The organism is Burkholderia sp. CpTa8-5 (genome assembly GCF_017815045.1).
Taxonomy (GTDB): domain Bacteria; phylum Pseudomonadota; class Gammaproteobacteria; order Burkholderiales; family Burkholderiaceae; genus Burkholderia; species Burkholderia sola.
On sequence record NZ_JAGIQD010000022.1, the window covers coordinates 57,156 to 107,517 of the forward strand.

Here is a 50,362-nt window from a genome sequence, read left to right on the forward strand (position 1 = left end):
GCGGCACCGTCACGCTGGAAGCCGCGCTGCTGAAGAAGCCGATGGTGATCTCGTACAAGGTGCCCTGGCTGACCGGGCAGATCATGCGCCGGCAGGGCTACCTCCCGTATGTCGGCCTGCCGAACATCCTGGCGGGGCGCTTCGTCGTGCCGGAGCTGCTGCAGCATTTCGCGACGCCCGAGGCGCTCGCCGATGCGACGCTCACGCAACTGCGCGACGACGCGAACCGCCGTACGCTGACCGAAGTGTTTACCGAAATGCATCTGTCGCTGCGGCAGAACACGGCCGCGAAGGCGGCCGAGGCCGTCGTGCGCGTGCTCGAACAACGCAAGGGGCGCGCATGACGGCAGTCCGTGCACCGCGCCGCCGCGCGACCAGCGACGTGCAGGGCGGTTTCGATTTCAGCCGCCCGGACGAGATCGTCTGCGGCGTCGACGAAGCCGGCCGCGGCCCGCTCGCGGGGCCGGTGGTGGCCGCCGCGGTGATTCTCGATCCGGCGCAGCCGATCGACGGGCTCGACGATTCGAAAGCGCTGTCCGCGAAAAAGCGCGACATGCTGTACGACCTGATCGTCGCGCGTTCGCGCGCGTACTGCGTCGCGTCGGCGAGCGTCGACGAGATCGATACGCTGAACATCCTGCATGCGACGATGCTCGCGATGAAGCGGGCGGTCGAAGGGCTGTCGGTGCTGCCGACGCTCGCGCAGATCGACGGCAACCGTTGCCCGACGTTGATGGTGCGTGCCGAGGCGATCGTCAGCGGCGACGCGCTCGTGCCGAGCATCTCGGCCGCGTCGATCCTCGCGAAGGTCACGCGCGACCGGATGCTGGTCGACCTGCATGAGCGCTTTCCCGTGTATGGCTTCAACGTGCATGCCGGGTACGGCACGCCGAAACATCTTGCCGCGCTGCGCGAGCACGGCCCGTGCGAAGTGCATCGGCGTTCGTTTGCCCCCGTGCGCGAGGCGCTCGACCTGAGGGCCTGTTCCCGCTAATAACGGGCCCTTCTGGCGACCAGCCCCTGGAAAGGGATTTTTTAGTTTCGGGAACGTGTCTTGCCGGCCGCATTGCGGCGTCGCGCGTCACTTGTTTGGCTCGGGCAAACGGCGCTCCTTGCTTCTTGCACTGCGACCGGCAAGGCACGTTCGCAAGCCCGTTATTAGCGGGAACAGGCCCTTTGATGAAAAGCATTACTTCCCGCGACAACCCGCTGTACAAGCGCCTGAAGGCGCTCGCGGGTTCGACGCCCCAGCAGCGCCGCAGCGGCCAGGCGCTGCTCGAAGGTTTCCACCTCGCGAGCGCGTACCTCGATACGGGCGCGACGCCCGAACTGTGCGTGACGACCGAAGGCGCGCTCGGCCATGCCGAGGCGCAGGCGATCGTCGCGCGCATCGACGCGCAGCGGATCGTCACGCTGCCGGACGCGTTGTTCGGGCAGTTGTCGAATGTCGTCAACGGCGTCGGCTTCCTGCTGCTGGTCGATCGGCCGGCGCAACCGCTGCCCGAACGCGTGACGCACACGTCGGTCGTGCTCGACGGCGTGCAGGATGCCGGCAACGTCGGCTCGATCCTGCGCAGCGCGGCGGCGGCCGGCGTGCGTCACGTGTTCTGCGCGCCGGGGACGGCCTACGCGTGGTCGTCGAAGGTGCTGCGCTCGGGCATGGGCGCGCATTTCTTGTTGTCGATCCATGAGGACGTCGAAGCGGCGGCGCTGGCCGACCGCCTCGGCGTACCGGTCGCGCTGACCGACTCGCACGGCGCGCAGGCGGTCTACGACTGCGACCTGTCGGGGCCCGTCGCCTGGGTGTTCGGTAACGAAGGCGCCGGCGTGTCGGCGTTCTGGCGCGACGCGGCCACGCATCGGGTGACGATTCCGCAGCCGGGCGGGATGGAGTCGCTGAACGTTGCTGCTGCGACAGCGGTGTGCCTGTTCGAGCAGGTACGGCAGCAGCGGCGGCCTGCGTGACGCCGCACGCGTTGCATGTGCGGTAAAACGAAACAAGGCCGCGTTCGACGCGGCCTTGTTGTTTTCGGCGACGGCCCGACGGCGGCCTGCGCTCTCGCGCTCAGTACGATTGCCGGTCGAGGCGGATTTCCTGCAGGATCGTCGTCGCGATTTCCTCGATCGACTTGTGCGTCGACGACAGCCACTTGATCCCTTCGCGGCGCATCATCGCCTCGGCCTCGTTGATCTCGTAGCGGCAGTTCTCGGGCGCCGCGTACTTGCTGCCCGGCCGGCGCTCGTTGCGGATCTCCGACAGGCGCTGCGGGTCGATCGACAGCCCGAACAGCTTCTCGCTGTACGGCGACAGCGCCGACGGCAGCTTGCCGCGTTCGAAATCCTCCGGAATCAGCGGATAGTTGGCCGCCTTCACGCCGTACTGCATCGCGAGGTACAGGCTCGTCGGCGTCTTGCCGCTGCGCGACACGCCGACGAGGATCACGTCGGCTTCCGACAGGTTGCGATTCGACTGGCCGTCGTCGTGCGCGAGCGAGAAGTTGATCGCCTCGATCCGCGTCTTGTATTCCTCGGTGTCAGCGTTCTGGTGGCCGCGGCCCATCGCGTGGCTCGACTTGAGCTCCAGTTCCTGCTCGAGCGGTTCGACGAAGCGCTGGAACATGTCGAGCACGAGCGCGTTCGAGCGCTTGACGATGTCGTTCGACTCGCTGTCGACGAGCGTCGTGAACACGATCGCGCGGCGGCCGTCGTGCACGGCGGCTTCGTTGATCTTCTCGACGGTCGCATAGGCCTTGTCGAGCGAGTCGACGAACGGCACGCGCACGAGGCGGAATTTCTGGTCGAACTGGGAGAGGATCGAGTGTGCGAAGGTTTCGGCAGTGATCCCGGTGCCGTCGGAGACGATGAATACGGTAGGCAGCATGAATCTGGACGTCGAGCGTGAAGGGCAGTTGCGCGGGCGGCTGGAGGCGTGCCTCCAGACCCAGTGACAAGGTCGCGCCACATCCGGCAGCCGGCACGGTAGAATAGCGGCAACCTGTTGGATAAGCAATTGCGGGGGCGGGGCGCGAACGGCGTCCGCGACTTGGCCGCGAGATTCAAGAATTCCCGGCAAGTCTGGCGATTTGTCTGCAAATATCGCCCTTCTGCCGGGATTTTTGCAAATCGGGTCGGAAGATTTTCGCCGCTGCGAGTGTTTATCTAACAGGTTGCGCAAGACGCGCCGCGCCTTTTTGCAAGCGCCCGCGTCCGAGCCCACTTGCGCGATCGAGCATTTTTTTCACACTTAGGGGCTTGTATGACTAACGCAGCAAACGTCGCAAAGGACCAGGCGTATGTAATTCCGTTCGAGCAGTTGCGGATGACCGATGTGGAGATCGTGGGCGGCAAGAATGCGTCGCTCGGCGAGATGATCAGCCAGCTTTCCGAAGCAGGCGTTCGCGTACCCACCGGTTTCGCCACGACCGCGCTCGCATTCCGCGATTTCCTCAAGCACAACGACCTCACCGATCGCATCGCCAAGCGTCTCGAGTCGCTCGACATCGACGACGTGAAGGCGCTCGCCGAAGCCGGTGCCGAAATCCGCAAGTGGATCGTCGACGCGCCGCTGCAGGAACGCCTCGAGCAGGAAATCCGCGCGCAGTTCGAAGTGCTGAAGAACGGCTCGCCGGCCGAACTGTCGTTCGCCGTGCGCTCGTCCGCGACCGCGGAAGACCTGCCCGACGCATCGTTCGCCGGCCAGCAGGAGTCGTATCTGAACGTCGTCGGCATCGACGACGTGCTCGACCGCATGAAGCACGTGTTCGCGTCGCTGTACAACGACCGCGCGATCTCGTACCGCGTGCACAAGGGCTTCACGCACGCCGAAGTCGCGCTGTCGGCCGGTGTGCAGCGCATGGTCCGCTCGGACGTCGGCGCGGCCGGCGTGATGTTCACGATCGATACCGAATCGGGCTTCAAGGACGCCGTGTTCATCACGTCGAGCTACGGCCTGGGCGAAACCGTCGTGCAGGGCGCGGTGAACCCGGACGAGTTCTACGTGTTCAAGACGACGCTCGCGCAGGACAAGTACCCGATCATCCGCCGCTCGATCGGCTCGAAGCTGATCAAGATGGAATTCACGCAGCCGGGCGAGCCGGGCCGCGTGAAGACGGTCGACGTGCCGCACGAGCAGCGCAACCGCTACTCGATCACCGATGAAGACGTGATCGAGCTGGCGAAGTACGCGGTCATCATCGAGAAGCACTACCAGCGTCCGATGGACATCGAGTGGGGCAAGGACGGCCGCGACGGCAAGATCTTCATCCTGCAGGCGCGTCCGGAAACGGTGAAGAGCCAGGCGAGCGGCAAGGCCGAGCAGCGCTTCAAGCTGAAGGGCCAGTCGCAGGTGCTCGCGACGGGTCGTGCGATCGGCCAGAAGATCGGCGCGGGCCCCGTGCGCGTGATCCAGGATCCGTCGGAAATGGAACGCGTGCAGCCGGGCGACGTGCTGGTGGCCGACATGACCGACCCGAACTGGGAGCCGGTGATGAAGCGGGCGGCGGCGATCGTCACGAACCGTGGCGGCCGTACCTGCCATGCGGCGATCATCGCGCGTGAGCTCGGCGTGCCGGCAGTCGTCGGCTGCGGCGATGCAACGGACGTGCTGAAGGACGGCGCGCTCGTCACCGTGTCGTGCGCGGAAGGCGACGAAGGCAAGATCTACGACGGGCTGCTCGAGACGGAAGTCACGGAAGTGCAGCGCGGCGAACTGCCGGAAATCCCGGTCAAGATCATGATGAACGTCGGCAACCCGCAGCTCGCGTTCGACTTCTCGCAACTGCCGAACGGCGGTGTGGGTCTCGCGCGTCTCGAGTTCATCATCAACAACAACATCGGCGTTCACCCGAAGGCGATTCTCGAGTACCCGAACATCGACCAGGACCTGAAGAAGGCGGTCGAGAGCGTCGCGCGCGGTCACGCGTCGCCGCGTCAGTTTTACGTCGACAAGCTGACGGAAGGCGTCGCGACGATCGCGGCGGCGTTCTATCCGAAGCCCGTGATCGTGCGTCTGTCCGACTTCAAGTCGAACGAGTACAAGAAGTTGATCGGCGGTTCGCGTTACGAGCCGGACGAGGAAAACCCGATGCTGGGCTTCCGCGGCGCATCGCGCTACATCGCCGAGGACTTCGCGCAGGCGTTCGAGATGGAATGCCGTGCACTGAAGCGCGTGCGTGACGAGATGGGCCTGACCAACGTCGAGATCATGGTGCCGTTCGTGCGGACCGTGAAGCAGGCGGAGCGCGTCGTCGGCCTGCTCGAGAAGTTCGGCCTGAAGCGCGGCGAAAACGGCCTGCGCCTCGTGATGATGTGCGAAGTCCCGACCAACGCGATCCTCGCCGAAGAGTTCCTGGAGCACTTCGACGGTTTCTCGATCGGCTCGAACGACCTCACGCAGCTCACGCTCGGCCTCGACCGCGATTCGGGCATGGAACTGCTGGCAGTCGACTTCGACGAACGCGACCCGGCCGTCAAGTTCCTGTTGAAGCGCGCGATCGATACCTGCCGCAAGATGGGCAAGTACGTCGGGATCTGCGGCCAGGGCCCGTCCGATCACCCGGACTTCGCGCAATGGCTGACCGACGAAGGCATCGTGTCGATCTCGCTGAACCCCGACACGATCATCGATACGTGGCAGGCGCTCGCCAACCGCAAGTAACGATCGGGCATGCAACTTCGGCGAAAGGGCGGTCCGCCGCGCTTTCGTTGAAGGCAAAATGCAAGGTTCGTGCTATAAACACCCCGGTAAGCACCGGGGTGTTTTTTTTCGTCGGTACGCGCGGCGATCTCGCGTGTGCCGAGCGCTGCGTGCAGTTGCGCACGCAGCGAATAGAGTGAGCATCGGGGCGTTTTTCTGGAGACCACAATGATGTCGGGGCATTTGTTCTGGTGGGTCGGGGTCGGCGTGCTGGTCGTCGCGGAGTTGCTGACGGGCACGTTCTATCTGCTGATGATCGCGCTCGGCTTTCTCGCGGGCGGTGTGTTGCAACTGGCCGGTTTCGCGCCGCACGTGCAGTTCGGCGCGGCGGCCGCGGTCGCGATCGTCGCGATGATCGCGCTGCGCCGCTCGGGGCTCGGCCGCAAGCAGAAGCGCGATACGTCGACGAATCCCGACGTCAATCTCGATATCGGCTCGACCGTCACGGTCGACGCGTGGCGTGACGGCCGCGCGCGCGTGCAGTATCGCGGCGCCGACTGGGACGTCGAGCTCGCGCACGGCGAGCGCGACGATGCGCACGTGTACCAGGTCAGCGCCGTGCGCGGCAATTGCCTCGTGGTCGTGGCGAAACCCGCGGGCTGATCGTCCGCTGATACAACAAGGAGAGAATATTTCATGGATTCGCTGATCATCTGGGTTGTCCTGCTCGTCATCGCGATCGTGATCGTGTCGAAGACGGTGAAGATCGTGCCGCAGCAGCATGCATGGGTGCTCGAGCGCTTCGGGCGCTACCACGCGACGCTGTCGCCCGGTCTCAATATCGTGCTGCCGTTCGTCGATCGCATCGCATACCGGCACGTGCTGAAGGAAATTCCGCTCGACGTGCCGAGCCAGGTCTGTATCACGCGCGACAACACGCAGTTGCAGGTCGACGGCGTGCTGTACTTCCAGGTAACCGATCCGATGAAGGCCTCCTACGGATCGAGCAACTTCGTGCTGGCGATCACGCAGCTCGCGCAAACGACGCTGCGCTCGGTGGTCGGCAAGCTCGAACTCGACAAGACGTTCGAGGAACGCGATTTCATCAACCACAACATCGTGTCGGCGCTCGATCAGGCAGCGGCGAACTGGGGCGTGAAAGTGCTGCGCTACGAGATCAAGGACCTGACGCCGCCGAAGGAAATCCTGCACGCGATGCAGGCGCAGATCACCGCGGAGCGTGAAAAACGCGCGCTGATCGCCGCATCCGAAGGCCGCAAGCAGGAGCAGATCAACCTCGCGTCCGGTGCGCGTGAAGCCGCGATCCAGAAGTCCGAAGGCGAACGGCAGGCCGCGATCAACCAGGCGCAGGGCGAAGCCGCCGCGATTCTGGCGGTGGCCGAGGCGAACGCGCAGGCGATCCAGAAGATCGCGAGCGCGATCCAGTCGCAAGGCGGGATGGACGCAGTTAACCTGAAGGTCGCCGAGCAGTATGTCGGCGCGTTCGCGAATCTCGCGAAGCAGGGCAACACGCTGATCGTGCCGTCGAACCTGTCGGATCTCGGCACCGCGATCTCGTCGGCGCTGACGATCGTCAAGAACGCGGGGGCGGCGTCCGGCGCGAAGGGCTGAGCCCGATGCGATGCGCGCGCGGCTGCCGCGTGCGCATCGTCGTGCGACGAATCGTCGCGCAGTCGGGCAAACCGGACGCGCGATTCAGGTAGTCAAAAGCGACACGGCCCGCTTCGAGCGGGCCGTGTCGTTTGCGTTGAATGCCGTGCGCGTCAGGTGCCGGCGCGCATGATGCGCGCCTTCTCGCGTTCCCAGTCGCGTTTCTTCTCGGTTTCGCGCTTGTCGTGCAGCTTCTTGCCCTTTGCGAGCGCGATGTCGCATTTCACGCGGCCGCCCTTGTAGTGGAAGTTCAGCGGCACGAGCGTATAGCCGCGCTGCTCGACCTTGCCGATCAGCTTCTTGATTTCGTCGCGGTGCAGCAGCAGCTTGCGCGTGCGGACCGGGTCGGGCTTGATGTGCGTCGAGGCCTCGGGCAGCGGGCTGATATGGGTCCCGATCAGGAAGATCTCGGCGTTCTTCACCACGACGTAGCCTTCCTTGATCTGGCCGCGTCCGGCGCGCAGCGCCTTGACTTCCCAGCCCTCCAGCACGAGCCCCGCCTCGTAGCGTTCCTCGATGTGATAATCGAAGTGCGCTTTCCTGTTGTCGATGATGCTCATGAAAGGATCGGGCCAACTCGTTTAAAATCACGATTTTAGCAAAGCGGGGCGGGAATCGCCCGGCTTGGCGTTCCCACTTTAAGCGATGCCGCGCGATTTATGGCAGATGTCCAGAAAACCGTATTGATCCGTCACTCGGCGGAACAGATGTTCGACCTCGTCACCGACGTGGCCGACTACCCCAATTTCCTGCCCTGGTGCGGCGGTGTCGAGGTTCGCCGTCAGGACGAGAGCGGAATGGAAGCGCGCATCGACATCAACTTCAAGGGTATCAAGCAGCATTTCGCGACGCGCAACACGCAGCAGCGTCCGACACGGATCGACATGGAGTTCGCGGACGGGCCGTTCAAGAAGTTCACGGGTTCGTGGCGCTTCATCCCGCTGCGCGCCGATGCGTGCAAGATCGAATTCGCGCTGCACTACGAGTTTTCGAGCATCCTGCTGGAGAAGATCATCGGGCCGGTGTTCAGCCACATCGCGAACACGTTCGTCGATTCGTTCGTGAAGCGCGCGGACCAGCGCTACGGAAAGGGGTGACGCGATGCTGTCGATCGAAGTCTGCTATGCACTGCCGGACCGCCAGACGCTGATTCCGCTGTCGCTGCCCGAAGGCGCGACCGTGCGCTCGGCGATCGACGCGAGCGGCGTGCTCGCGCTGCACCCGGAGATCGATCTCGCGCACGCGAAGACGGGCGTCTACGGCAAGCTCGCGCCGCTCGATGCGCCGCTCGTCGACCGCGATCGCGTCGAGATCTACCGTCCGCTGATCGTCGATCCGAAGCTCGCGCGCCAGCGGCGCGTCGACAAGTCCCGCCGCGACGGCTCGATCGAGGGCCGCAAGTGGATGCACAAGGACGCGCGCTGACGCGTCGTTCGCGCTGATGGGTCCGATCAAACGCCGCGGCGCTCAGTGGGCCGCGGCGTTTGCGTTTGTCGGCGCGCCGCCCGGCGTGTCGCCATGCTTTCGTACCGAGCCGTATACACCGGCGAGCAGCAGCACGAGCGCGGCGATCTCCAGCACATGCGGCATTCGCCGGTCGTACACGAACGCGTACAGCATCGCGAACACGGTTTCGAACACGATCAACTGACCCGACAGCGTCAGCGGCAGCCGCTTCGACGCGGCGTTCCACAGCCCGTTGCCGAGCCACGACGCGCCGATCGCGAGCACGAGGTTCAGCAGCCAGAACAACTGCCAGCGCGATGCGGGCACGGCCGTCTGCACGGCGCCGGCCGGCAGCGCGAGGATCGCCACCCAGCAGAGCGCGCCGATCAGACCCGTCACGACACCCCACAGCACCGACCATTCGTTGCCGCCGAAATGGTGATGGCGCTGCAGGTATCGCGTATTTGCCACCGCATACCAGGTCCAGCTCGCGAGCGCGCCCGCCGCGCAGGCGATGCCCGCGAGCTTCTGCGCGAGCGTCGTCGCGTGCGCGGCTTCGGACGTAAACAGATCGACGTTGATGCAGACGATGCCCGCGATCACCAGTGCGAGCGGGGCGGCAAGCCGCCGCAGCGGCATCGCGCCTTGGTCGCCGAGGCCCGCGAGCGTGACGGTCACGGGCAGCACGCCGACGATCAGCGAACTCGGCGCGATGCCGATCAGGTGCACGGCGCCGGACAGCAGCATGTAGTACGCGACGTTGCCGATGACGGCGAGCCTCACGAGGGCGACGAGATCCTCGCGGGTCAGCCGGGCCAGCAGCGAGCGCGCGGCCGGCAGCGCGGCCACGAGCGACACGAGGCCGTACATCGTGTAGCGGCCGGCGCTCAGCAGCAGCGGCGAGAAATCGGTCAGCAGCCGCGGAACCAGAAACACCATGCCCCACATGGCGCCCGCCAGGACACCGTACACCACGCCGCGCTGCATCGACCGCTCCGAACAAAATGACCGAGGTGCGCGCATCTTAGCGATGCCGTCGCGGCGGCGTCTTGTTCATTCCTGCACCCGGGGCATGGAGTGGTTTCGACAGGGCGGCGAATCAATCCTCTGTCGAATCGGGCGTCGCCGCCGCGCCGTCGCCGGCGACACGCGTGCGCGCCGGGCGCCGCACGGCACGCAGCTTGCCGCTGTTGCCGCCGCCGCAGTAGAAGCGGTCGTGACCGTCGGATTCGAGCCCCGACACGCCGACGCCGGTCGGCATGTCGATCTGCTCGAGCACTTCGCCCGTGCGCGGATCGATGCGCCGCAGGTCGCTCCGGTCGGCTTCCCACGTGCCGTGCCACAGCTCGCCGTCGACCCACGTCACGCCGGTGACGAAGCGGTTCGATTCGATCGTGCGCAGCACGGCGCCCGACTGCGGATCCACCTGATGAATCTTGCGTTCGCTGTACTGGCCGACCCACAGCGTGCCTTCCGCCCACGCGAGCCCCGAATCGGCGCCGCCGCCGGGCGCCGGGATCGTCGCGAGCACGCGGCCCGATTCGGGGTCGATCTTCTCGATGCGGTCCTCGACGATCTGGAACAGGTGGCGGCCGTCGAATGCGGTGCCCGCGTGCGCGGCGACGTCGAGCGAACGGACGATCGTGCCGCGCTCGGGGTCGAGCGCATTCAGCTTGTCGCCGGACGCGTACCACACGTGCTGCCCGTCGAACGTGACGCCGTGCACGCCGTCGACGCCCGGAAACGGGCCGTATTCGTGAAGGATGTCTGCAGTGGAGCGTTTCATGTTCGTCACCTCGCGGTTCGATGAGGCCATCCTAATCGCCCGGCAGCGCAACCGGGAGTAACAAGGTCGTCGCGAATCCGGGCAGCGGCGGCGTCATCCAGCGGCGCGCGCGTGCGCGGCCGAGCGCCTGCACCTTGCCGGTTTCCGCGAGCGCATCGAGCGCGCGCTGCACGGTGCGCTGGCTGGCGCCGAGCGCGAGCGCCAGCGCGGAGCTCGACCACGCTTCGCCGTCGGCGAGGAGCGCGAGCACGGCCGCGTGCCGATCGTCGACCGGGCGCGCGAGGACGACGGTGTCGCGCACGCCGAGCGGTTCGAGCGCGAAGCCGCGCGGTGTCGCGACGACGTTCGCGAGCGGGCGCAGCACCGCGCGCAGCCGGCCGATTTCGACACGCAGCCGCGCACGATGCGATTCGTCGGCCTGTTTCGCGCGGAACGCGGCGGCGACGAGCGCGTTTCTCGACACGTCGGCCGGCCACGCTTCGCCAAGCGCGCGGGCGAGCACGAACAGCACCGGACGCCGCGCGAGCGACACGGTCGTGCGCGCATCGCGCACCGTGTGGCGGCATGCGTCGACGACCAGCGAATTCGACTCGAACAGCGTCTCGACTTCGTCGAGCGACACGAGCCTCGACGTGCCGCGCGCGATGAGCCGCGCGGCCGGTGCGTCGAGTGCGAGCGCCGCGGTGTCGACCTCGGCCGTCAGCGCCGCGATGCCGGCGGCGCGCGCGGCTGTCCGCGCACGGTCGAGCGCCGCACGGGCCGCATGCGTGCGGATGCGGCGCATCGCGATGCCGGCTGCGATCAATTCATGGGCGGCGCGCGATGCGGGCGGCAGCGGCGCGGGATCGAGATGCGCAAGCAGCTGCTCGGCCTCGTCGAGATGGCCGATCAGCAGCAAGCGGCGCACGCCGAGATAGCGGGCATGCGCGACGTTCGCGTGGTCGCCGTGCGCGTCGAGCGTCGCGCAGGCCGCATCGAGCGCGCGCGTCGGCCAGTGCAGGTCGCGCGACGCGAGCGCGATCTCGGCTTCCGCGACGACGCAGCGCGCCCGCGCGACCGCTTCTTTCGCGCCGAATGCGCGTGCGGCGCCGCGCACGAGCGCGCGTGCACGGTCGAAATCGCCGAGCTGCGCGAGCGCGATCCCGCGCAGCGCGAGCGCCGGCGCATCGTCGCGCAGCGCGACGCGGTTCAGTGCGCCGAGCGCGTCACCGGCCGCGAGCGCGCGCGCGGCCGCCGTGATCAGCGAATCCATCCGAATCCCGACACACTTGTCACTCCCTCTGGCCCGATGCCGGCCACTAATCTAGCACCACGCACACGGCTCCGGATGCCGTGCCCGGATACCCATCGGAAGGAGGAACCTGCAATGACGACCCATCTCACCGGAACCCGCGACGAATGGCTGGCCGAACGTCGCGCGCTGCTCGACGCGGAAAAGGCGCTGACGCGGCAAAGCGACGAACTCGCGCGGCGGCGCCAGGCGCTGCCGTGGGTGCGCGTCGACAAGACTTACCGGTTCGATACCGAGGACGGGCAGGCGACGCTCGACGACCTGTTTCACGGCCGTTCGCAATTGCTCGTCTATCACTTCATGTTCGGCCCCGACTACAAGGCGGGCTGCCCGTCGTGCTCGGCGCTTGCCGACGGCTTCGACGGCTTCGCCGTGCATCTGGCGCACCACGACGTGACGCTCGCGGCCGTGTCGCGCGCGCCGCTCGCGAAACTGCTCGCATACTGGCAGCGGATGGGCTGGACGTTCCCGTGGGCGTCGTCGGTCGGCAGCGATTTCAACTTCGACTTCAACGTGTCGTTCACCGAAACGCAGCAGCGCGCGGGCGACGTCGAATACAACTATGCGCGGGCCGGCCATGCGATGGACATGGATCCGCCGCCGGCACCCGTCGTACAGTTCGCGGCCACGTGCGGCACCGACGCACGCACGTATTCGCTCGACCGGCCGGGAATGAGCGCATTCGTGCGCGAGGACGGCGCCGTCTATCACACGTATTCGACTTACGCGCGCGGCCTCGACGGGTTGTGGGGGATGTACCAGTGGCTCGATCGCGCGCCGCTCGGTCGCAACGAGGCCGGCCCGTGGTGGCGCCGTCACGACGAGTACGCGCGCGGCTGAGCGGGGGGCCACGGGCGGGAGCGCGTGATGACACGAATGACGACCGGGCCGAAAGCCGGCGAGACGGCCCCCGATCCCCGGGCGTTCTGCGTGGCGGTCGCGGCCGTGTTCGCGGTCGCCGCGATGGCGTTGCTGGCGCAGCACGCGTCGATGGCGGCGATGGGCGGCGAACCGATGCCCGGCGGCTGGATGGCGTCGGCCGCCTGGCTGCGGCCGTGCGGGCAGGGCGCCGGGCGCGCGTTCGCCGCGTTCGCCGGAATGTGGGGCGCGATGACGGTGACGATGATGCTGCCCGTGCTGGCGCCGCAGCTCTGGCATTACCGGCAGCGCATCGGCCCGCATGCGGCGGTGCGGTCGGCCTGGCTCGTCGTCGTCGCGGGGGCCGGATATTTCTCGGTCTGGATCGCGCTCGGCGCGCTCGTGTTTCCGGCCGGCGCCGCACTGACGACGGCCGCCGCGCGGCTGCCGACGCTCGCCCGGGCGATGCCGTTCGCAGCCGGCGCCGTCGTGCTGGCCGCGGGCGCGCTGCAATTCTCCGGGTGGAAGGCGCGCCGGCTCGCGTGCTGCCGGCACGCGGCGGCGCACGGCGGGCACGTGCCGCGGGTGGCGGCCGTCACGGCATGGCGGTACGGCCTGCGCGCAGCGATCCGATGCGGCGCGTGTTGCGGCAACCTGATGGCGGTCGCGCTGGCGGCCGGCATGATGGATCTGCGCATGATGGCCGCCGTCGCGGTGGCGATCGCCGCCGAACGCGTGGCGCCGGCCGGCGGGCGCGTCGCGCGGATCGTCGGGTACGCGGTGGCGGCGGCCGGCATCGCGATGGTGGCCCGCGCGGCCGGGCTGGCGTGAGGCGGGCAGGCAAGCCGCTTCGGCGGGTGTGTCGCCGGGCCGTGCGCGGACGCTGTCGTCGCGCCCGTGTAGCCCCGCCGCAACACGCGCACCTGCCGCCCGGCCTGATTGCGCGAATGGTTCGACGCGCCCGTGAAACGAAAAGCGATCGAAAACGAACCGAACGGCGATCCGAACGATTCGGCCCCCGAGCGGCCGAAACCGGCTAAGCCGTTGTTCGTGTTGTGAAAATTCGCGGCGCTTCGCGTATAATTCGCTTTTGCGCCCATAGGATTTGCCATGCGTCTGATCCAAAAAGCACTCACTTTCGATGACGTGCTCCTCGTTCCCGCCTTCTCCGACGTTCTCCCGCGCGACACCAGCCTCAAGACCAAGCTGACCCGCAACATCTCCCTGAACATGCCGCTCGTGTCCGCCGCGATGGACACGGTCACCGAAGGTCGCCTCGCGATCGCGATGGCGCAGCAGGGGGGCGTCGGTATCGTCCACAAGAACCTGACGCCGGCCGAACAGGCCCGCGAAGTCGCCAAGGTCAAGCGTTTCGAGTCGGGCGTCGTCCGCGACCCGATCACGGTGCCGCCGCAAATGAAGGTGCGCGACGTGATCGCGCTGTCGCGCCAGCATGGCATCTCGGGCTTCCCGGTCGTCGAAGGCCCGCAGCTCGTCGGTATCGTCACGAACCGCGACCTGCGTTTCGAAACGCGCCTCGACGAGCCGGTCAAGTCGATCATGACGCCGCGCGAGCGCCTCGTCACGGTCAAGGAAGGCACGCCGCTCGCCGAGGCGAAGGCGCTGATGCACAGCCACCGCCTCGAGCGCGTGCTGGTCGTCAACGACGCGTTCGAACTGCGCGGCCTGATGACCGTCAAGGACATCACGAAGCAGACCGAGCACCCGGACGCGTGCAAGGACGAACACGGCAAGCTGCGCGCAGGCGCGGCGGTCGGCGTCGGTCCGGACAACGAAGAACGCGTCGAGCTGCTGGTGCAGGCCGGCGTCGACGTGATCGTCGTCGATACCGCGCACGGTCACAGCAAGGGCGTGCTCGAGCGTGTGCGCTGGGTCAAGCAGAACTTCCCGCACGTCGAGGTGATCGGCGGCAACATCGCGACGGCCGCCGCCGCGAAGGCGCTCGTCGAATACGGCGCGGACGCGGTCAAGGTCGGCATCGGCCCGGGCTCGATCTGCACGACGCGGATCGTCGCGGGTGTCGGCGTGCCGCAGATCAGCGCGATCGCGAACGTCGCGGAAGCACTGAAGGGCACCGGCGTGCCGTGCATTGCCGACGGCGGCGTGCGCTTCTCGGGCGACGTGTCGAAGGCCCTCGCGGCCGGCGCGAACGCCGTGATGATGGGCAGCATGCTCGCGGGCACCGAAGAGGCGCCGGGCGACGTGTTCCTGTACCAGGGCCGCCAGTACAAGTCGTATCGCGGCATGGGCTCGGTCGGTGCGATGAAGGACGGCGCGGCGGACCGCTACTTCCAGGACAACTCGGCGAACATCGACAAGCTCGTGCCGGAAGGCATCGAAGGCCGCGTCGCGTACAAGGGTTCGGTCAACGCGATCCTGTTCCAGCTGGTCGGCGGCGTGCGCGCGAGCATGGGCTACTGCGGCTGCAAGACGATCGACGAGCTGCACGAGAAGGCCGAATTCGTCCAGATCACCGCGGCGGGCATGCGCGAGTCGCACGTGCACGACGTGCAGATCACGAAGGAAGCGCCGAACTACCACGTGGACTGATCGCCGATGAAACCGCTGCTGCGAGCCGTGCTGATCGTCGATGCCGTGCTGCTGCTGGCGTTCGGCGTGCTGTTCGTGCTGACGCCCTGGCAGGCGCTGTTCAACGCGCTGCAACTGGCGAACATCCAGCCGGCGATGCTCGGCCAGGCGTTCGGCATCGCGCTGCTCGGGCTCGCGTGGCTCGCGTTTCATGCGGCGTTCAACGGCGACCTCACGGCGCCCGTCGCGCGCGCGGTCGGCCATGTCAACTGGCTGACCGGCGTGCTGACGGTCGTGTGGTCGCTCGGCACCGGCAGCGGCCCCGCGCTCGCGGCCGCCGGCCGGGTGTTGTCGGCGGTGGCCGGAGTCGCGTTGATCCTGCTCGGCCTCGGCGGCGTGCGCCTCGCATCGGCCGTGCGCCGGCGCGAGAAAGCGCAGGCGCTCGAGGGCCGGGACGCGCAGCGTCCGGTCGAACCGGCGCGGGCTTCCGCCGTGCAGCCGCGGGTCGAGCCGGTCGTCAGCCGTCCGGTGGCGCCTTCGGCGCCGGCCGCGGCAGCCCCATCGGCCGCCTCCGAGCGCGCGTCAGGCAGCGTCGCGTTCGACGCGCGCCCGCCGTCGCAGGATTGACCGGCGATGCGTCGCGCGAGCCGCCTGCCGCCCGACGCCGCTATCCATGCTTTTGACGCAGCGCTTCGTGCGCTGCTTTTCTTATTCTCTTCATCCCGTCCGCAGCCATGCACGACAAAATCCTGATTCTCGACTTCGGTTCGCAAGTCACCCAACTGATCGCGCGCCGCGTGCGTGAAGCGCACGTCTACTGCGAAATCCATCCGAACGATGTGTCCGACGAATTCGTCCGCGAGTTCGCGCCGAAGGCGGTGATCCTGTCGGGCAGCCACGCGAGCACGTACGAAGACCATCAACTGCGCGCGCCGCAGGCCGTGTGGGATCTCGGCGTGCCGGTGCTCGGCATCTGCTACGGCATGCAGACGATGGCCGTGCAGCTCGGCGGCAAGGTCGAGTGGAGCGACCATCGCGAATTCGGCTACGCGGAAATGCGTGCGCACGGCCATACGCGCCTGCTCGACGGCCTCGAGGATTTCACGACGGCCGAAGGCCACGGGATGCTGAAGGTCTGGATGAGCCACGGCGACAAGGTGGCCGAGCTGCCGCCGGGCTTCGCGCTGATGGCGTCGACGCCGAGCTGCCCGATCGCCGGCATGGCCGACGAGGCGCGCGGCTACTACGCGGTGCAGTTCCATCCGGAAGTCACGCACACGGTGAAGGGTCGCCAGATCATCGAACGCTTCGTGCTGCAAATCGCCGGCGCGAAGCCCGACTGGATCATGAAGAACCACATCGAGGAAGCCGTCGCGAAGATCCGCGAGCAGGTCGGTGACGAGGAAGTGATTCTCGGCCTGTCGGGCGGTGTCGATTCGAGCGTCGCGGCCGCGCTGATCCATCGCGCGATCGGCGATCAGCTGACCTGCGTGTTCGTCGATCACGGCCTGCTGCGCCTGAACGAAGGCAAGATGGTGCTCGACATGTTCGAGGGCCGGCTGCATGCGAAGGTCGTGCACGTCGACGCGTCCGACCAGTTCCTCGGCCACCTGGCCGGCGTGACCGATCCGGAAGCGAAGCGCAAGATCATCGGCCGCGAGTTCGTCGAGGTGTTCCAGGCTGAAGCGCAGAAGCTGTCGAAGGCGAAGTGGCTCGCGCAGGGCACGATCTACCCGGACGTGGTCGAATCGGGCGGCACGAAGACGAAGAAGGCGACGACGATCAAGAGCCACCACAACGTCGGCGGCCTGCCGGAAACGCTCGGCCTGAAGCTGCTCGAGCCGCTGCGCGACCTGTTCAAGGACGAAGTGCGCGAGCTGGGTGTCGCGCTCGGCCTGCCGCCGGAGATGGTGTACCGCCATCCGTTCCCGGGCCCGGGCCTCGGCGTGCGGATTCTCGGCGAAGTGAAGCGCGAGTATGCGGACCTGCTGCGCCGTGCGGACGCGATCTTCATCGAGGAGCTGCGTGGCACGACCGCGACCGCGCAGGATGCGGCTGCGGGGCTGTGCGGCGAGGGCGATGTCGGCAAGAGCTGGTACGACCTGACGAGCCAGGCGTTCGCGGTGTTCCTGCCGGTCAAGTCGGTGGGCGTGATGGGCGATGGGCGCACATACGACTATGTGACGTCGCTGCGCGCGGTGCAGACGACCGACTTCATGACCGCGCATTGGGCGCATCTGCCGTATGCGTTGCTCGGCCGTGCGTCGAACCGGATCATCAACGAGGTGCGCGGGATCAACCGGGTCGTGTACGACATCTCGGGGAAGCCGCCGGCGACGATTGAGTGGGAGTGAGCATTCCGACTGAATCGCCGTTCGATTCCGCTTGTGCCGTTGCGCATCGTTTGATGTCGCGATAGTTCGCAAGCGGGAGGGCTGGTTCGGTTGGCGTGCTGCCCCGGCTCACGAGGAGCAAGAAGCGGCCTGGCAATTCAATTGCCAGGTCGTTTTGCGTTAACGCGTGCAGTCAGCCAGCGAGCGAGGTGTTTTCCGTTCCGGCATCGGATGCGTCACGTACACGCCCGCCCGAGCGACCGCAAATACATCGGCACCTTCGCCTTGGTCGTCGCCTGCACCCGCGACATCAACGCGTGATCGATCCGATCCAGTCCATAAGTCCGCGAAATTTCCTGCTGCAACCGGCACCAAAGATGCCCGGCCATCTCGGCATCGACCATCGCCCGGTGCGCACGGCCCGTTTGCGGCAGCCGCAGCATCTCGGCCAGGCTCGACAGGCGGTGACTCCGGGCGTCGGGATAGATCCGCCTCGCCACCAGCATCGTGCACGCAAACGGATGGTCGGCCGACATGCCGAGCATCCCCAGTTCCGACTGCCAGAAGCGCTTGTCGAAGCCGGCGTTGTGGGCGACGACCGCATGCTTGCCGACGAACGCCGCCGCTTCCTTCATGACTTCGGACGCGGGCGGCGCCGCCGCGATCATGTCGTTCGTGATGCCGGTGAGCGCAACGACATCGGACGGGATGCGTCGGCCGGCATTCATCAAGCTCTGGAAACGGTCGACGACCTGCCCGTCGCGCAGCAGGATGACGGCAATTTCGGTTGCGCGGTCGCCCAGATTCGGCGACAGCCCGGTGGTTTCGAAATCCAGTACCGCGACGGTTTGCATGGTTGAATTCAGGTGCGTCATCAGAGGGTGTCGAGTGTGGCCAAGAGGGTAGCATCTTCGGGCGCGCGAACGGTGGATTCGTCGAGCGGGAGCGAGCAGGCTACCGATTGACGATAATCGAATCTCGCTCCAGGCCAGATGGAGATGCTGCCGTGACTCAACTGACGCTACCCGGATTCGATGCGCCGCCGCCGGTTCCCGTGCACCGCTTCTTTTTCGCCGTGATGCCGGACCCGGCCACGGCGGCGCGCATTACTGGCCTTGTCGAAAGCATGCGGCTGGAGAAGGACAGCATGGTGGGCATCGAGCGTCTGCACATTACGCTGGGTTCTCTGGGCGACTTCGCCTATGTGCCGGGCGCTACCCTTGTACGGGCACGGGCGGTGGCGGACCGCATCGACGTGCCATCTTTCTCCGTGACGTTCGACAAGATCATCAGCTTCAACCGGCGGTCCGGTCGTCAGCCGCTGGTGCTGACGGGGAAGGCCGGACTGGAGGACTTGATCGATTTTCGACGGCAGTTGCGAGACGCGTTGAAACGGGCGGGTGTGCCTGTTTTTCCGTCGAGTTTTACCCCGCACGTGACGCTGCTGTATGGCGCACAGAGGCCCGATGAGTACCGGATCGAGCCGATTACCTGGACCGTGTTCGACTTCGCCCTGATCGATAGCTGGCTCGGCAAGTCGCACTACGACGTTTTGGGGCGCTGGCCGCTGACGACCGGTAGCCCGCCGGGATGATCTTCAGTCCCGATCGCCACCGCGATAACGAAGGTGAATCAGCGGATACGGCCGCCCCTGTCCATCCAGCTCCGATCGCCCGCAGCGCTCGAATCCGAGCCGTTCATAGAATCGCGCCGCCGCTTCGTTCTGTTCGTTGACGTCGGTCGACAGGTCGGGATGGCGTTTGAGCGCCTCTTCGACGAGCAACCGCCCGACTCCCGCGCGATGGTGCGCGGGATCGACGAACAGCGCTTCCATGTGGCTGCCGTCGAGCAGCATGAAGCCGATCGCGCGATCGCGCTCGTCGATGGCCAGATCGAGCGGTGCGCCCGGCAGAAATGCGACGACTTCGGACTCGATTGAACGACGATCGTCGTCGCTCAGGAAGTGATGCGTGGCATCGACGGCGGTGCGCCAGATATCTAGCACGCGTGCACCGTCGGCCTCGGTGGATTGTCGAATTCTGAGCATGGTTTGATGTGTGATGATTCGGCGCTCGGAGGCTAGCCGGCTCCATGACGGAGCGAACGCGTCGCGCCGATGCGCAAGCGACAGCGGAAGTGTCAGGCGAATGGCGGACGCGCGCGGCCCAGCATCGCCGCCCGCTCCATCGCCCGTCGCGCGACGTCCCGCACGCCCGCGCTCATCGGCAAATCGTCGCGGTCGAGTTCGTCGATGCCGAACCAGCGCGCGTCGAGCGCATCGTCGCCGGCGGCCGGCGTGCCGCGCAGCCACCTGCACAGCACCGCGATCATGACGAAATGCTGGCGCACGGCGCCGTGCGCATCGTAATCGAACGCATCCAGCGCGGTAAAGGCGTCGAGCGCTTCGACGTCGATCATCGTTTCTTCCGCGATCTCGCGCACGACCGCGTCCGCAAGCGGCTCGCCCGACTCGATCTTGCCGCCGGGAAAGCCCCAGCAACCTGCGTCGGGCGGATTCGCGCGGCGCACGAGCAACACATCGCGTTCGCGCAGCACGATGCCGATCACGGCGGGAACGGGGCGCAAGCAAGCAGCGTTGTCGGTTGCGGACATGGTCGCTCCTACCCGTCGATGGGAACGAACGCGTGCACGTACACACCGCTCATCGCGCGTCCCCGGTACGCCGTTCGATCGCACGAATCACGGCGACCATGTCGGCCGCGCCATGTCCGGCCTGCTCGGTCTCGCCGTAAAGCGCGTGGCAGATGTCCAGCAGCGGTGACGCGATGCCGATGCCGCGCGCGGATTCGGCGACGAGGCGCGCATTCTTCAGCACGTCGGTGATCGCGGCCTGCACCGAGAAATCTGCCGCGACGAGCTTGCCGAGCTTCACGCGCGACACGTCGCTGGCCATCGGGCCGGCATTCAGCACGTCGGCGAAGCGCGCGAGGTCGATACCATGGCGTTGCGCGAAGTGCGTGGCTTCGGCGAGACCGGTGACCATCGTGATCAGGAACAGGTTGACGGCGAGCTTCATCGTCAGCGCCGACGGCACGTCGCCGCACACGAAGCTGTCGCGGCACAGCGGCTTCACGAGCGCGCGGACGGCATCGACGTCGGTCGGCGCGCCGGCCAGCATCACGACGAGCTGCCCGGCTTCGGCCGGCTTGCGCGAGCCCGACACCGGCGCCTCGACGTAGCGGCCCGACGCGGCGGCGATGTCATCGGCGAGCGCGCGCGAATATTCGGGCGCATTCGTGCCCATGTTGACGATCGTGTGGCCGCCGACCCGGGCGGCAAAACCGGGCGTGCCGCGCGCGAGGGTGGCGTCGATTGCCGCGTCGTTCGCGAGCATCAGAATCACGGTGCGACAGGACGTGAACACTTCGTCGACGTTTTCGGCCACGCGTGCGCCGGCGTCGCGCAGTGCATCGTCGTTGCCGTGCGAGCGGCTCCACGCGACGAGCGGCGTGCCGGCCCGCGCGAGATTGAGCGCCATCGGCGTGCCCATCACGCCGAGACCGATGAATCCGACTGCGGTTTGCATGGTGCTGCTCCCACGGTAGCTGGCGACGATCGTGGGCGTCAGTATCGCAGCGTTTTCGCTTGCTGGCCATGTGGTCCGCGCGAGCGTGGAAGTCGCATCGTCGCCCCTACGTGAGGTCCGCCAGATACGGCCACGGATAAATGCCGCGTGCATGGCCGTCGCCGAACAGGAAGCGTACGCCGTAGCCGAGCGCTTCCATGCCGTCGAGTGTCAGGCCCGGCCGCGCGTCGATGTGGCCGCCGTCGAGCCGGACCTTTCGGCATTCCGCACACGGGCAATCGCTGCGCAACCGCGCATAGCCGATACGTTGCGTGGCGCCGTCGGGCCAGCGCAGCGTCAATGCGCGCGCCGGGTGATCGAGCGCGATGTCGGTCGGCGCGATCATCGCGATGCGTCGTCGATCTGTCCGATCGCGATCCGCACGGCCTTGCGGACGTCGGGGTCGCGATCGTCGAGTGCGTCGTGCAGCGCGGGCAGTGTCGCCCGGTCGCGCAATTCGCCGAGCGCGAGCGCGGCTTCCTTGCGCAGATTGCTGATCGCATGCGGGAGCAGCGCGACGACGGCCGATGCCGCGGCCGCATCGCGCAATTGCCCGAGCGCACGCACGGCGCGCACGCGCACTTGCCAGTAATCGTCGTCGAGCACGGCGACGAGCGGGTCGCGCGCAACGGCGGCGCGCAGCTTGCCGAGCGTGGCCGCCGCTTCCTCGCGCACCTGCCATTCAGTGTCACGCAGCGCCGCGAGCAACGCGGTGACGACCGCGGTATCGTCGGCCGCCGCAAACCCGATCGCGCTGACCGCGGCGCGCCGCACGTCCGCATCCGTGTCCGTGGTCGCGATGCGCGCGAGCGGCGACAGCGCGCGGCCGTCCTTGAGCCAGCCGAGCACGACGACCGCCTCGGTGCGTACGGCAGCGGCGCTCGCGTCGAGCGCGCGCAGCGCGGGTGCGAACGCGTCGGGGTCGCGCAACTCGCGCAAGCCGCGCAGCGCGGCGGCGCGCACGAACGGCTCGGGCCGGTCGGCCCACCGGCACAGCACGGCGCCCGATGCCGCGTCCTTCAGTTCGGACAGGCTTTGCGCGGCGGTCGCGCGCACGCCGTCGTCCGGATCGAGCAGCGCGTGGCACAGCGCGTCGACGACATCGGGCTGCTCCCACGCGTCGAGCACGCGTGCGGCCTCGCTGCGCACGTCGGCCGACGGGTCGCTGCGCAGCGCCGCGACGAACGACGGCACGAGTTCGGGCGCCTCGAGATCGGCGAGTTCGAGCAGCGCGATGCGACGCACCGACGCATCGGCTGCGGCGAGGCGCGCGACGAGCGCGGCATGATCGGCGTGATCGACGGTTGGCACGCCGGGCAGCGGGAAAGCGGAGGAAGAAGCGGTCATGGAGAAAAGTCGGTGCGGTGAATGGGCAATTGCGCTCGGGCCGCGTCGCGCAGCAGCGCGAGACAGCGGCGCTTGATGTCGATAAACACGGGCTCGGTCGTGCTGTCGTCGGTGCGCAGGTGGCGCGCCGTGTCAGCGCAGCAGGTAAGGGATGTCGACCTTGACCGCGCCGGTCGGGCAGTCGCGTTCGCACGGCATGCAGTACCAGCATTCGTCGAACTGCATGTACGCCTTGCCCTTGGAGACGTCGATCGCGAGCAGGTCGAGCGGGCACACGTCGACGCAGACGGTGCAGCCCTTGTCGGCGATGCACAGCGACTCGTCGATCGTCACGGGCGCGCTGCTGCGCTGGAAGGTGTCGTGCGGGGTATGGGGCATGGCAAGGTTCCTCACAGGGCGGCCGCGGGCGCGGCCGGTTCGCGGATGCGCAACTGCGCGTAGGCGCCGCGTTCGTCGTCGGCAAGCGGCACGACGTACGGTTCGACCGGCCGCTTCTCGCTGCGCATCGCGCCGGCGGCGTCCTTGCGCAGCCACGTGTGGCAGAACCATTCGGCATCGTCGCGGTGCGGAAAATCGACGCGATGGTGGTACAGCCCCCAGCGGCTCTCGGTGCGGAACAGCGATGCGCGCGCGGCCATTTCCGCGCAATCGCGGATCGCGCGCACTTCGGCCGCGCGCATCAGTTCGTGCGGGTTGTTCGCCTTGATTTCTTCGATATCCTCAGTGATTCCGTCAAAGCGTTGCAACCCGATTTCCATCTTGCGCGTCACTTTCGGCGGTTGCAGGTAGTCGTTCACCATGCGGCGCAGCTTGTACTCGACCTGCGCCGGCGCCAGGCCGCGCTCGCGCAGCAGCGGCGCGAGCGCGCGGGTGCGCTCGGCATCGACCTGTTCGTCGTCCACCGGCGCGTGTTCGCGGCCGGCCACGTAGTCGGCCGCGTGTTGCCCGGCGAACCAGCCGTACGTAAACGCGCCGAGCATGTAGTTGTGCGGGACGGCCGCCATGTCGCCGGCCGCGTACAACCCCGGCACGGTCGTCTCCGCACGTGCGTTCACGTACACGCCCGATGCGCTGTGGCCGCTGCAGAAGCCGATCTCGGAGATGTGCATCTCGACCATCTGGCTGCGGTAGTCGGTGCCGCGCCCCGCATGGAAGCGGCCGCGGCTCGGCCGCTCGTTGGTATGCAGGATCTGCTCGATGGTCCGGATCGTTTCCTCCGCGAGATGGTCGAGCTTCAGGAACACGGGACCGTTGCCGCTCTGCAGTTCCTGGTAGAACTCCCACATCATCTGGCCGCTCCAGTAGTCGCATTCGATGAAGCGTTCGCCCTTGCCGTTCGCGGTGAAGCCGCCCAAGGGGCCCGTCACGTACGCGCACGCCGGGCCGTTGTAATCCTTGATCAGCGGATTGATCTGGAAGCATTCGAGGTTCGCGAGCGCGGCGCCCGCGTGATAGGCCATCGCGTAGCCGTCGCCCGCGTTGGTCGGATTCTCGTACGTGCCCATCAGGTAGCCCGACGCCGGCAGGCCGAGGCGGCCGGCCGCGCCGCAGCAGAGAATCACGGCCTTCGCGCGGATCACGTGGAAATCGGCGGTGCGGCAGTCGAAGCCGAGCACGCCGCTCGCGCGACCCTGTGCGTCGGTCAGCACGCGCGTCGCGACGATCCGGTTCGTGATCGCGATGCGGGCGCGCTTCAGTTGCCGGTACAGCACCTTCTTGATGTCGTGGCCTTCCGGCATCGGCAGCACGTACGAGCCCATGTGGTGGACCTTCTTCACCGCGTAGTCGCCGGTGCCGTCCTTCTCGAACTTCACGCCCCAGCGGTCGAGTTGCTCGATCGTCGCGAAGCTGTGCGTCGCGTACGCGTACACGGCTTCCTGGTCGACGATCCCGTCGTTGGCGATCGTGATCTCGCGCGTGTACTGCTCGGGCGTCGCATGGCCGGGAATCACCGCGTTGTTCAGGCCGTCCATCCCCATCGAGATCGCGCCGCTGCGTTTGACGTTGGCCTTCTCGAGCAGCAGCACGCGCAGCGACGGATCGCGCTCCTTCGCCTTGATGGCCGCCATCGGGCCGGCCGTGCCGCCGCCGACCACGACGATGTCGTATTCGTGCACATGGGTATTCATCGCGGGTTCCTTGCAGGTTTGCGCGCCTTCTGCCGGTCGACGCGCAACCGGTACTGGAAGGCGTCGCCGCGGAAGTAGAGGTATTCGTAGTCGAGCGGCGCGCCCGACGCGTCGTGCGTGAGGCGCTCGATGCGCAGCACCGGGCTGCTTTCCTCGACGTGCAGCGCGTCGACGATGTCGTCGTCCGCGAGGATCGCGTCGATCGACACGTCGGCATGGCCGAGCGGGATGCCGCAGTCGTTCTCCAGGATCAGGAAGATGTCGCGGGTCGCGAGATCGGCGCCGGCGAGACGCTTGCCGAGCGCTTCCGGCACCCAGGTCTGTTCGAGCGACACGGGTTCGCGGTTCAGCAGCCGCACGCGATGGATCTCGACGAGCGGCGCGCCTTCGGGCACGTTCAGCTTCGTCGCGAGATGGCGATCGGCCTTCACCGTGCGCAGGCTGCGCAACTGGTTGACGATCTCGTAGCCCATCGACGACATCGCCTCCGCGAAGCCCTGCAGCGACGTCACGTTCTGGAACGCCTTCGGCTTCGACACGAACGTGCCCTTGCCGTGCAGCTTGAACAGCAGGCCTTCCTTCTGCAGGTCGCCGAGCGCCTGGCGCACCGTGATGCGGCTGACGTCGAACATCGCGCAGAGCGCGTGCTCGGACGGCATCCGGCTGTGCGGCGCGTAGGTGCCGTCGAGAATGCGCGTGCGCAGCGTGTCCTTGATCTGCACGTAGAGCGGGGCCGCGGACAACGGCACGACGTTGGGTGGGGGCATCGGTCAACTTGTTATGACAAGATGGGGCGAGTGTAGCCAGCGCGAGTGCGTGCCCCAACCAACGATTTCTGATTTCGAATTTCCCGTTGAGGAAAAGTGGGGCGCGCGATCCGACCCTTGCGAGCCGAGCGGATTCGCCCAAAATAAAAAATTCGCGCCCCATGCGGCGCGCATGTCGATTTCCCGATGTGCCGCCCGTCGTATCGATATCGACCGGGCAGTGCGCCGCGCCATGCGGCCGGCAGCCGGTTGCCGCGAATGGCGCAACGAACGAGGAGAAGCCACATGACACGCCACATGCCGGATTCCCGATACCGCTGGGTGATCGTCGCCGCGGGCGGCCTGATGGGCTGCGTCGCGATCGGCGCGATGTTTTCGTTGCCGGTGTTCCTGCGGGCTATCGCGCGCGATACGGGCTGGTCGATGACCGGCATCTCCGCCGCGATGACGCTCGGCTTCATCGCGATGGCCTTCGCGAGCCTGGCGTGGGGCAGCCTGTCGGACCGCGTCGGCACGCGGCCGGTCGTCATCGCGGGCGCCGTACTGCTGTCGGCGAGCCTCGCGCTGGCGAGCCGCGCGCCGTCGCTGCTCGCGTTCCAGCTGACCTTCGGCCTGGCCGTCGGCGGTGCGACGGCCGCGATATTCGCGCCGATGATGGCGTGCGTGACCGGCTGGTTCGACACGCACCGCAGCCTCGCGGTCTCGCTCGTGTCGGCCGGCATGGGGATGGCGCCGATGACGATGGCGCCGCTCGCTGCGTGGCTCGTGTCGGTGCGCGACTGGCGCACGTCGATGCTGCTGATCGCCGCGCTGGCGGCCGTCGTGATGATTCCGGTGTCGCTGCTGGTGCGCCGGGCGCCCGCGCTCGATCCCGAATCCGCGCACGCGGCGGCTGCGCCGGCGTCCGCCGGCGCGCCCGCCGCGATGTCGGTCGCGGATGCGCTGCGCTCGCCGCAGTTCATGGTGCTCGTGCTGACCAACTTCTTCTGCTGCGCGACGCATTCGGGCCCGATCTTCCATACGGTCAGCTACGCGGTGACCTGCGGGATTCCGCTGATCGTCGCGGTGTCGATCTACAGCGTCGAAGGACTCGCGGGCATGGGCGGCCGGATCGCGTTCGGGATCCTCGGCGACCGGCTCGGCGCGAAGCGCATGCTGGTGGCGGGGCTGCTCGCGCAGGCGCTCGGCGCGCTCGGCTACTACTTCGTGCGCACGCTCGACGGCTTCTACGCGGTCGCGACGCTGTTCGGTTTCATCTATGCGGGCGTGATGCCGCTGTATTCCGTGCTCGCGCGCGAGAATTTCCCGCTGCGGATGATGGGCACCGTGATCGGCGGCTGCGCGATGGCCGGCAGCCTCGGGATGGCCGCGGGCCCGGTCGCCGGCGGCCTGATCGTCGATGCGTTCGGCAGCTATGGCCGGCTGTACCTCGGCTCGTTCGCGATCGGGATCGGCGCGTTCCTGATCGCGACGATGTTCCGCCCGTTCGCGAAGGCGCGGCCGGAAACCGTGGCTGCGTAATCGGGCAGCGGAAGCGACGCGCGTCGCATTTTCACGCGATCGACGGCGGCCGGCCGCATCGACGTGGATAAAAAATGGGCCCGGATACGCGTTCCATTTGCACGCGTCCAAACCGCGCTCAGCCTGCTGCTGCGCAGCAGAGCGGCAACTGACGGCGATCGGCGCGCATGCGCGGCGATTCGGCCCCTAAAACCACAATATCGAGCATGTATTCGAAGGGCCTGTCATACCGGCGTCACCCTGCTAGAATTCGCCCTGCCGCATTGTTCCGATTGACTGATGAGACTGCTTGACGCCCTGGTCGAACAACGTATTGCCGCCGCCGCCGCGCGGGGCGAGTTCGACGATTTGCCGGGTACCGGCGCGCCGCAGGCGCTGGATGACGACCTGCTCGTGCCCGAGGAGGTGCGGGTGGCCAACCGTATCCTGAAGAACGCGGGCTTCGTGCCGCCGGCCGTCGAGCAACTGCGCGCGCTGCGCAACCTGCACGACGAAGTGCAGGCGGTCAGCGACCGTGCCGCGCGTTGCCGGCTGCAGGCGAAGATTCTCGCGCTCGACATGGCGCTCGAATCGCTGCGCGGCGGCCCGATGGTGATGCCGCGCGACTACTGCCGGCGCATCGCGGAACGCCTGTGCGAGCGCGGGCTCGACGACGCGCCCGCCGAAGCGGGGACGATGTGACGTCCGACGCGCTGCACGACGCAGCACGCTCTGCAGCCGCCGCGGCCGCTGACCCCGCCGCCGATTCTCCCGTTCACGAAACCGCGCCCGTCGCGGCGCGCGACCTCCATTTCATGCGTCTTGCGCAGGCTGCCGCCGAAGAGGCGCGCGCGGCCGGCGAAGTGCCGGTCGGCGCGGTGCTCGTGCGCGGCGACGAAGTGATCGCCCGCGGCTTCAACCATCCGATTGGCGGGCACGACCCGTCCGCGCATGCCGAAATGGCCGCGCTGCGCATGGCCGCGCAGCAGTTGCAGAATTACCGGATGCCCGGCTGCGAGCTGTACGTGACGCTCGAGCCGTGCCTGATGTGCGCAGGCGCGATCATGCACGCGCGCATCGCGCGGGTCGTCTACGGCGCGGCCGACCCGAAGACGGGCGCGTGCGGCAGCGTGATCGATGCCTTCGCGAATCCGCAACTGAATCACCATACCGAAGTGACCGGCGGCGTGCTCGCCGACGAGTGCGGCGCCGCGCTGAAGTCGTTCTTCGCCGAGCGCCGTCGCGCGCTGCGCGAAGCGCGGCTTGCCCGCGACGCCGAATCCGGCGCGTCATAGGCCGCCGCTCGCCGCTCGCCGCTCGCCGCTCGCCGCGCCCGGCGTCCCGGGCGTGCACGGTTTTCGTGAACCGGACACGGTTCGGTCCCTCTAAGCAGGTTTGACGATCCCGACACCTTTCGCCATGTCCTTCCAGCCCGCCGCGTCCTACACCATCCGCCTGCTGGCGCCGTCCGGCTATCCGCACGACCCCGACGCGATCAACCGCGCGCTCGAGCGCCTCAGCACCGCGCAGCAGCGCATCGAGAACATCGAGGCGACGCAGCGGCGCTTCCAGCGTTTCGGCGGCACCGACGGCGAGCGGGCAGGCGACCTGAACCGCCTCGCCGATCCGGAACGGCCGCTGCCGGACATCGCGCTCGCGGTGCGCGGCGGCTACGGCGCCGCGCGCATCCTGCACGGGCTCGACTATCGCGGGCTCGAACGCCGGTTGCGCGACCAGCCGGTCGCGCTCGTCGGTCACAGCGACTTCACGGCGATTCAACTGGCGCTGTACGCGAAGGCGCGCATCAAGACGTTCGGCGGCCCGATGCTGTCGGCCGACTTCGGCGCGGAAACGCCCAGCGACTTCACGATGCAGCATTTCTGGCAGACGCTGACGCAGTCGAGCACGACGATCGTCGCCGACGCACCGCAGGTGCAGACGGTGAACGTGACGGGCACGCTGTGGGGCGGCAACCTCGCGATCCTCACGTCGCTGGTCGGCACGCCGTACATGCCCGACATCGAAGGCGGCATCCTGTTCATCGAAGACGTCAACGAGCAGCCGTTCCGGATCGAGCGGATGATCTATCAACTGCACCTGTCGGGGCTGCTCGCGCGGCAGCAGGCGCTCGTGCTCGGCCAGTTCACCGGCGCGCGGCCGTTCGAGTACGACAACGGCTACGACATGCAGGCGATGATCGATCAGGTGCGCGCGGTGGTGGGCATTCCGGTCATCACGGGGCTCCAGTTCGGTCACGTGCCCGACCTGTTGACGCTGCCGTTCGGGGCACAGGCGCAACTGGTCGCGAATGCGCACGGGTTCCGGCTCACGTTGTCCGACTATCCGCATCTCGGCTGATGCCGGCACGATCGATCGAAAGGCGGGCTTCCCGCCTTTTTCTTTATGTAGATACGCAACTAACGGTCCGCGTTTTTCGTCGACACCAACACGATCGTCACGCGTTTTTGCACCATTTTTGTCAACAAAATGACCGGGCGGGTATACGACGAGAACGGCCCTCGTCTTGCCTGCCAGGACTGCCATGCATGGATTTCGTGCGCACTGCACCGAATGGAGACGCCCCGGCGCACGCCGATTGTGCGAAATCCTGAAAAAGAATTGTTGACAATCTTTATGTCCATCCTAGGATGAGGACCATCACACGATGCAGATCATGAACGAGCCCGATTCCTCTCCGTCCGGTGCGGCCAGCCCCGAAGCGATCGCCGAGCGGATCCGCACCGCGATCCTCGAGCATCGGCTCGCGCCCGGCGCGAAGCTGACGGAGGCGCAGCTCTGCGACGTGTTCGGCGTGAAGCGCGGGACGATCCGCCAGGCGCTCGCGCAGCTCGCGACCGACAAGCTGGTCGATCTGGAGCCGAACCGCGGCGCATTCGTCGCGAGCCCGACGCTGCAGGACGTGCACGAAGTGTTCGAGATGCGCCGGATCATCGAGCTGGCCGTGGTCGAGCGGCTCGCGACCGGCCCCGGCGCCAGGCGGCTGAAGGGCGTCGCGGCGCTGATCGACAAGGAACGCAAGGCGTTCGAGCGGCACGACTTCGCGGCATGGATCCGGTTGTCGGGCGAATTCCATACGGCGCTCGCGACGCTGATGGGCAATGCGACGCTCAGCGAGTGCCTCGAAGGGCTCGTCGCACGCTCGACGCTGATGTCGGCACTGTACGAATCGCACGGGCGCAGCCCGTGCTCGTGCGACGACCACGACGAGATCCTCGCCGCGCTGGAGGCGGGCGATCCGAAGCAGGCGGTGACGCTGATGGCGCGCCACCTGCAGCATGTCGAACTGAAGATGCTGGACCGGCCCGCGCAAGGGCAGGTCGATTTGCGCGAAGTGTTCGGCGGCGCCTGAGCGGCGACGCGAACCCGGCCGCGCGCCACAGAACGAGCGAAATGCAGGCCCGCGGTGTTTGCCGCGGGCCGCGGGTCCGACTCCGGGCGACGATCCGGAGCGATATCGATGACGGTGGAGCGGCCTTGCGGCCGCGTCAAGGAGAAGTCATGGCTCAGTTCAGTGTGGCGCACGACAGCGCCTATCCGGCGGAAGAAGGCGGCGAGGGCGGCGGTCCGGCACTGCCGGACGGTTACAGCGAACGTTTGTACAACGAAGATTTGGCACCCCTGAAGAATCAGACATGGGGCTCTTACAACATCTTCGCGTTCTGGATGTCGGACGTGCACAGCGTCGGCGGCTACGTGTTCGCGGGCAGCCTGTTCGCGCTCGGGCTGACAAGCTGGCAGGTGCTGATCGCGCTGATCGTCGGCATCGGCCTCGTGAACGCGCTGTGCAACCTGATCGCGCGGCCGAGCCAGCAGATCGGCGTGCCGTATCCGGTCGCGTGCCGCGCGACGTTCGGCGTGCTCGGCGCGAACGTGCCGGCCGTGATCCGCGGGCTGATCGCGATCGCGTGGTACGGCATCCAGACCTATCTCGCGTCGAGCGCGCTCGTGATCGTCGTGCTGAAATTCTTCCCGCAATGGCTGCCGTATGCGGACGTTCATCGCTACGGCTTCCTCGGGCTGTCGGCGGTCGGCTGGGCCGGCTTCATGCTGCTGTGGGTGCTGCAGGCGTTCGTGTTCTGGAACGGGATGGAGACGATCAAGAAGTTCATCGACTTCGCGGGCCCGGCCGTCTATGTCGTGATGTTCATCCTCGCCGGATACATGGTATGGCGCGCGGGCTGGCGCAACATCGGCATCAATCTCGGCGGCGTCAAGTATCACGGCGCGGAAGTGATTCCGGTGATGATCACCGCCGTGTCGCTCGTCGTGTCGTACTTCTCCGGGCCGATGCTGAACTTCGGCGATTTCTCGCGCTACTGCCGCTCGTTCGGCGACGTGAAGCGCGGCAATTTCTGGGGGCTGCCCGTCAACTTTCTCGCGTTCTCGCTCGTCACGGTGATCACTACCGCCGCGACGCTGCCGGTGTTCGGCGAACTGATCACCGACCCGGTCGCGACGGTCGGCCGCATCGACCATCCGACCGCGGTGATCCTCGGTGCGCTGACCTTCACGATCGCGACGATCGGCATCAACATCGTCGCGAACTTCGTGTCGCCGGCGTTCGACTTCTCGAACGTCGCGCCGCGCCTGATCAGCTGGCGCGCGGGCGGGATGCTCGCGGCGGTCGCATCGATCTTCATCACGCCGTGGAATCTGTTCAACAACCCGGCCGTGATCCACTACACGCTCGACGTGCTCGGCGCGTTCATCGGCCCGCTGTACGGCGTGCTGATCGCCGATTTCTACCTCGTCAAGCGCGGCCGCCTCGTGCGCGACGACCTGTACACGATGTCGGAAAGCGGCGCCTACTGGTACACGGGCGGCGTGAACCGCCGTGCGCTGGCCGCGCTGCTGCCGGCCGCGGTGATCGCGGTTGTCTGCGTGATGGTGCCGGGCTGGCAGGCCCTCGCGAATTTCTCGTGGTTCATCGGCGCGGGGCTCGGCTTCGTGTTCTATCGGCTGCTCGCGAGCGCGAAGGCGTAAGGAGCATGCGATGAAGATCCGACTGATCAATCCGAATACGACGCAGCGGATGACCGATGCGATGGGCCGCTGCGCACGCGAGGTCGCGGCTGCCGGCACGGAGATCGTGGCCGTGAGTCCGCCGATGGGGCCGCCGTCGATCGAAGGCTATTACGACGAGGCGCTCGCGACGCCTGGCCTGCTTGCCGAGGTCGCGCGTGGCGAGCGCGACGGCTGCGACGCGTACGTGATCGCGTGTTTCGGCGATCCGGGCCTCTACGCGGCGCGCGAGCTTGCGCGCGGGCCGGTGATCGGCATCGCCGAGGCCGCGATGCATGCGGCGAGCGTGCTCGCGCCGGGCTTCTCGGTCGTCACGACGCTCGCGCGCACCTGCGGGATGGCATGGCACCTCGCGGAGCGCTACGGGATGAAGCGGTTCTGCCGCAACGTGCGCGCGACCGACGTCGCGGTGCTCGAACTCGACCGGCCCGGCTCGGCCGCGCGCCGGATCATCGTCGACGAATGCCGGCGCGCGCTCGACGAGGACGGCGCCGACGCGATCGTGCTCGGCTGCGCGGGGATGGCCGAATTCGCGTACGAGATCGAGCAGCAGATCGGCGCGCCGGTGGTCGAGGGCGTCACGGCGGCCGTGAAGTGGGCCGAGGCGCTCGTTGCGCTGCGACTCTCAACCGCGAAGCGCGGCGATTATGCGCGGCCGCTGCCGAAGCGCTACGACGGCGAATTCGCACGCTTCAGCCCGCCGGGCGGGGATGCGGCGGAGCCTCCGCCGAATTTGCCGCAACCGCACATACACACCGTCTGACATGCACTATCTGCGTCGCTGTATGGGCGCGTATCAACGTTTTCGCTACACTGGGCCGTCATCGCATCGGCTCGCGCGGCCGGCCCACGGCACCGCGCGGTCGATGCGAACCCATTATTCCAGCCCGCTCTCGTTGCATTCCGAACCATGTCACTCGATCCCAACTATCCTCGCGACCTGATCGGCTACGGCCGCCATCCCGTGCAGGCGAACTGGCCGGGGCGCGCCCGCGTCGCCGTGCAATTCGTGCTGAACTACGAGGAGGGCGGCGAGAACTGCGTGTTGCACGGCGATCCGGGCTCCGAGCAGTTCCTGTCCGAAATCGTCGGCGCGGCCGCGTATCCGGACCGCCACATGAGCATGGAGTCGATCTACGAATACGGGTCGCGGGCCGGCGTGTGGCGCATCCTGCGCGAATTCGAGAAGCGCGGGCTGCCGCTGACGGTATTCGGCGTCGGCATGGCGATCGAGCGTCATCCGGAGCTCGCGCGGGCATTCGTCGAGCTCGGCCATGAAATCGCGTGCCACGGCTGGCGCTGGATTCACTACCAGAGCATGACGCCGGAACTCGAAGCCGAGCACATGCGCCTCGGGATGGAAGCGATCGAGCGCGTGACGGGCGAGCGTCCGCTCGGCTGGTACACGGGCCGCGACAGCCCCAACACGCATCGCCTCGTCGCCGAATACGGCGGCTTCCTGTACGACTCGGACAACTACGGCGACGACCTGCCGTTCTGGATGGACGTCGAGGTGTCGGGCGGCCGCACGTCGCCGCAACTGATCGTGCCGTACACGCTCGACACGAACGACATGCGCTTCGCGACGCCGCAGGGCTTCAACACCGGCGACCACTTCTTCCAGTACCTGCGCGACGCGTTCGACGTGCTGTACGCGGAGGGCGACGAAGCGCCGAAGATGCTGTCGATCGGCATGCATTGCCGGCTGCTCGGCCGGCCGGGCCGGTTCCGCGGGCTGCAGCGGTTCCTCGATCACATCGAGCAGCACGATCGCGTATGGGTGACGCGCCGTGTCGATATCGCGCGTCACTGGCGTGAACATCATCCGTATCAGCCCAATCATCGAAACGAAGGGAAAGCATGAAGGCGATGCGCTACACGTTGGAACAACTGAATACGATGGCGCCGAGCGCATTCGTCGCGGCGCTGTCGGGGATCTTCGAACATTCGCCGTGGGTGGCCGAGGTCGCCGCGGGCAAGCGGCCGTTCGCGAGCATCGACGCGCTGCACGAGACGATGTCGGACGCGGTGGAAACCGGCGGCGAAGCGCGCCAGCTCGCGCTGATCAACGCCCACCCGGAGCTGGCCGGCAAGGCCGCCGTGCGCGGCGAGCTGACGGCCGAATCGACCCGCGAGCAGAGCGGCGCGGGCCTCGACCAGTGCACGCAGGAAGAATTCGACAAGCTGCTGACGCTGAACCGCACGTATCGCGAGAAATTCGGCTTCCCGTTCATCCTCGCGGTGCGCGGCTATGACCGCCACGGCATCATCGCGAACTTCGAGTCGCGCGTGAATCATTCGCGCGACGACGAGCTGCGTGCGAGCCTTGACCAGATCTACCGGATCGCGCGCTTTCGCCTCGACGACCTGATCGACGCCTGACACCGCCGCCTGACACCGCAATACGGCCCGCTGCGTCGCGGCGGTCCGATCGTCTCACTGAAACAAGGAAACATCATGGCTGTTCCGCTTCTCGATCCGAACGCACCCGATTTCACGCGGCGCTACGTGAATCTTGCCGACCCGCGTCTCGGTGCGCAGGCGCTCGAGGCCAGCGACGATTTCTTCGCGCCGAAGGACCGGATGCTGAACCCCGAGCCGGCCGTCTTCATCCCCGGCAAGTATGACGACCACGGCAAGTGGATGGACGGCTGGGAAACGCGCCGCAAGCGCACGACCGGCTATGACTGGTGCATCGTCAAGCTTGCGCGCCCGGGCGTGATCAAGGGCTTCGACATCGACACGAGCCACTTCACCGGCAACTTCCCGCCGGCCGCATCGATCGAGGCCGCGTTCGTGGCCGACGGCGCGCCGACGCACGCGACCGAGTGGGTCGAAATCGTCCCGTCGACGACGCTGCAAGGCAACAGCCATCACTACGTCGAAGCGAGCGACGCGCGCGCGTTCACGCATCTGCGCGTGAACATCTATCCGGACGGCGGCATCGCGCGCCTGCGCGTGTACGGCCAGCCGCAGCTCGATTGGGCCGGCGCGAGCGCGACCGAGCAGTTCGACCTCGCGGCGATGGAAAACGGCGGTTACGTGGTGGCGGCGAACAACCAGCACTTCGGCGTCGCGTCGAACCTGCTGCTGCCGGGCCGCGGCGTGAACATGGGCGATGGCTGGGAAACCCGCCGCCGCCGCGAGCCGGGCAACGACTGGGCGATCATCGCGCTCGCGCAGCCGGGCGTGATCCGCAAGATCGAAGTCGATACCGCGTTCTTCAAGGGCAACTACCCGGATCGCTGCTCGATCCAGGCCGCGTATGTATCGGGCGGCACCGACAGCTCGCTGATCACGCAGTCGATGTTCTGGCCGGTGCTGCTCGGCGAACAGAAGCTGCAGATGGACAAGCAGCACTACTTCGAACAGGAGATCGCGTCGCTCGGTCCCGTCACGCACGTGCGACTGAACATCATTCCGGACGGCGGCGTGTCGCGCCTGCGTCTGTGGGGGACGCTCGACAAATGAAGACGCTTGTCATCGAACCGCTGACCAGGGAAGCGTTTGCGCCGTTCGGCGACGTGATCGAAACGGCAGGGGCGAAGCAGATCCCGATCAACCTTGGCACGACGATCCGCTTTCACGATCTCGCGAAAGTCGACGTGACCGATGAGGGCGGCCGCCCGCTCGTCAACCTGTTCCGCGGCCAGCCGCGCACGCTGCCGTTCGAAGTGAAGATGCTGGAGCGGCATCCGCTCGGCAGCCAGGCGTTCGTGCCGCTGAACGACCGGCCGTATCTCGTCGTCGTCGCGCCCGCGGGCGAGCTCGATCCGGCGAAGATCCGCGCGTTCGTGACGAGCGGCTGGCAGGGCGTGAACTATGCGAAGGGCGTGTGGCATCACCCGCTGATCGCGTTGGGTGGCGTCAGCGATTTCATCGTCGTCGATCGCGGCGGGGACGGGCTGAACCTGAACGAGCAGGATCTGCAGGAGTGGCTGTGGCTCACCGAGGATGCGCTCGATGCGGTGACGGCCTGAGTCAGGCTGATCGTCCGTCTGTCGAAACCCGCGCGGCCTGCGCGGGTTTTTTATATGCACTCGTTGGCTCGCTCGCGAATCAGGTTGCCGCGGCCTTGCGCATATTGCGCGAACCGTTGCCGCCGCGCTGCCGATTCGCGACCGGCGCATGCTGCGCCATCAGCTCGGCGACCCAGTCGACGAACACGCGCAGCTTCGCGCTGACGTGCCGGTTCGGCGGGAACGCAGCCGCGAGGACGGCTCGCCCGAGCCGGAACCGGGCGCGCAGGTTCGTCGCGCGTTCGACAACCTGAATGCGGTGCTGCGCGCGGCCGGCTGCACGTTCGACGATGTCGTCGACGTGACGGTGTTCCTCGTCGACCCCGAAGCGACGTTCGAGCGGGTCTGGGAGATCGTCCCCGAATACTGGGGCGACGCACCGCATCCGACGCTGACCGCCGTCGGCGTGACCTGGCTGTACGGGTTTCAGTTCGAGATCAAGGCGATCGCGCGGTTGCCGGAGGCGGTCGACGGGTGAGCGGGGCGCCTCGTGCGACCGTTCGACGTGAGCGTCGACGTGGCGCCCGCGCCGGCGCTCGCGGACGAAGTCGCGATGGTGCACGTGTAGCGCGTGCTATCGTGCCCGCATCGCCACCACATGACGTCCGGTTCCCGGCGCGATCTTCCGATGAGCCAGCCTGAAAACGACCTCGCGGTCCTGCTGCGCACGATGCAGCCCGAACTGCATCCGGGTGCATTCGCATTCATCGCGCTACCGCACGCCGCAGACGTATCGTTATCCGAAGTGATTGCGACGTTCCGCGAAGCGGAGGGGGTGACGGTCGTGGTCGACGAGGAGACGGCCGCGCGCCGCGGCTGGCCGGTGCTGTTCCGCGCCGCGTGGATCACGCTGACCGTGCATTCCGACCTCGCGGCCGTCGGCCTCACGGCCGCGTTCGCGCGGGCGCTCGGCGCGGCCGGCATCAGCTGCAACGTGATGGCCGCCGCTTACCACGATCACATCTTCGTGCCGTTCGTCGACGGCCCGCGTGCACGCGATGTACTCGTCGCACTGCAGCGCGACGCGATGCGCGGCTGACATGCGAAAGGCATTCCTCCGCGTGGGCAAAAAAACGGGCCCGTGTGACCGGGCCCGCGAACGGAGAGAATGGCGCCGGCGAATGACTTCCGGCGCCCGGCGGGCGGCTTACTTGACCGCGCCGCCCTCGAACCAGGCGGCGAGCTTCGTCCGCTCGTCGTCGGTCATGTGCGTGACGTTGCCGATCGGCATCGCCTTCAGGCGCACGGCCTGGTCGTAGATGCGCTGCGCGTTCTTCGACACTTCGTCCGGCGTATCGAACATCACGCCCGCCGGTGCGCTGCCCATCAGCGTCGGCTTGGCCGAGTGACACTCGACGCAGCGTTGCTGCAGGATCGGCATGATGTCGTGAATCGCGATCTTCGGTGCGTTGGCCGCTTGCGCTTCCGGCGCGACCGGCTTCGGCATCGTCCATACCAGCGCGCCCGACAGCAGCGCGACGCCGCCGATCGGCAAATACCACAGCTGCTTGCCGCGGTGACGCATCACGAAGAACTGGCGGATCAGCGCGCCGGCCAGCATGATCAGCACGAGCACGACCCAGTTGAACTTGTTCGTGTACGTCATCGCATAGTGGTTCGACAGCATCGCGAACACGACCGGCAGCGTGAAGTACGTGTTGTGCACCGAACGCTGCTTGCCGCGCTTGCCGTAGATCGGGTTCGGTTCTTCGCCCTTGAGCATCTTGTCGACCATCTTGCGCTGGCCCGGGATGATCACGAAGAACACGTTCGCCGACATGATCGTCGCGAGCATCGCGCCGACGATCAGGTAGGCGGCTCGGCCCGAGAAGATGTGGCACGCGAGGTACGCGGCGGCGACGACGTACAGGCCGACGCAGATGCCGAGCACGCGGTCGTTGGTGCCGAGCAGGCGACACAACGAGTCGTACACGATCCAGCCGGCCGCGAGGAAGCCGAGTGCGGACGCGACGGCGACGACCGGGCCCATGTCGAGCACGTTCTTGTCGATCAGGTACGTGTTCGGCGCAAGCAGGTACAGCACGAAGAACAGCGTGAAGCCCGACAGCCACGTCGTGTACGACGGCCACTTCGACCAGTGCAGGTCATCGGGCATTTCCGGTGGCGCGACCGTGTATTTCTGCATGTTGTAGAAACCGCCGCCGTGGACGTGCCACAGCTCGCCGAACACCCCGCGCTTGCGCTGGTTCGGGTCGGTCGGCGGTTTCAGGCTGTTGTCGAGCGCGACGAAATAGAACGACTCGCCGATCCACGCAATGGCGACGATGACGTGCAGCCATCGCAGTGCGAGGTTCAGCCAGTCGGTGATGAAGCCTTCCATGAAACTCCTCCAGACTCAGATCGTTTGTCTTGATGCAGGCGCTGATTCGAATGTCAGCTGCCGCGATAAGTGCTGTACGACCACGGCGACACGAGCAGCGGCACGTGGTAGTGCGAGCCGACGTCGGCGATGCCGAAGCGCAGCACGACGCGGTCGACGAAGCGGGGTTCGGGCACCTTCACGCCGAGCGCCGCGAAGTAGTCGCCGGCATGGAACACGAGTTCGTATTCGCCGGCGGCGAGTGCCGCGCCTTCGAGCAGCGGTTCGTCGCAGCGGCCGTCGCTATTGGTCAGCACGGTCTTGATCGCGCGGCGCGATTCGCCGTCCAGCGCGTAGAGGTCCACCTTGATGGCGGCGCCGGGGCGACCGTGCGCCGTATCGAGTACGTGGGTAGTGAGCTTTCCCATTCGTTGTTCCTTGTGTGAATGCGAGGTTCGGCGGCGACTCGATCCATGACTGTGCGGCGGATCGAGGCTCCACGTCACGTGGCTACATACCCGTCGGCGAGCGTGAAGCGAGCGCCGTGCAGGCATTGTAAAAAGGTTCCCCGTGCAAATACGTGCGCGATATCGAAGATAATGCGCCGCGCATGAGCGGCTGTCGACGGCCCGCCGGACAGGGCCGAGCGCACCGATGCCGGGCACGCGCGGGGCGTCGGGCGGCGTACCATACCGAATCCCTGAAGCACGGTATTCGCGATCGTGTATTGTGCGCGGCGCGCGCTTGGGCGATCCTCCCGCCGTGCGCGTCGGCCGGTGGCCGCGCGTACCCCGAAGACGGCGAGCACGCCGGGTAACCGGGCCAGGGCGTTCGAACGGACGCAGGCACCGGGACGTGCCGCGATTCAGCGTTCGAACGGCTGTGTGACCGCTTCCAGGACAGCCCCTGGAGGCAGACCGACGCGGAGAACGCATGAATCTCGAGCAGCACGCCGGCGCACGCGCGCCGACCCCTTCCTCATCCCGCCCGACGACCCTGCTGGTCAAGCACGCCGACGTGCTCGTGACCATGGACGACACGCGCCGCGAACTGCGCGACGCAGGGCTCTACATCGAAGACAACCGGATCGTCGCGGTCGGCCCGAGCGCCGAGCTGCCCGACACGGCCGACGAAGTGCTCGACCTGCGCGGCCACCTCGTGATCCCGGGGCTCGTGAACACGCACCATCACATGTACCAGAGCCTCACGCGCGCGGTGCCGGCCGCGCAGAACGCCGAACTGTTCGGCTGGCTGACGAACCTGTACCGGATCTGGGCGCACCTGACGCCCGAGATGATCGAGGTGTCGACGCTCACCGCGATGGCCGAGCTGCTGCAGTCGGGCTGCACGACGTCGAGCGACCATCTGTACATCTACCCGAACGGCAGCCGGCTCGACGACAGCATCGGCGCCGCGCAGCGGATCGGCATGCGCTTTCATGCGAGCCGCGGCGCGATGAGCGTCGGCCAGCGCGACGGCGGGCTGCCGCCCGATTCGGTCGTCGAGCGCGAGCCCGACATCCTGCGCGACGCGCAGCGCCTGATCGAGACCTATCACGACGACGGCCGCTACGCGATGCTGCGCGTGGTGGTCGCGCCGTGCTCGCCGTTCTCGGTGAGCCGCGAGCTGATGCGCGACGCGGCCGTGCTCGCGCGCGAATACGGCGTGTCGCTGCACACGCACCTCGCGGAGAACGTCAACGATATCGCGTACAGCCGCGAGAAGTTCGGGATGACGCCCGCCGAATATGCGGAAGATCTCGGCTGGGTCGGCCACGACGTGTGGCATGCGCACTGCGTGCAGCTCGACGATGCGGGCATCGGCCTGTTCGCGCGCACCGGCACGGGGGTCGCGCATTGCCCGTGCTCGAACATGCGATTGGCGTCCGGCATCGCGCCGGTGAAGAAGATGCGGCTCGCGGGCGTGCCGGTCGGGCTTGGCGTCGACGGTTCCGCGTCGAACGACGGCGCGCAGATGGTGGCCGAGGTACGCCAGGCGCTGCTGCTGCAACGGGTCGGTTTCGGGCCCGACGCGATGACCGCGCGCGAAGCGCTCGAGATCGCGACGCTCGGCGGTGCGAAGGTGCTGAATCGCGACGACATCGGCGCGTTGAAGCCGGGCATGGCCGCGGATTTCGCCGCGTTCGACCTGCGTCAGCCGCTGTTCGCGGGCGCGCTGCACGATCCGGTCGCGGCGCTCGTGTTCTGCGCGCCGTCGCAGACGGCGTACACGGTGGTGAACGGGAAGCTGGTGGTGCGGGAAGGGCGCCTTGCGACGCTCGATCTGCCGCCGGTGATCGAGCGTCACAACGCGCTGGCGCAAGCACTCGTGGAAGCGTCGCGCTGACGCGTCGGCGGGGAGGTCGCGCCGCACGTCGCGCGGCCGTTGCCGTCACACCCGCCGCGCAACGGCGTGCCCGGCGGGCGCGTGGCGCGCGCCGTATGCGATTACGCCTCGATCAGCGTGCGGGTGGCCTCGGCGACGAGGCTGCGCAGCCAGCGCACTTCGTCGGAGTAATGGCAGCGCTCGTGCCACAGCTGGTAGTACTGCATCGGCGGGAAGTCGAGCGGCGCCGGCACGACGGACAGCGGCAGGAACTTCGCGTAGTGATCGGCGAACAGCCGCGTGGTCGTGAAGATCAGGTCCGACTTCACGAGCACGTAAGGCGCGAGGTTGAAGTACGGCAGCGTGACGACCACGTGGCGCTTGAGCCGTTCGCGCGCGAGATGCACATCGATCGCGCCGCGCTGGCCGACCGAGTACGGCGTCGGCGCGAGATGCGGCGCGTTCAGGTACTGGTCGAGCGTGAGCCCGCCGCGCTTCGCGAACGGGTGCGTGTTGCTCATCAGGCAGACGATTTCGTCGACGAACAGGTTCGACAGGTGCAGCTGCTCGGGCGGTTCGGGCCAGTTGCCGACGACGATGTCGAGCTTGCCGTCTTCCAGCGCGAGCTCGTAGTCGAACGCGGGGCCGAGCGAATGGAACTCGAGCGTCGCATTCGGCGCGGCCAGGCGGAAGCGTTCGACGACGGTCGGTACGAACAGCACGTTCAGGTAGTCGGGGCAGCCGATCCGGTAGCAGCGGATCGACGTGGCCGGGTCGAAGTTGTGCTGCTGGAACTTGATGCGCTCGATTTCGCGCAGCGCGTTCTGCACGGGCTCGAGCAGGCGCAGTCCGTATTCGGTCGGCACCATGCCGGATTTGCCGCGCACCAGCAGCGGATCGCCGGTGATGTCGCGCAGGCGGCGCAGCGCGGCGCTGATCGCCGGTTGCGATTGGTTCAGTTTGACGGCCGCGCGCGTGACGCTGCGCTCCATCAACAAGGTGTGCAAGACGCGCAAGAGGTACGTGTCGATCGCCTCGCGTTGCTGACTCATGTTATCTCCGGTTTATATGGCTGGGCTGATCGAGGGATGGGGTGGGTATATCGTTTTTAATATGAACGAAAATCAGCGTCAAGAGATGGATACCCGCGGCTACCCGCCGGCCGGGCCTCGACAAGGGGCCGGAACGGGGCGAAATGCAGGCGGGCGCGGCGCCGCACGGATGCGCGTTGCACGCATCCGGTGGCGGGGCGTCGCGTGGCGCGTGCGGCGCGTCAGTCGTCGATACGCATGCCGACCTTCAGCGTGACCTGCCAGTGCACGACCTGGTCGCCTTCGATGTGGCCGCGCGTTTCGGTCACCTGGAACCAGTGCAGGTTGTGCAGCGTCTTGCCGGCTTTCGAGATCGCGTTGCGGATCGCGTCGTCGCTCGATTGCTGCGACGAACCGGTCAGTTCGATCAGCTTGTACACGTGGTCGCTCATGATGCGCTCCCTGGGATATCGGTCTGTATTGCCGGGGCAACGCGCGGTCCCGAAGCGGTTCCGCTACGGTTCCGCTACGGTCCCGTGCATGCCCGGCTTCTTGAGTGATAGGTATGATGGGCGGCAACTGCAACCCATATCGGAGATGAGGCGCATCGTGGAAGTCGGATTTTGCGGACCAGGATTGATGGGCGCGCCGATGATTCGGCATTTGCTGGCGGCCGGGCATCGCGTGAGCGTATGGAATCGCTCGCGCGACAAGGCCGACGCGCTGGTGAAGGACGGCGCGCAGGTGGCGGGCACGCCGCACGAGCTGGCCGAGCGCGTCGAGACGGTGTTCGTGTGCGTGCTCGACGGCCGGGCGGTCGGCGACGTCGTGTTCGGCGAGCACGGGCTGCTTTCCGGCGACGCGAACGCGCGCCGCCTGCGACGCATCGTCGATCATTCGAGCATTCCGCCCGCCGCCACGCGCGACTACGCGGCGCGCGCGGCCGCGCTCGGGGTCGGCTGGGTCGATGCGCCGGTGTCCGGCGGCGTGCCGGGCGCGCAGGCCGGCACGCTCGCGGTGATGGCCGGCGGCCGCGCGGCCGATCTCGACGCGGTGCGCGCGCTGATCGACACGTACGCGTCGCGCATCACGCACATGGGCGATGCCGGCGCGGGCCAGACGGCGAAGCTGTGCAACCAGGCGATCGTCACCGCGACGGTCACCGCGATCGCCGAGGCGGTCGGCCTCGCGCAGGCGAGCGGCATCGACGCCGCGCGTCTGGCCGAGGCGCTGGCCGGCGGCTGGGCCGATTCGGTGCTGCTGCAGACGTTCGTGCCGCGCATGACGTCGGGCGGTCATCCGCCGATCGGCGCGCTCAGTACGTTCCAGAAGGATGTCGATGCCATCGCCGACGCCGCGCGCGACACCGGCGCGGTGATGCCCGTGTCGGCCACCGTGCAGCAGGTGCTCAGGCTCGGCGCCGCGCAGGGACTCGCCGGCGCAGATTTCGCCGCGTTCATCGACATCGTGCGGCCGGGCAACGGCCGCCAGCAGGCGTCGTGACGGGCAAGCGGGGCGTGTGAATGGCAGATGGGCCGCGCGGAGGCGGCCCATCGAATGGCTGGCGGATCAGCCGAGCGAGCGGGGTGTCGTGTCGCCCGCGTTCTGACGGCCGAGGCCGCCGCGCAGGCTCGCCTTCGTGCCTGCACCAAACTCGGGCAGGATGCGCGCCCGCGCCCGGCTGGCGAACACGAGGAAGCCGAAGCCGTTCGCTTCGTACCAGTATCCGCCGTTCTCGAGGCCGTCGAGCGGCTGCTCGAGCGCATTCGCGATCGATTCGATGCAGCGCTTGCGCAGCTCGGCGATGGCCGGATAGGGCGGCTGCGCGCCGCGCACGCTGCACAGAAGCACGTCGAGGCCCGGCAGCACGTGCGCATAGAGGACGGGTTCGTCCTGCGCGCGAGCGCGGGCAATCTTGGTGTCGAGCTGGGCAAACGGCTTCGAGTGGCGCAAGACCGCGAGGAACGACTCCTGGCCATCCTGCGGCGCACGCCGACGTTTTTTCGGGAAGGACATAAACACTCGCCTCAAAAACAATTGCAAGAAATGCGGCACTTTCATGCGACCCACTCCCGGCTATGTACGCCGCATGTCGATCCTTTATAGCACACGAAAATGCTGCATTCGTGCAGTACGACGATCAATGTCTCCCGTCGACCTGCTCGCCATGATCGACACAGCCAGCGTCTTGGCGCCCGTACTGTCGTTTAGTCTCCATCATAGACCTGCTTTTCCCGCGCGTGCATTCGCTCGTCACAAAAAAGTGAGATACGCCGCTTGCGGCGGGGCGTCGCGTGCGCAATAAAAAGGCCCGCGCGGGGCGGGCCTGGCTGGCGGAGCGTGTCGCGGTCAGCGCTGCTTGAGCGAATCGCGGATCTCGCGCAGCAGCACGATGTCTTCCGGCGTCGCGGCCGGCGCGGCTTCGTCCGGCTTGCGCAGCTTGTTGATGAATTTCACCATCAGGAAAATGATGAACGCAAGGATCACGAAATTGATCGCCACGGTGATGAACGAGCCGTAGCCGAAGGCGGCGACGCCCGCGGCCTGCAGGTCCTTGAACGAATCGGGATTACCCTTGAACGACGGCGGGATGGTGCCGAGCAGAACGAACTTGTTCGAGAAATCCAGGCCGCCGGTCAGCACGCCGATGACCGGCATGATGAGGTCCTTCACGACCGAGTCGACGATCTTCGAGAACGCGCCACCGATGATCACGCCGACGGCGAGATCCATCACGTTGCCCTTGACGGCGAACTCCTTGAATTCCTTGATGATGCTCATGAGCGGCTTTCTCCTGGTTGGGGCGGGGGGAGGCGTGCCGCGACGCGCAGGATTGCTTTGCGTCGAATGAAGGTCGGTGGCACGCCGATGGCCGCATGATAGCGAACGTGCCCTATTGCCGGTAGCCCATCTTGAAATGATTGACAAATCCGCGCGTCGGCGCGGCCGGTCATGCCGCAGCGCGTGGCGTGCGTGGCCGAGCGTCGACATGCAGGTCGACACCCGGTGCACCCGTACTCACTCAGGTGTTGTCGTCGGTCCAGCCGTCGTCGTTGCTGCCGAGATCCATCCCGCCGCCGCCGCTGTTGCCGTCGCTCCAGCTCGAATCGTCGCCGCGGCCGAGGTCGAAGCCCGGATCGGTGTCCTGCCGACGGTGTTCGCCGTCGACGATCACGTCGCGTTCGACCACGCGCTCGCGGCCGCCGGACATCGCTTCGCCGAGCAGCACGCCGGTCAGGAGCCCGCCCATTCCGCCGCCGAAACCGCCACCTTGCTGGATCACGACGGGCGGCTGCTGTTGCGGATACGGTTGTTGCGGCGGGTAGGGCTGCTGCTGATACGGCTGACCCTGCGCGCCCGTCATGCGATCGGCTTCCTGCGCATACACCGAGCCGCTGCCGTTCGCCGGCGCCGTGGGCTGCGCGGCCGGGTCGGGGCGGCCTTCGACGCGCGCCTTCACGCTCGCGTGGCGCTGTTCGAGTTCATCGACGCGATACGGCGGCACCGGATTCTTGCCGTTCGACAGCGTCTCGACGAGCGTGCGCGCGTCGTTCTCGATCGCTTCGAGTTCGCCGGTCAGCGCCGCGGCGCCGGGCGCCGTCGACAGTTTCGCATCGAGCTTCAGCGGCCGGATGTCGTTCAGCACGTCGGTCGCGCGCTTGAGCTGCGTGCGGCGTTCGTCGTCGGCACGGCCGTTGTCGGCCGTGCGCGCGCGCCGCAGCGTCCAGCGCAGCACCAGCGCGATCACGGCGACGATCAGCCCGAGGCCGATCCACATGCCGGTCGACGGGCCGTGTTTTTCGGCCGGCGCGACGGCGGGGGCGAGCCCCGGCTGCAGCGTGCCGGCCTGCGTGGCCGACGGCGTGTTGCCGCTCACGCGCGCGGCGTCGGCGCGAATGCGCGACTCCGTCTGCGCGAAGCGCGACGCGTCGGTGAACTTCAATTGCGGATCGAGCGATTTCGCGCGCTGCAGTTGCGCGAGCGCGTCGGACGCGCGGCCTTCGCGGTCCAGCACCTGCGCATACAGATAGCGCGCATGCGCGTTGTTCGGATGGGCGTCGATGACTTGCGACAGCTGCGTGTCGGCTTGCTGCCAGTTGCGCTGCGCGATCGACTGCTCGACCTGCTGAAGCGACGGGACCGCAAACGCGGCGGACGACAGCAACATCAGCGACAGGCCGAGTGCGGCGAGAGATTTCTTCATGGTCGAACCGGGCGCATGCGCCCGTCTCCTGACGATCGGTTCGCGCCGCGCGCCCGGGCCGGGGCGCGGCGCGGTGGCCCGCGGCGGCGGTTACTGCGCGGGCGTATCGAGCTGCTTCTTCAGCGCGGCGAGGCGATCTTCCACCGACGGGCCCTTGTTCAGCGCGGCGAGCTTGTCGTCGAGCGCCTTGCCGCTCGACGTGTCGGCCGAATTGAGACGCGCGTCCGAGCGGGCGTTCTGCAGCGCGACCTTGTCCTCGAGCTTCTGGAAATCCTCGGACAGGTTCTTGCCGCCGATGCCGCCCAGCGCGCTGGCGGCCACGTCCTTCGCCTGCGCGATTTCCTGCTTCGCCTGCAGGATGTTCGAGCGCGCATTCAGGTCGTTGCGGCGCTGACGCATGTCGGCGATCTGCCCCTTCAGCTTGTCGACCGACGGCTCGAGCGTCGCCAGCTCGGCCGCGAGCGCATCGCGCTCGGCTTCCGCGTTCGACTGGGCCGCGAGCGCCTCGCGGGCGAGCGCTTCGTCGCCGCCTTGCAGCGCGCGCTTCGCGCCGTCCTCGTACTTCTTCACCTTGTCGTCGGCCGCATCGCGCTTGCTGCGCTGGGTTGCGACCTGTGCCTCGATCTCGATCAGCGAATTCTCGGCACGGCCGATGCTGTCGTCGAGCTCCCGCACGATCTGCCGTGCGTCGCGCGACGGATCCTGTACCGAATCGGCCGCATCGTTCAGCAGGCCTTTGATCGTGCGCGAAATAGAGTCGAAAAGCGACATGAAATCCTCCGTGGTTGAAAGGCGCCGCGTGACCGCGGCAATGCCCGTCGCGAGCCGGTCCCGCTTCGGTTCCGGCCCGCGTGAGCCGGCGGATATTACACCACCGGTTCACTTAAATACGGCTTAAACGCGCGAGTTCAAGCGGCTCGCGCATCGGGACGCCAACCTTTCGCGACTGAAAGAAAATCGCCTGCGTGCGCCGTATTGCGTGTCCATCATAGGCCGAGGATGCCGACAATACGTGCCGCAAATCACGGCATTGCGGGAATTTTTACAAAAAATCGCGAAGGCACCCGGTCGATTTCATTAAAATGCGCTGTCACGTCGCGGGAACGGATCGCCGCGCGGCGGGGTCTGTCGACGTGACAGCCGCATTTCGATGCACCCACTCTGATTCATCCGCTTGCATTTCCGCATGCGTCCGAGGGCGCCACGTACGCCCGCCATTCCGACATGCCAATTATCAAACGACCGCCTTCTTCTTCCGACAGGAACGAACCCCACTACACGCTGCGCCGTTCGCCGTCCGGGGCCTATTACCCCGATGACGACGATCGCGACGACGGCCGCCGCGCGCAGCCGCGCAGTGGAGGGGGCGGAGGGCGCCGCCGCACGTTCGGCTCGCGCGTCGCGCTGTGGTTCGTCGGCTTGTTCGCGACGCTGGCCGTCGTCGGCGCGCTGATCGTCGGCTACGCGCTGGTCGTGATGGCGCCGCAACTGCCGTCGCTCGATGCGCTGACCCATTACCAGCCGAAGGTGCCGCTGCGCGTGTTCACCGCCGATCACGTGCTGATCGGCGAGTTCGGCGAGGAGCGCCGCAGCCTCGTGCGCTTCCAGGACATTCCCGACGTGATGAAGAAGGCCGTGCTCGCGATCGAGGACTACCGCTTCTACGAGCACGGCGGCGTCGATTTCCTCGGCATTCTGCGCGCGGGCGTGGCCGACCTGATGCACGGCGGCGCGCGCCAGGGTGCGAGCACGATCACGATGCAGGTCGCGCGCAACTTCTTCCTGTCGAGCGAGAAGACCTACACGCGCAAGATCTACGAGATGCTGCTCGCGTACAAGATCGAGAAGGCCCTGACGAAGGACCAGATCCTCGAGCTCTACATGAACCAGATCTATCTCGGCCAGCGTTCGTACGGCTTCGCGGCCGCCGCGCGCGTGTACTTCGGCAAGGACCTGAAGGACATCACGGTCGCCGAAGCGGCGATGCTCGCGGGGCTGCCGAAGGCGCCGTCCGCGTACAACCCGGTCGTCAATCCGAAGCGCGCGAAGGTGCGTCAGGAATACATCCTGAAGCGCATGCTCGACATCGGCTACATCACGCAGCCGCAGTACGACCAGGCGATCAAGGAAGAGATTCACGTGCGCACGCCGGGCAACCAGTACGCGGTGCACGGCGAGTACGTCGCCGAGATGGTGCGGCAGATGATGTACGAGCAATACAAGGACGAAACCTATACGCGCGGGCTGACCGTTACGACGACGATCAATTCGGCCGACCAGGAAGCCGCGTATCAGGCCGTGCGTCGCGGCATTCTCGACTACGAGCGCCGTCACGGCTATCGCGGCCCCGAAGCGTCGATCAACTTGCCCGCGGCCGGCGACGAGCGCGACGAGGCGATCGACGACGCGCTGGCCGACCACCCGGACAACGGCGACCTGCAATCGGCGGTCGTGCTGTCGGCATCGCCGAACGCGGTCGAGGTGCAGTTCGTCGGCGGCGCGACCACGACGATCGGCCCGGCCGGGCTGCGCTTCGTGTCGGCCGCGCTGAGCCCGCGCGCGAACAACGCGCTGCGGATCAAGCCGGGCTCGGTCGTGCGCGTGCTGAAGGACGGCAAGACGGGCTGGCAGGTCGTGCAACTGCCGCAGGTCGAGGGCGCGCTCGTCGCGATCGCGCCGCAGGACGGTGCGATCCGCTCGCTCGTCGGCGGCTTCGACTTCAACAAGAGCAAGTTCAACCACGTGACGCAGGCGTGGCGGCAGCCGGGCTCGTCGTTCAAGCCGTTCATCTACTCGGCGTCGCTCGACAAGGGGCTCGGACCGGCGACGATGATCAACGACGCGCCGCTGTACTTCCCGCCGAGCGTGCCGGGCGGCACCGCGTGGGAGCCGAAGGACGACGACCAGCCGGACGGCCCGATGACGATGCGCACCGGCCTGCAGCGGTCGAAGAACCTGGTGTCGATCCGGATCCTCGCGTCGATCGGCACGCAGTATGCGCAGCAGTATGTGACGCAGCGCTTCGGCTTCGATCCGGCGAAGACGCCGCCGTACCTGCCGATGGCGCTCGGCGCGGGCCTCGTGACGCCGCTGCAGCTCGCGACCGGCTACGCGGTGTTCGCGAACGGCGGTTACAAGGTCGATCCGTACCTGATCGCCGAAGTCGACGACGCGCGCGGCCAGCCGCTGCAGAAGTCGCAGCCGGTGGTCGCGGGCGGCACGGCGCCGCGCACGATCGAAGGCCGCAACGCATACGTGATGAACAGCCTGCTGCACTCGGTCGCGACGGGCGGCACGGGCGCGGGCACCAACGCGCTGGGCCGCAACGACCTGCAGGGCAAGACGGGTACCACGAACGACGCGAAGGACGGCTGGTTCGCCGGCTATCAGCAATCGCTCGTCGCGGTCGCGTGGATGGGCTTCGACCAGCCGAAGAGCCTCGGCAGCCGCGAATTCGGCGCACAGCTCGCGTTGCCGATCTGGGTGAACTACATGCGCACCGCGCTGAACGGCGTGCCCGAGCAGCAGATGCCGATGCCGGACGGCCTGACGACGATCGACGGCGAGCTGTACTACGCCGATCGCACGCCGGGCAACGGCTTCGTCGCGAACGTCGACATCAACCCGGCCGAGAACGCGATCAGCGCGAACGACGCACTCGGTTCGGCCGGCGCGGCCGGGCTGGCGCCGCCGCCCGTCACGCCGCAGGAGAAGCAGCAGATCATGGACATGTTCGAGAGCAAATAAGCGGGACGCTGGGCTTCAGCCATGCGACGGGCGCCTTCGGGCGCCCGTTTTTTTGCGCGCGGCCGCCAGCGGAAGACGGTGAATCAGAACGACGCGCAGGCCGGCACGACGGTCATGCCGACCGATTGCTGGTGAAATCGCTCGACGTACGCTTGCCGGATCGCGGCGAGCCGCGTGCGCGTGTCGCGCGTATCGTCGGCGATGATACGGAGCACGAAGCTGTCTTCGCGCGTGATCGCGCCGCTCGAGCGGTCGCGCCACTGGCCGTGCGTGTCCCAGTAGGTGAGGCCGTCGGGGAAGCGCGGCGTGACCGTGTCGGCGAGGAAGGCCGCGCGTTCGGCATCGGTGACGGGGCCGCGGCCGGCGACGTCGCGCCCGAACAGCAGGTCGGCCTGCAGCATGCGGCTTTCGCCCGGTTGCGTGCAGGCCGCAGGTTGCGCGTGGGAGGTGGGCGAGGGCGGTGCCGCGCAACCGGCGAGCAGCGCGAATGCTATCGAGCATGCGGCCAGCCGCCGCGTCTGCCCATTTCGTGACGATCGACCTTCGCGCGCGCAAAACGCTGCGCGCTCAACCACTTGCGTGCGGGTCCGGCGGGTTATCAACAGGGCTGTCAACATAATCTGGGGATAACCCTAGCAGGCTGTTGAATTTGGGAACGGTGTAAACGGGCTTTGCGGGCGGTGCGTTAGAGATATCATGTTCATGACCTTGAGCGGATAAGCCGATGCGTGGAATGGACGAGATGCAAGAACCGCTGTTCACGACGGTGAAGCT

54 protein-coding genes (1 of these 54 running past the window's edge) are annotated in these 50,362 nt (G+C 67.2%); 30 read left to right on the forward strand and 24 right to left on the reverse strand.

The genetic code is table 11. The features are described from left to right. The 3 genes from lpxB to J8I35_RS26545 all read left to right on the forward strand — a co-directional run. Nucleotides 1–344, forward strand: partial view of a lipid-A-disaccharide synthase gene (gene lpxB, locus J8I35_RS26535; RefSeq protein ID WP_050012894.1) — the end only. The gene continues 826 nt to the left of window position 1, outside the view; 344 of the gene's 1,170 nt are visible here — the last part of the coding sequence; its start codon lies beyond the left edge, outside the window; the stop codon is at nt 342–344. Beyond that, the gene (rnhB, locus tag J8I35_RS26540) at nt 341–994 is read left to right on the forward strand and encodes a ribonuclease HII (RefSeq protein ID WP_050012893.1); all 654 of its coding nucleotides are present in this window, start codon (nt 341–343) and stop codon (nt 992–994) included. The genes lpxB and rnhB overlap by 4 nt, the downstream gene beginning before the upstream one ends. Before the next feature lie 185 nt (nt 995–1,179). After that, entirely contained in the window at nt 1,180–1,965 is a 786-nt protein-coding gene (locus J8I35_RS26545; RefSeq protein WP_124554700.1) for an RNA methyltransferase, read from the forward strand. A gap of 100 nt (nt 1,966–2,065) precedes the next feature. Here J8I35_RS26545 and J8I35_RS26550 read toward each other — a convergent pair whose 3' ends face one another. Continuing rightward, nucleotides 2,066–2,881 (reverse strand): pyruvate, water dikinase regulatory protein, encoded by an 816-nt coding sequence (locus J8I35_RS26550; protein ID WP_006483812.1) that lies wholly within the window; start codon nt 2,879–2,881, stop codon nt 2,066–2,068. Nucleotides 2,882–3,256: 375 nt separating this feature from the next. On the opposite strand from J8I35_RS26550, the gene ppsA reads away from it, so the two are divergent. From ppsA to J8I35_RS26565, 3 genes are all read left to right on the forward strand, one after another. Then, nucleotides 3,257–5,656, forward strand: coding sequence for a phosphoenolpyruvate synthase (gene ppsA, locus J8I35_RS26555; RefSeq protein WP_050012891.1), 2,400 nt, complete (start codon nt 3,257–3,259; stop codon nt 5,654–5,656). A 207-nt stretch (nt 5,657–5,863) separates the two neighbouring features. Beyond that, entirely contained in the window at nt 5,864–6,298 is a 435-nt protein-coding gene (locus J8I35_RS26560; protein WP_089488565.1) for an NfeD family protein, read from the forward strand. A gap of 33 nt (nt 6,299–6,331) precedes the next feature. Then, complete coding sequence (locus tag J8I35_RS26565) at nt 6,332–7,267, forward strand: SPFH domain-containing protein (RefSeq protein ID WP_050012889.1); 936 nt, start codon at nt 6,332–6,334, stop codon at nt 7,265–7,267. 152 nt (nt 7,268–7,419) lie between these two features. Here J8I35_RS26565 and smpB read toward each other — a convergent pair whose 3' ends face one another. After that, on the reverse strand, nt 7,420–7,866 hold the full coding sequence (smpB, locus tag J8I35_RS26570) for an SsrA-binding protein SmpB (RefSeq protein ID WP_050012888.1): 447 nt from the start codon (nt 7,864–7,866) through the stop codon (nt 7,420–7,422). A 99-nt stretch (nt 7,867–7,965) separates the two neighbouring features. Here smpB and J8I35_RS26575 point away from each other — a divergent pair, with 99 nt between their 5' ends. Together J8I35_RS26575 and J8I35_RS26580 are read left to right on the forward strand one after the other, a co-directional pair. After that, complete coding sequence (locus tag J8I35_RS26575) at nt 7,966–8,403, forward strand: type II toxin-antitoxin system RatA family toxin (protein ID WP_006478512.1); 438 nt, start codon at nt 7,966–7,968, stop codon at nt 8,401–8,403. Between the two features lie 4 nt (nt 8,404–8,407). Further along, nucleotides 8,408–8,731, forward strand: coding sequence for an RnfH family protein (locus tag J8I35_RS26580; protein WP_209927758.1), 324 nt, complete (start codon nt 8,408–8,410; stop codon nt 8,729–8,731). Nucleotides 8,732–8,773: 42 nt separating this feature from the next. Here the strand turns inward: J8I35_RS26580 and J8I35_RS26585 are convergent, their stop codons facing one another. From J8I35_RS26585 to J8I35_RS26595, 3 genes are all read right to left on the reverse strand, one after another. Continuing rightward, nucleotides 8,774–9,739 carry a DMT family transporter gene (locus J8I35_RS26585; protein WP_209927765.1) on the reverse strand — a complete coding sequence of 322 codons (966 nt, stop codon included), beginning with the start codon at nt 9,737–9,739 and terminating at the stop codon, nt 8,774–8,776. Between the two features lie 112 nt (nt 9,740–9,851). Next, nucleotides 9,852–10,538: a glutamine cyclotransferase gene (locus tag J8I35_RS26590; protein WP_124593990.1), complete on the reverse strand. Its 687-nt coding sequence runs from the start codon at nt 10,536–10,538 to the stop codon at nt 9,852–9,854. 31 nt (nt 10,539–10,569) lie between these two features. Continuing rightward, complete coding sequence (locus tag J8I35_RS26595) at nt 10,570–11,790, reverse strand: helix-turn-helix domain-containing protein (protein ID WP_124637758.1); 1,221 nt, start codon at nt 11,788–11,790, stop codon at nt 10,570–10,572. Nucleotides 11,791–11,904: 114 nt separating this feature from the next. Here J8I35_RS26595 and J8I35_RS26600 point away from each other — a divergent pair, with 114 nt between their 5' ends. From J8I35_RS26600 to guaA, 5 genes are all read left to right on the forward strand, one after another. Next, nucleotides 11,905–12,669 (forward strand): DUF899 domain-containing protein, encoded by a 765-nt coding sequence (locus tag J8I35_RS26600; protein ID WP_209927768.1) that lies wholly within the window; start codon nt 11,905–11,907, stop codon nt 12,667–12,669. A gap of 27 nt (nt 12,670–12,696) precedes the next feature. Next, on the forward strand, nt 12,697–13,518 hold the full coding sequence (locus J8I35_RS26605) for a DUF2182 domain-containing protein (protein WP_209927770.1): 822 nt from the start codon (nt 12,697–12,699) through the stop codon (nt 13,516–13,518). A 279-nt stretch (nt 13,519–13,797) separates the two neighbouring features. Further along, entirely contained in the window at nt 13,798–15,258 is a 1,461-nt protein-coding gene (gene guaB, locus J8I35_RS26610) for an IMP dehydrogenase (RefSeq protein WP_050012882.1), read from the forward strand. A 6-nt stretch (nt 15,259–15,264) separates the two neighbouring features. Then, on the forward strand, nt 15,265–15,864 hold the full coding sequence (locus J8I35_RS26615) for a hypothetical protein (protein WP_089488562.1): 600 nt from the start codon (nt 15,265–15,267) through the stop codon (nt 15,862–15,864). Nucleotides 15,865–15,971: 107 nt separating this feature from the next. Then, nucleotides 15,972–17,591 carry a glutamine-hydrolyzing GMP synthase gene (gene guaA, locus J8I35_RS26620; protein ID WP_209927772.1) on the forward strand — a complete coding sequence of 540 codons (1,620 nt, stop codon included), beginning with the start codon at nt 15,972–15,974 and terminating at the stop codon, nt 17,589–17,591. A 215-nt stretch (nt 17,592–17,806) separates the two neighbouring features. On the opposite strand, the gene J8I35_RS26625 is transcribed toward guaA, so the two are convergent. Then, nucleotides 17,807–18,424, reverse strand: a complete 618-nt coding sequence (locus J8I35_RS26625; protein WP_209927789.1) for a 3'-5' exonuclease — start codon at nt 18,422–18,424, stop codon at nt 17,807–17,809. Nucleotides 18,425–18,576: 152 nt separating this feature from the next. On the opposite strand from J8I35_RS26625, the gene J8I35_RS26630 reads away from it, so the two are divergent. Beyond that, nucleotides 18,577–19,164 carry a 2'-5' RNA ligase family protein gene (locus tag J8I35_RS26630; RefSeq protein WP_348522284.1) on the forward strand — a complete coding sequence of 196 codons (588 nt, stop codon included), beginning with the start codon at nt 18,577–18,579 and terminating at the stop codon, nt 19,162–19,164. Between the two features lie 3 nt (nt 19,165–19,167). On the opposite strand, the gene J8I35_RS26635 is transcribed toward J8I35_RS26630, so the two are convergent. The 8 genes from J8I35_RS26635 to J8I35_RS26670 all read right to left on the reverse strand — a co-directional run bounded on the left by J8I35_RS26635 (nt 19,168) and on the right by J8I35_RS26670 (nt 25,399). Further along, nucleotides 19,168–19,617, reverse strand: coding sequence for an acetyltransferase (locus J8I35_RS26635; RefSeq protein WP_209927774.1), 450 nt, complete (start codon nt 19,615–19,617; stop codon nt 19,168–19,170). A gap of 92 nt (nt 19,618–19,709) precedes the next feature. Further along, nucleotides 19,710–20,183, reverse strand: coding sequence for an NUDIX hydrolase (locus J8I35_RS26640; RefSeq protein ID WP_080334221.1), 474 nt, complete (start codon nt 20,181–20,183; stop codon nt 19,710–19,712). Nucleotides 20,184–20,232: 49 nt separating this feature from the next. After that, the gene (locus J8I35_RS26645; RefSeq protein ID WP_348522285.1) at nt 20,233–21,270 is read right to left on the reverse strand and encodes an NAD(P)-dependent oxidoreductase; all 1,038 of its coding nucleotides are present in this window, start codon (nt 21,268–21,270) and stop codon (nt 20,233–20,235) included. Further along, entirely contained in the window at nt 21,224–21,502 is a 279-nt protein-coding gene (locus J8I35_RS26650; RefSeq protein WP_050013327.1) for a gamma-butyrobetaine hydroxylase-like domain-containing protein, read from the reverse strand. The genes J8I35_RS26645 and J8I35_RS26650 overlap by 47 nt, the downstream gene beginning before the upstream one ends. Continuing rightward, a complete protein-coding gene (locus J8I35_RS26655) occupies nt 21,499–22,503 on the reverse strand; it encodes a HEAT repeat domain-containing protein (protein WP_124651537.1) in 1,005 nt (334 codons plus the stop codon). The genes J8I35_RS26650 and J8I35_RS26655 overlap by 4 nt, the downstream gene beginning before the upstream one ends. 132 nt (nt 22,504–22,635) lie before the next feature. Next, nucleotides 22,636–22,881, reverse strand: coding sequence for a ferredoxin family protein (locus J8I35_RS26660; protein WP_050013325.1), 246 nt, complete (start codon nt 22,879–22,881; stop codon nt 22,636–22,638). A gap of 11 nt (nt 22,882–22,892) precedes the next feature. Continuing rightward, nucleotides 22,893–24,632, reverse strand: coding sequence for a fumarate reductase/succinate dehydrogenase flavoprotein subunit (locus J8I35_RS26665; RefSeq protein WP_209927776.1), 1,740 nt, complete (start codon nt 24,630–24,632; stop codon nt 22,893–22,895). Next, entirely contained in the window at nt 24,629–25,399 is a 771-nt protein-coding gene (locus J8I35_RS26670) for a GntR family transcriptional regulator (RefSeq protein WP_209927778.1), read from the reverse strand. Before J8I35_RS26670 ends, J8I35_RS26665 begins: the two co-directional genes overlap by 4 nt. A gap of 297 nt (nt 25,400–25,696) precedes the next feature. On the opposite strand from J8I35_RS26670, the gene J8I35_RS26675 reads away from it, so the two are divergent. From J8I35_RS26675 to J8I35_RS26735, 13 genes are all read left to right on the forward strand, one after another. Further along, the gene (locus J8I35_RS26675) at nt 25,697–26,920 is read left to right on the forward strand and encodes an MFS transporter (RefSeq protein ID WP_050013322.1); all 1,224 of its coding nucleotides are present in this window, start codon (nt 25,697–25,699) and stop codon (nt 26,918–26,920) included. Between the two features lie 279 nt (nt 26,921–27,199). Then, the gene (locus J8I35_RS26680; RefSeq protein WP_027784729.1) at nt 27,200–27,601 is read left to right on the forward strand and encodes a DnaJ family domain-containing protein; all 402 of its coding nucleotides are present in this window, start codon (nt 27,200–27,202) and stop codon (nt 27,599–27,601) included. Then, nucleotides 27,598–28,194: a tRNA adenosine(34) deaminase TadA gene (gene tadA, locus J8I35_RS26685; RefSeq protein WP_050013321.1), complete on the forward strand. Its 597-nt coding sequence runs from the start codon at nt 27,598–27,600 to the stop codon at nt 28,192–28,194. The genes J8I35_RS26680 and tadA overlap by 4 nt, the downstream gene beginning before the upstream one ends. 124 nt (nt 28,195–28,318) lie before the next feature. Then, nucleotides 28,319–29,257, forward strand: coding sequence for a muramoyltetrapeptide carboxypeptidase (gene ldcA, locus J8I35_RS26690; RefSeq protein WP_124554628.1), 939 nt, complete (start codon nt 28,319–28,321; stop codon nt 29,255–29,257). A 307-nt stretch (nt 29,258–29,564) separates the two neighbouring features. Continuing rightward, nucleotides 29,565–30,269 (forward strand): GntR family transcriptional regulator, encoded by a 705-nt coding sequence (locus J8I35_RS26695; RefSeq protein ID WP_050013319.1) that lies wholly within the window; start codon nt 29,565–29,567, stop codon nt 30,267–30,269. A 149-nt stretch (nt 30,270–30,418) separates the two neighbouring features. Next, nucleotides 30,419–31,903: an NCS1 family nucleobase:cation symporter-1 gene (locus J8I35_RS26700; protein WP_027809652.1), complete on the forward strand. Its 1,485-nt coding sequence runs from the start codon at nt 30,419–30,421 to the stop codon at nt 31,901–31,903. 10 nt (nt 31,904–31,913) lie between these two features. Next, the gene (locus J8I35_RS26705) at nt 31,914–32,705 is read left to right on the forward strand and encodes an aspartate/glutamate racemase family protein (RefSeq protein WP_209927780.1); all 792 of its coding nucleotides are present in this window, start codon (nt 31,914–31,916) and stop codon (nt 32,703–32,705) included. A gap of 147 nt (nt 32,706–32,852) precedes the next feature. Then, nucleotides 32,853–33,806: an allantoinase PuuE gene (gene puuE, locus J8I35_RS26710; protein WP_050013317.1), complete on the forward strand. Its 954-nt coding sequence runs from the start codon at nt 32,853–32,855 to the stop codon at nt 33,804–33,806. After that, entirely contained in the window at nt 33,803–34,324 is a 522-nt protein-coding gene (uraD, locus tag J8I35_RS26715) for a 2-oxo-4-hydroxy-4-carboxy-5-ureidoimidazoline decarboxylase (RefSeq protein WP_050013316.1), read from the forward strand. The genes puuE and uraD overlap by 4 nt, the downstream gene beginning before the upstream one ends. Nucleotides 34,325–34,399: 75 nt before the next feature. Then, the gene (gene alc, locus J8I35_RS26720; RefSeq protein ID WP_089467694.1) at nt 34,400–35,413 is read left to right on the forward strand and encodes an allantoicase; all 1,014 of its coding nucleotides are present in this window, start codon (nt 34,400–34,402) and stop codon (nt 35,411–35,413) included. Beyond that, complete coding sequence (locus J8I35_RS26725) at nt 35,410–35,922, forward strand: ureidoglycolate lyase (RefSeq protein ID WP_209927782.1); 513 nt, start codon at nt 35,410–35,412, stop codon at nt 35,920–35,922. The genes alc and J8I35_RS26725 overlap by 4 nt, the downstream gene beginning before the upstream one ends. A gap of 148 nt (nt 35,923–36,070) precedes the next feature. After that, complete coding sequence (locus tag J8I35_RS26730; protein ID WP_245170436.1) at nt 36,071–36,439, forward strand: Rid family hydrolase; 369 nt, start codon at nt 36,071–36,073, stop codon at nt 36,437–36,439. Between the two features lie 150 nt (nt 36,440–36,589). Next, nucleotides 36,590–37,000: an ACT domain-containing protein gene (locus J8I35_RS26735; RefSeq protein WP_050013311.1), complete on the forward strand. Its 411-nt coding sequence runs from the start codon at nt 36,590–36,592 to the stop codon at nt 36,998–37,000. A gap of 108 nt (nt 37,001–37,108) precedes the next feature. On the opposite strand, the gene J8I35_RS26740 is transcribed toward J8I35_RS26735, so the two are convergent. After that, a complete protein-coding gene (locus J8I35_RS26740) occupies nt 37,109–38,302 on the reverse strand; it encodes a urate hydroxylase PuuD (protein WP_124637739.1) in 1,194 nt (397 codons plus the stop codon). A gap of 53 nt (nt 38,303–38,355) precedes the next feature. Then, nucleotides 38,356–38,709 (reverse strand): hydroxyisourate hydrolase, encoded by a 354-nt coding sequence (uraH, locus tag J8I35_RS26745; RefSeq protein ID WP_089435183.1) that lies wholly within the window; start codon nt 38,707–38,709, stop codon nt 38,356–38,358. A gap of 505 nt (nt 38,710–39,214) precedes the next feature. On the opposite strand from uraH, the gene J8I35_RS26750 reads away from it, so the two are divergent. Beyond that, complete coding sequence (locus J8I35_RS26750) at nt 39,215–40,627, forward strand: 8-oxoguanine deaminase (protein ID WP_050013308.1); 1,413 nt, start codon at nt 39,215–39,217, stop codon at nt 40,625–40,627. 101 nt (nt 40,628–40,728) lie between these two features. Here the strand turns inward: J8I35_RS26750 and J8I35_RS26755 are convergent, their stop codons facing one another. Continuing rightward, the gene (locus J8I35_RS26755; RefSeq protein ID WP_006478550.1) at nt 40,729–41,658 is read right to left on the reverse strand and encodes a LysR substrate-binding domain-containing protein; all 930 of its coding nucleotides are present in this window, start codon (nt 41,656–41,658) and stop codon (nt 40,729–40,731) included. Nucleotides 41,659–41,879: 221 nt separating this feature from the next. Then, complete coding sequence (locus J8I35_RS26760) at nt 41,880–42,089, reverse strand: dodecin (RefSeq protein ID WP_011549586.1); 210 nt, start codon at nt 42,087–42,089, stop codon at nt 41,880–41,882. A gap of 157 nt (nt 42,090–42,246) precedes the next feature. Between J8I35_RS26760 and J8I35_RS26765 the strand changes: the two genes are divergently transcribed. Next, nucleotides 42,247–43,140, forward strand: coding sequence for an NAD(P)-dependent oxidoreductase (locus J8I35_RS26765; protein WP_124593975.1), 894 nt, complete (start codon nt 42,247–42,249; stop codon nt 43,138–43,140). Nucleotides 43,141–43,206: 66 nt separating this feature from the next. On the opposite strand, the gene J8I35_RS26770 is transcribed toward J8I35_RS26765, so the two are convergent. The 4 genes from J8I35_RS26770 to J8I35_RS26785 all read right to left on the reverse strand — a co-directional run bounded on the left by J8I35_RS26770 (nt 43,207) and on the right by J8I35_RS26785 (nt 46,612). After that, the gene (locus tag J8I35_RS26770; RefSeq protein WP_006488003.1) at nt 43,207–43,653 is read right to left on the reverse strand and encodes a hypothetical protein; all 447 of its coding nucleotides are present in this window, start codon (nt 43,651–43,653) and stop codon (nt 43,207–43,209) included. A 333-nt stretch (nt 43,654–43,986) separates the two neighbouring features. Next, nucleotides 43,987–44,418 carry a large conductance mechanosensitive channel protein MscL gene (gene mscL / locus J8I35_RS26775; RefSeq protein ID WP_050013307.1) on the reverse strand — a complete coding sequence of 144 codons (432 nt, stop codon included), beginning with the start codon at nt 44,416–44,418 and terminating at the stop codon, nt 43,987–43,989. Between the two features lie 241 nt (nt 44,419–44,659). Further along, nucleotides 44,660–45,841: a tetratricopeptide repeat protein gene (locus J8I35_RS26780; protein WP_124593974.1), complete on the reverse strand. Its 1,182-nt coding sequence runs from the start codon at nt 45,839–45,841 to the stop codon at nt 44,660–44,662. A 90-nt stretch (nt 45,842–45,931) separates the two neighbouring features. Beyond that, nucleotides 45,932–46,612: a PspA/IM30 family protein gene (locus J8I35_RS26785; protein ID WP_050013305.1), complete on the reverse strand. Its 681-nt coding sequence runs from the start codon at nt 46,610–46,612 to the stop codon at nt 45,932–45,934. 453 nt (nt 46,613–47,065) lie between these two features. On the opposite strand from J8I35_RS26785, the gene J8I35_RS26790 reads away from it, so the two are divergent. Then, on the forward strand, nt 47,066–49,588 hold the full coding sequence (locus J8I35_RS26790) for a penicillin-binding protein 1A (protein WP_209927784.1): 2,523 nt from the start codon (nt 47,066–47,068) through the stop codon (nt 49,586–49,588). A gap of 83 nt (nt 49,589–49,671) precedes the next feature. On the opposite strand, the gene J8I35_RS26795 is transcribed toward J8I35_RS26790, so the two are convergent. Together J8I35_RS26795 and J8I35_RS26800 are read right to left on the reverse strand one after the other, a co-directional pair. Beyond that, nucleotides 49,672–50,205, reverse strand: a complete 534-nt coding sequence (locus J8I35_RS26795) for a DUF3574 domain-containing protein (RefSeq protein WP_124637735.1) — start codon at nt 50,203–50,205, stop codon at nt 49,672–49,674. After that, the coding region (locus J8I35_RS26800; protein WP_209927786.1) for a hypothetical protein at nt 50,156–50,362 on the reverse strand (207 nt) is incomplete at its 5' end. The genes J8I35_RS26795 and J8I35_RS26800, both read right to left, overlap by 50 nt.

What these genes read in the sequence shown, in the direction of transcription:
- J8I35_RS26780 (WP_124593974.1), bottom strand. Translation starts at nt 45,841, where the DNA reads ATGAAGAAATCTCTCGCCGCACTCGGCCTGTCGCTGATGTTGCTGTCG.
- J8I35_RS26795 (WP_124637735.1), bottom strand. Translation starts at nt 50,205, where the DNA reads ATGTTGACAGCCCTGTTGATAACCCGCCGGACCCGCACGCAAGTGGTT.
- J8I35_RS26675 (WP_050013322.1), top strand. Translation starts at nt 25,697, where the DNA reads ATGCCGGATTCCCGATACCGCTGGGTGATCGTCGCCGCGGGCGGCCTG.
- J8I35_RS26590 (WP_124593990.1), bottom strand. Translation starts at nt 10,538, where the DNA reads ATGAAACGCTCCACTGCAGACATCCTTCACGAATACGGCCCGTTTCCG.
- J8I35_RS26790 (WP_209927784.1), top strand. Translation starts at nt 47,066, where the DNA reads ATGCCAATTATCAAACGACCGCCTTCTTCTTCCGACAGGAACGAACCC.
- J8I35_RS26625 (WP_209927789.1), bottom strand. Translation starts at nt 18,424, where the DNA reads ATGCAAACCGTCGCGGTACTGGATTTCGAAACCACCGGGCTGTCGCCG.
- uraD (WP_050013316.1), top strand. Translation starts at nt 33,803, where the DNA reads ATGAAGGCGATGCGCTACACGTTGGAACAACTGAATACGATGGCGCCG.
- J8I35_RS26550 (WP_006483812.1), bottom strand. Translation starts at nt 2,881, where the DNA reads ATGCTGCCTACCGTATTCATCGTCTCCGACGGCACCGGGATCACTGCC.
- J8I35_RS26750 (WP_050013308.1), top strand. Translation starts at nt 39,215, where the DNA reads ATGAATCTCGAGCAGCACGCCGGCGCACGCGCGCCGACCCCTTCCTCA.
- alc (WP_089467694.1), top strand. Translation starts at nt 34,400, where the DNA reads ATGGCTGTTCCGCTTCTCGATCCGAACGCACCCGATTTCACGCGGCGC.
- J8I35_RS26580 (WP_209927758.1), top strand. Translation starts at nt 8,408, where the DNA reads ATGCTGTCGATCGAAGTCTGCTATGCACTGCCGGACCGCCAGACGCTG.
- J8I35_RS26785 (WP_050013305.1), bottom strand. Translation starts at nt 46,612, where the DNA reads ATGTCGCTTTTCGACTCTATTTCGCGCACGATCAAAGGCCTGCTGAAC.
- J8I35_RS26735 (WP_050013311.1), top strand. Translation starts at nt 36,590, where the DNA reads ATGAGCCAGCCTGAAAACGACCTCGCGGTCCTGCTGCGCACGATGCAG.
- J8I35_RS26770 (WP_006488003.1), bottom strand. Translation starts at nt 43,653, where the DNA reads ATGTCCTTCCCGAAAAAACGTCGGCGTGCGCCGCAGGATGGCCAGGAG.
- smpB (WP_050012888.1), bottom strand. Translation starts at nt 7,866, where the DNA reads ATGAGCATCATCGACAACAGGAAAGCGCACTTCGATTATCACATCGAG.
- J8I35_RS26665 (WP_209927776.1), bottom strand. Translation starts at nt 24,632, where the DNA reads ATGAATACCCATGTGCACGAATACGACATCGTCGTGGTCGGCGGCGGC.
- mscL (WP_050013307.1), bottom strand. Translation starts at nt 44,418, where the DNA reads ATGAGCATCATCAAGGAATTCAAGGAGTTCGCCGTCAAGGGCAACGTG.
- J8I35_RS26575 (WP_006478512.1), top strand. Translation starts at nt 7,966, where the DNA reads ATGGCAGATGTCCAGAAAACCGTATTGATCCGTCACTCGGCGGAACAG.
- J8I35_RS26650 (WP_050013327.1), bottom strand. Translation starts at nt 21,502, where the DNA reads ATGATCGCGCCGACCGACATCGCGCTCGATCACCCGGCGCGCGCATTG.
- J8I35_RS26645 (WP_348522285.1), bottom strand. Translation starts at nt 21,270, where the DNA reads ATGCACGCGGCATTTATCCGTGGCCGTATCTGGCGGACCTCACGTAGG.
- J8I35_RS26655 (WP_124651537.1), bottom strand. Translation starts at nt 22,503, where the DNA reads ATGACCGCTTCTTCCTCCGCTTTCCCGCTGCCCGGCGTGCCAACCGTC.
- J8I35_RS26670 (WP_209927778.1), bottom strand. Translation starts at nt 25,399, where the DNA reads ATGCCCCCACCCAACGTCGTGCCGTTGTCCGCGGCCCCGCTCTACGTG.
- J8I35_RS26585 (WP_209927765.1), bottom strand. Translation starts at nt 9,739, where the DNA reads ATGCAGCGCGGCGTGGTGTACGGTGTCCTGGCGGGCGCCATGTGGGGC.
- ppsA (WP_050012891.1), top strand. Translation starts at nt 3,257, where the DNA reads ATGACTAACGCAGCAAACGTCGCAAAGGACCAGGCGTATGTAATTCCG.
- J8I35_RS26640 (WP_080334221.1), bottom strand. Translation starts at nt 20,183, where the DNA reads ATGTCCGCAACCGACAACGCTGCTTGCTTGCGCCCCGTTCCCGCCGTG.
- J8I35_RS26755 (WP_006478550.1), bottom strand. Translation starts at nt 41,658, where the DNA reads ATGAGTCAGCAACGCGAGGCGATCGACACGTACCTCTTGCGCGTCTTG.
- J8I35_RS26565 (WP_050012889.1), top strand. Translation starts at nt 6,332, where the DNA reads ATGGATTCGCTGATCATCTGGGTTGTCCTGCTCGTCATCGCGATCGTG.
- J8I35_RS26740 (WP_124637739.1), bottom strand. Translation starts at nt 38,302, where the DNA reads ATGGAAGGCTTCATCACCGACTGGCTGAACCTCGCACTGCGATGGCTG.
- J8I35_RS26605 (WP_209927770.1), top strand. Translation starts at nt 12,697, where the DNA reads ATGACACGAATGACGACCGGGCCGAAAGCCGGCGAGACGGCCCCCGAT.
- J8I35_RS26760 (WP_011549586.1), bottom strand. Translation starts at nt 42,089, where the DNA reads ATGAGCGACCACGTGTACAAGCTGATCGAACTGACCGGTTCGTCGCAG.
- uraH (WP_089435183.1), bottom strand. Translation starts at nt 38,709, where the DNA reads ATGGGAAAGCTCACTACCCACGTACTCGATACGGCGCACGGTCGCCCC.
- J8I35_RS26700 (WP_027809652.1), top strand. Translation starts at nt 30,419, where the DNA reads ATGGCTCAGTTCAGTGTGGCGCACGACAGCGCCTATCCGGCGGAAGAA.
- J8I35_RS26635 (WP_209927774.1), bottom strand. Translation starts at nt 19,617, where the DNA reads ATGCTCAGAATTCGACAATCCACCGAGGCCGACGGTGCACGCGTGCTA.
- J8I35_RS26615 (WP_089488562.1), top strand. Translation starts at nt 15,265, where the DNA reads ATGAAACCGCTGCTGCGAGCCGTGCTGATCGTCGATGCCGTGCTGCTG.
- J8I35_RS26680 (WP_027784729.1), top strand. Translation starts at nt 27,200, where the DNA reads ATGAGACTGCTTGACGCCCTGGTCGAACAACGTATTGCCGCCGCCGCC.
- puuE (WP_050013317.1), top strand. Translation starts at nt 32,853, where the DNA reads ATGTCACTCGATCCCAACTATCCTCGCGACCTGATCGGCTACGGCCGC.
- rnhB (WP_050012893.1), top strand. Translation starts at nt 341, where the DNA reads ATGACGGCAGTCCGTGCACCGCGCCGCCGCGCGACCAGCGACGTGCAG.
- J8I35_RS26725 (WP_209927782.1), top strand. Translation starts at nt 35,410, where the DNA reads ATGAAGACGCTTGTCATCGAACCGCTGACCAGGGAAGCGTTTGCGCCG.
- J8I35_RS26660 (WP_050013325.1), bottom strand. Translation starts at nt 22,881, where the DNA reads ATGCCCCATACCCCGCACGACACCTTCCAGCGCAGCAGCGCGCCCGTG.
- J8I35_RS26595 (WP_124637758.1), bottom strand. Translation starts at nt 11,790, where the DNA reads ATGGATTCGCTGATCACGGCGGCCGCGCGCGCGCTCGCGGCCGGTGAC.
- J8I35_RS26695 (WP_050013319.1), top strand. Translation starts at nt 29,565, where the DNA reads ATGCAGATCATGAACGAGCCCGATTCCTCTCCGTCCGGTGCGGCCAGC.
- J8I35_RS26730 (WP_245170436.1), top strand. Translation starts at nt 36,071, where the DNA reads ATGCTGCGCCATCAGCTCGGCGACCCAGTCGACGAACACGCGCAGCTT.
- guaB (WP_050012882.1), top strand. Translation starts at nt 13,798, where the DNA reads ATGCGTCTGATCCAAAAAGCACTCACTTTCGATGACGTGCTCCTCGTT.
- J8I35_RS26545 (WP_124554700.1), top strand. Translation starts at nt 1,180, where the DNA reads ATGAAAAGCATTACTTCCCGCGACAACCCGCTGTACAAGCGCCTGAAG.
- ldcA (WP_124554628.1), top strand. Translation starts at nt 28,319, where the DNA reads ATGTCCTTCCAGCCCGCCGCGTCCTACACCATCCGCCTGCTGGCGCCG.
- J8I35_RS26600 (WP_209927768.1), top strand. Translation starts at nt 11,905, where the DNA reads ATGACGACCCATCTCACCGGAACCCGCGACGAATGGCTGGCCGAACGT.
- J8I35_RS26705 (WP_209927780.1), top strand. Translation starts at nt 31,914, where the DNA reads ATGAAGATCCGACTGATCAATCCGAATACGACGCAGCGGATGACCGAT.
- J8I35_RS26560 (WP_089488565.1), top strand. Translation starts at nt 5,864, where the DNA reads ATGATGTCGGGGCATTTGTTCTGGTGGGTCGGGGTCGGCGTGCTGGTC.
- guaA (WP_209927772.1), top strand. Translation starts at nt 15,972, where the DNA reads ATGCACGACAAAATCCTGATTCTCGACTTCGGTTCGCAAGTCACCCAA.